Origin of the sequence: Iodobacter violaceini, from assembly GCF_011601265.1 — a bacterium.
Taxonomy (GTDB): domain Bacteria; phylum Pseudomonadota; class Gammaproteobacteria; order Burkholderiales; family Chitinibacteraceae; genus Iodobacter; species Iodobacter violaceini.
Genome location: NZ_JAAOLX010000005.1, coordinates 115,078 through 172,748, shown reverse-complemented (window position 1 = coordinate 172,748; position 57,671 = coordinate 115,078). Strand labels below are relative to the sequence as shown.

The window sequence follows — 57,671 nt, the reverse complement described above, 5'->3', positions numbered from 1 at the left end:
GGTGGCGAAGTGCGCTTTTCCAGCAAGGTAGAGCAGCTGATTCTGAACGATGGCCAGGTGGAAGGCGTTGAGCTGGCCAGTGGCGAAAAAATCCATTCCAGGCATGTGGTGCTGGCGATTGGTCATAGCGCTCGCGATACCTTTTACAAATTATTTGAGCAGGGCGTGTATATGGAGGCCAAGCCGTTTTCGCTGGGTTTCCGTGTAGAGCATCCGCAAACCGTGATTGATACCGCCCGTTTTGGCCCAAGCGCAGGCCATCCGATTCTGGGCGCGGCAGATTACAAGCTGGTGCACCACGCCAGCAATGGCCGCTCGGTATACAGCTTCTGTATGTGCCCGGGTGGCACGGTGGTGGCCGCAGCATCCGAGCCTGGCCGTGTGGTCACCAACGGCATGAGCCAGTACTCACGCAATGAGCGCAATGCCAATGCGGCGATTGTGGTGGGGATTACCCCGGAAGAAGATTTCCCTGGTCATCCGCTGGCAGGGATTGAGCTGCAGCGTAAATGGGAAAGTAAGGCTTTTGAAGCGGGTGGCAGTACTTATCAGGCCCCGGCCCAAAAACTGGGTGATTTCCTTAAAGGCAAGCCTTCTGCTGAATTTGGTGTGGTGGTGCCTTCCTACACGCCGGGCGTGCATTTAACGGATCTGGCTGATTGCCTGCCTGAATACGCCATTACTGCAATTCGCGAAGCGATGCCTGCCTTTGATAAACAAATCAAAGGCTTTGGCATGGCTGATGCGCTGTTTACCGGTGTAGAAACCCGCACCTCGTCCCCTGTGCGTATCAAGCGTGATAACGACACGCTGCAAAGTATCAACACCAAGGGCCTGTTCCCTGCGGGTGAAGGCGCAGGCTACGCAGGCGGTATTTTATCGGCTGGTGTGGATGGCATTAAAATTGCCGAGGCGGTGGCTTTAAGCATTTTGAATAAGCAGCCTTAAATCCTGCATATCAAAGCTTTGTTTTTGCATCAAACCGTGGGCACTTGTGTGCCCACGGGCGTATTGATTGATCCTGATTAAAAATCTTTCTAAGAAATTACTTCCAAGCTTGCTTAATATTCATACAAGCAGGCAGACGGGAGTGGTGAGATGGAAGCAATTGATAAGCTGGTTTTAGCCCGCCAGCTCCCCAATCAGGCAGTGGCACTGGTGCTGGCCGGTGGCCGTGGCTCGCGTTTAAAAGATTTAACCAATCACCGCGCCAAGCCTGCGGTGCATTTTGGTGGCAAATACCGGATTATTGATTTTGCCCTGTCTAATTGCCTGAATTCTGGCATTCGCCGCATTGGCGTGATTACCCAATATAAATCGCACAGCCTGCTCCGGCATTTACAGCGCGGCTGGTCTTTTTTGCGTAATGAAATGAATGAATTTATTGATCTTTTGCCTGCGCAGCAAAGGGTGGATGAAGAACACTGGTATCGCGGCACGGCCGATGCAGTATTTCAGAATTTGGATATTATCCGCAGCTACAGAGCGCAATATGTGGTGATTCTGGCGGGGGACCATATTTATAAAATGGATTACTCCCGCATGCTGCTCGATCACGTTGAAAACAATGCCGCGTGCACCATTGCCTGCATCGAAGTCGACAGAATTGATGCATCGGCATTTGGGGTAATGGCCGTGGATGAAGAGCGAAAAATCACCGCCTTTATTGAAAAACCTACCGATCCGCCCGCCATGCCCAATAAAAGCGATAAAGCTTTGGCATCGATGGGCGTCTATGTTTTTAATGCCGATTATATTAACCGCATGCTGGCCGAAGATCTGGCCGATGAAGAATCCTCCCACGATTTTGGTAAAGATATTATTCCGCGCATTGTGGCCGAAGGCCTTGCGCTGGCTCATCCGTTCAGCGCCTCCTGCGTATCGAGCGATGCCAGTGCCGCGCCCTACTGGCGGGATGTCGGTACGGTAGATGCCTATTGGGAGGCCAATTTAGACCTCGCTTCGGTGCTGCCAGAGCTGGATATTTACGATAAAAACTGGCCAATCTGGACACACCAGGAGCAGCTTTCCCCTGCAAAATTTGTGCAGGATATCAACGGCAGCCACGGCATGACTTTAAATTCGCTGGTCTCTGGCGGCTGCATTGTTTCTGGCTCTTTGGTGAATAACTCGGTGCTGTTTTCTAAAGTGCGTTTGCATTCTTTTTGCACCATTGATTCAGCAGTGATTTTGCCCTCGGTAACCGTAGGCCGCTCCAGCCGCCTGCGCCGCTGCGTAATCGACCGCGGCTGCCAGATCCCGGAAGGCACGGTGATTGGCGAGGACCGCAGCAAAGACGAGCAACGCTTTTACTGCTCTGAAGGCGGCGTAGTGCTGGTGACGAGGGAAATGCTGGCTAAGTTGTGATCAGAGATCAGGAGTGAGGCGCAGCTTGGGGTAGCTGGTTTATTCGCAGGTTTTGGCGGATAAATCGGCGTAATCCAATATGCACAGGTGAAAAAATGCTTTGTAGCAACCAGTAAGTAGCACTCACTGCACAAAACCACGACACAGTAAATTAATCGTATTAAAAAACCGGTCATCATCTTAGGTTTTTTCGGTGTTCTTTGTGTCAGCAGAATTGTTGTAAAAACCAAGCTAAGGGTAGCCATTTATGCGCGTGTTACATGTTTGTGCTGAGCTGTTTCCGCTGTTAAAAACCGGAGGGCTGGCTGATGTGGCGGGGGCTTTGCCGCTGGCGCTGGCTCCTTTGGGCTGCGATGTGCGCGTGCTGCTGCCGGGCTTTCCGGCGATTTTGGCGGGGCTGAATATTGATGGTGAAGTGGCTGCCGTTAACAGCATGGCGGGGCCGGTGAGGATTTTATTTGGCCATACTGACAGCGGCATTGCTGTGTATGTGATCGACGCGCCGCATTGCTTTGATCGCCCCGGCAGCCCATATCTTGATGTGGGGCAGCAGCCCTATAGCGATAATCATCTGCGGTTTGCCCTCTTGGGCTGGGTGGCTGCGCAGCTTGCCAGCGGGCTGGATTCATACTGGCGTGCAGAGCTGGTGCATGCGCACGACTGGCATGCGGGCCTTGTGCCTGCTTACTTAGTGGCTGCGGGGCGGCCTGCAAAAAGCGTGTTTACGGTGCACAACCTGGCTTATCAGGGCGTGTTTCCTGCCTCAGCCTTTGCCAGTTTAAAACTACCGCTAGGGTTTTTTTCGCTGGAAGGGCTGGAGTTTCACGGCAAGATTTCTTTTATGAAAGCAGGGCTGTATTTTTGCGACCATATCACAACTGTTTCCCCGCGCTACGCCAGCGAAATCACCCATGATGAGCAGGGCTGCGGCCTGGATGGCCTGCTCAGAACCCGAAAAGCTGATCTGACCGGTATTTTAAATGGCGTAGACGATCAGGTCTGGAGCCCGAATCTTGACCCGCTGATTGCTGCTAATTTCAGCCTCGAAAAAATGCAGGGCAAGGCTAAATGCAAGCTGGATATGCAAATACGCATGGGTTTGGATCAACGCAGCGATCAGCCGCTCTTTGCCGTAGTCAGCCGCCTGACCGAGCAAAAAGGCCTGCATCTGGTGCTGGCCGCGCTGGATGAAATCACCCGCCGTGGCGGGCAGTTTGTGTTGTTAGGCGGGGGCGATACGGCTCTGGAGGATGCTTTTAAAGCCGCGGCCGCAGCCAGCCCTGCACAAATAGCCGTGCAAATTGGCTACGACGAAGATTGCTCGCACCGCATTATGGCTGCCGCCGATGTGTTACTTGTGCCCAGCCGCTTTGAGCCCTGTGGCCTCACCCAGCTTTACGCCCTGAAATACGGTGCACTGCCGCTGGTGCGCCGGGTTGGCGGGCTGGCCGATACCGTCATTGATAGCAGCCTGGAAAACCTGGAAGACGCCAGCGCTACCGGTTTTGTCTTTGATGACTTTAATACCGCTGCCCTGACAAAAGCCCTGCGCCGCGCCTTTATTCTCTGGCATCGGCCTAAAGACTGGAAAACCACCCGCCGCAGTGCCATGCTGGCCGATTTTGGCTGGAGCGCTGCGGCCGCGCAGTATGTGGCTTTGTATGAAAAATTGTTGGGGGAATAAGAAAAAAGGTTTGCAGGCACGGAGAAAACCAGAAGGGGGAGTTCACCGGGTGATATGTTTGATTAAATTAATGATTGGAAAAATATGCGTGCAATTTTATTGGATCTGGATGACACCCTGCTCGATGATCAATACGCCAGCAACCAGGCGCTCACCGCTTTTATTGATGCAAATAAGGCCTTGCTGCCTGATTTAAATCAGGCTGATTTATTCAGACACTGGCGGGAAGTTTCAAAAAAATACTGGCAACAATTTGAGCGTGGAGAATTATCATTTCTTGAGCAACGCAGGCAAAGAGTGCAAGCATTCTTAGGGCAAGAATTATCCGCTCAGGCCGCTGATGATGCATTTTTACCCTATTTAATCACTTATGAAAATTCATGGCGCTGTTTTCCGGAAGTTGCCGATTTTTTTGCGCTGACCAAAGATATTCCTAAAGTCATTATCACCAATGGTGATCGTGAGCAGCAGCAATATAAAACAAAAAAAATGAATTTAGATTTTCATGTAAATGCAGTCATTACCCCCATGGATTGCAACTATTGGAAACCAGCACACGGCATTTTTCAATTTGCACTTGATCGGCTGGGTGTGAAGGCTGCTGATGCAGCCATGATTGGTGATTGCTTAATCAGAGATATTCGCCCGGCGCAAGAATTAGGCATGCGCACTTTTCAAATTGAGCCGCATCATCCAGGCAAAAACCTGATCAGTGCATTAGAGGAATTGGGTCTTATCACATAGTTGATTGCTGCAGTATTAAAGGAGCGCCCCATGACGGTATCTTTTGAATACGATTCACCCGGTAATGACAGCGATGCTTTAAAGCATGCTATTGCCAATAAGCTGGTGTTTTTTATTGGCAAAGATCCGATTGTGGCCCAGCCTAAAGACTGGCTGAATGCCACTTTTCTGGCAGTGCGGGACAGGCTGGTGGAGCGCTGGATGCGCACCACGCGGGCGCAGTATTCTCAGGATTTAAAGCGGGTTTATTATTTATCGATGGAGTTTTTGATTGGCCGCGCTTTATCCAATGCGCTATTGGCGCTGGAATTATTCGAGCCGGTTAAAGAAGCACTTGATGAAATGGGTGTGGATTTAAATGAGATTCTGGATTACGAGCCGGATGCGGCTTTGGGTAATGGCGGCCTGGGCAGGCTGGCTGCGTGTTTTTTAGATTCAATGGCCACGATGGGCGTGCCGGGTTTTGCCTATGGTATTCGCTATGATTTTGGCATGTTTAAGCAGCGTATTATTGATGGCCAGCAAGTAGAAGCGCCCGATACCTGGCTGTCTGCTTTAAATGTGTGGGAATTCCCCAGAGATGAAGTGCAATATGTAGTGCAATTTGGCGGGCGTATAGAAGCCACTGGCAATACGGTGCACTGGCTGGATACACAGGATGTATTGGCCATGGCTTATGATTATATAATTCCGGGATATCAGACCACGGCAACCAATACGCTCAGGCTTTGGTCGGCCAGGGCTTCGCGCAGTATTAATTTACATATGTTTAATCAGGGTGATTATATTGCTGCGGTAGAAGAGAAAAACCATAGTGAAAATGTTTCCAGGGTTTTATACCCCGATGATTCTACCCAGCATGGTAAAGAATTAAGGCTGCGGCAAGAGTATTTCTTTGTTTCAGCGTCTTTACAAGATATTGTGCACCGTTATTTACTGACCCATGAAGATTTTAATCAGCTGATTAATAAAACTGCCATTCATTTAAACGATACGCATCCTGTACTGGCGGTGCCGGAATTAATGCGCATTTTAATGGATGAATATCATCTTGATTGGGATACCGCATGGGGATATACGCAGAAAATATTCTCATACACCAACCATACTTTAATGAGTGAAGCGCTGGAAACCTGGCCGGTAGAGATGTTTGCACACTGGCTGCCCCGGCATTTAAAAATTATCTTTGATATTAATGCACGTTTTCTTACAGAGGTAAAACAGCACTTTCCGGATGATGCAGATTTAATTCGCCGTGTTTCACTGGTGGATGAATCGGGTGAGCGCAAAATACGTATGGCTTATATTGCCGTAGTGGCCAGCCATAAAGTCAATGGCGTTTCAGCCTTGCATTCGCAATTAATGAAGTCGACTATCTTTGCCGATTTTGCACGAATTTACCCAGAGCGTTTTACTAATGTCACCAATGGCATTACGCCAAGGCGCTGGCTGGCTCAGGCCAACCGGCCTTTGGCGGCATTAATTGATCAGAAAATAGGCAAAACATGGCGGGTTAATTTAGATGAATTAGCCGAGTTAAAGCCTCTGGCTGAGGATGAAGCGTTTATTACTGATTTTATGCAGGCGAAGCGGGCCAATAAAGAGCGCTTAGTGCGCTATATCGCCACGCATTTAGGCGGTATGGTTTCGCCGGATGCTTTATTTGATGTGCAGGTAAAACGCATTCATGAATATAAACGGCAATTACTTAATCTGTTGCATGTGGTTGCCCGTTATAACTTTATTTTAAAAAATCCGGATGCGGCCATCGTGCCAAGGGTGGTGGTTTTTGCCGGGAAAGCTGCATCGGCCTATAAACTGGCTAAATTATTTATTCATCTGATTAATGATATTGGTGCAAAAATAAACCATGATGCCCGTGTGGGCGATAAGCTGAAGGTGGTGTTTATCCCCAATTATAGTGTAAGCCTTGCTGAAATCATTATTCCGGCGGCCGATTTATCCGAGCAAATCTCTACCGCAGGCACCGAGGCCTCGGGCACAGGCAATATGAAATTTGCACTAAATGGTGCCATCACAATTGGCACACTGGATGGTGCAAATATTGAGATTGGCCAGGCAGTGGGTGCAGATAATATCTTTATATTTGGCAATAATAGCGATGATGTGCAGCGTCTGCGGCAGGAATCTTATAATCCGCGTGCGATATATGAGGCCGATCCGGTTTTGCATGAGGTTTTAAATCAGATTGCATCCGGTTTTTTTAGCCCGGAAGAGCCAGAGCGCTATCGGGTCATTTTTGATTTGCTGGTGAATTGGGGCGATCATTATCAATTATTGGCGGATTTTGCAGATTATGTCAAAGTGCAGGCAAAAGCTGATGCGCTGTATTTAAAACCATTTGAATGGCATAAAAAAGCCCTGCTGAATGTGGCTGGAATGGGGCGTTTTTCATCAGACCGCAGTATCAGCGAATACGCCCGTAAAATATGGAATAGCAGCAGCGTTAAATTGTAATGGCTGCTGCAGTGAGTGGTGCTCAATAAAATGGATTACATCTTTTTATGATTATCCATGGCCGTATTTGCAGTGTTATTTTATCAGCGGGCAAAAATACCTTTCGCTGCAAGCTCTTGTTTTTAGCTTTAAAGCAAACAGGGTAAAAACACGCAGACAAGACAGAACGCTCGTTCTGGAGTCGCCGGGTTAATTGTGTGAAAATACGCCATAGATTTAACCCCGCGCGAAGGTTTACCGGCATGTCCGAACACAATGAAGAATTAAGACTTCTCCAGTCCGTTTTAGAAATATATGACGAAAAGTTTATTGCAGGGTTTTTGGACGACATCACACCCGGGCACTGGAGCCGGGAGACTCTCAGCCGCTGGATCAATGGCAAAGCTCAGCCACGCCTGAGCCAGCATGAATTTGAAGCCCTGCAAAGCCTGTTGCCCGCACGACCAGCCCATTACCGGCGGCCTGGTTTTGATTTTATTGATTTGTTTGCAGGGATTGGCGGTATCCGCAAAGGCTTTGAGGCTGCAGGCGGGCGCTGTGTATTTACCAGCGAATGGAATGCTTATTCGGTCAGAACCTATAAAGCCAATCACTATGCAGACCCGCTGCACCGCTTTAACGATGATATCCGTAAAGTAACCCTGAGCGACCGGGAAGATGTGACGGCTGAAGAGGTGTTTCAGAATATTCACCGGATGATTCCGGATCATGATGTTTTGCTGGCGGGCTTTCCCTGCCAGCCTTTTTCTATTGCCGGGGTTTCCAAGAAAAATTCAATGGGCCGTGTGCATGGATTTGAATGTAAAACCCAGGGAACGCTGTTTTTTGATGTGGCCAAAATCCTGGAAGTAAAGCGCCCGGTTGCCTTTTTACTGGAAAACGTTAAAAACCTGAAAAGTCATGATAAGGGCAAGACGTTTAAAGTGATTATGGAAGCGCTGGATGAGCTGGGTTATTGGGTGGCAGATGCCCATGACGATGGCGCTGCCGACCCGAAAATTGTGGACGGCCAGCATTTTGTTCCCCAGCACCGGGAGCGGATTGCGCTGGTGGGCTTTCGTAAAGACCTGGGCATTCATGATGGCTTTACCCTGAGGGATATCAGCCGCTTTTTTCCAAAAGTGAAGCCTGTTCTGGGGGATATTCTGGAGCCGCAGGTGGACAGCAAGTACATCCTGACTGAAAAACTGTGGGAATATCTTTTTAATTATTCGATCAAGCATAAAGCCAAAGGCAATGGTTTTGGTTATGGCCTTGTTAAAGAAAACGATATCACCCGTACATTGTCCGCACGTTATTACAAAGATGGCTCTGAAATTCTGATTGATCGTGGCTTTGATCAGAGCAAAGATTTTTACGATCCGCAAAATATTAAATACCGGCCCCGCCGCCTTACCCCGCGTGAATGCGCCAGACTGATGGGGTATGACAGCGCAGGACACAGTGAATTCAGAATTCCGGTTTCAGACACGCAGGCCTATAAGCAGTTTGGAAACTCTGTTGTTGTGCCGGTATTTTCAGCGATTGCCAGGCTGATGCAGCCCCGTATTACAGCCGCAATTGCCGCCAGATATGAACAACTTCGGCTGGATATCGATGAGCGACGTACACAGCCCGGCCACCCGCAGCAAGAATATGCGGGCGATCCGCTCGTGCAACACACGCCCTGAAAGGCTGATTCGTTGCAGCCTTCATGCAGCCGGTATCCGCTACCGGCTGCACCGGGCTGATCTTCCCGGCAAGCCGGATCTTGTGCTGCCAAAATTTCGGACTGTGATTTTTATTCATGGCTGCTTCTGGCATGGCCACAGCTGCAAATATTTTCGCCTTCCTCAGACTAATTCTGAATTCTGGCGTGAAAAAATCAGCGGCAACTGCAAACGGGATCAGCGCAATACTGAACAATTAACCGCGCTGGGCTGGCGGGTGCTTATCGTGTGGGAATGCAGCCTTCGCTCATCAGGGCCGGGGCTGGCGGAGGTTAGCCGGCGGATACTGGCGAGCCTTGAAGAACAGCTGGTTTGCCCGGTTGCCGGCGTGGCCGACTTCAGCCCGTGAATGAATAAGGTGCCAGTGCGCTATTAATAATGGCCCGGGCAGAGTTCAGACTGAAGGATTGATTTTACCGCCGGACTGTCAGCAAAACAGGCAGGCTCCGGTTACAAGCCCTTGCACACACCCATATTAAGCAGCCGTCGTATTCAAGGGTATTCAGCACATACTGCATAGCCACCGTGGTAAATTGCTGCAGCACTGCAATAAGCGTGATGATGAAACCATTGCACGAAAGAGATGATAAGCAGCGGCGGTTTGTTCAGCGCTGTGTCTGTAAAACTTTTTAACGACTGAAATGCTGGAATCCATGCAAAAAGATCAACATTTAATTGAAGAAAAAATCAGCAGCGAGCGGGTTTTTGATGGCGCGCTTTTGCATATCAACCGCGATACCGTACGCCTGCCCGATGGCAGCCAGGCCACGCGTGAATATGTGATTCACCCCGGTGCGGTGATGATTATCCCGGTTTTGCCGGACGGCAAGCTGCTGATGGAGCGGCAATATCGCTACCCTATGCACCGCGTGTACCTGGAGTTTCCTGCAGGCAAGCTGGATGCAGGTGAGGATGCGCTGGCTTGCGGCCAGCGCGAGCTCTTGGAAGAAACCGGCTACACCGCGCAAGAATGGCAAAAGCTGGGCGTTCACCATCCGATTATCAGCTACACCAATGAAGAAATTCACTTTTACCTGGCGCAAAACTTAACGGCGGGCAAGCCTCAGCTGGATGAAGGTGAGTTTGTAGAATGCGTGGCGGTCAGCCTTGATGATTTGATTGCTGGCGTGCTGGATGGATCGATTACCGATGGTAAAACGGTTGCCGGGATTTTCTGGGCAGAGAAAATGCTGCGTGGCTGATGAGCACAGAGCCAGCCAGGCTCTGTGCATAAGCGGGTTATTGCTTGACGTAAATAAGCCGCGCCGGAACGCTGTCATCAACAATACGTAAGCCGTCTTCTTCTATTTGCAGTGGCAGCTTTTCAAATGGCACCGGCCTTGCCTGGTTTCTGTCCAGGCTGGCAAAAGCGGCCAGCCTTTCCTGACGGCGCTCTGCAGGGATGTCAAACCATTGCCAGGCGCTTTTACCTTTGCGAAGTGCTGCTCTGGCCCACTCTTCACTTTCGGGCATCTCAATAATGGCATCCCCATTTTTATCTGTGATGGCATCTGATATTTTTCCCGATTTACTTTCAAATCTGACTTCAATCCCAGGAATGGGCCCCAGCCCGGGCACGCCGGTGATGGCTACCCATGTTCCTGCTTCTGCCGGCTTATTAATCCGCATTTCTTCATCGCTGAATAAGCGAAATTCCGGGTTTTCAGCCTGTGGGCTGGATACCAGTATCACTTTATCTTTTTCCAGATGCCATGAGCCATGGGCAAATTGATCGAAGCCGCCATAGCTTGTCATCCACTGAAACTTACCATCCTGGCCGAGTAATAGCTCAGAGCCTACTTCACGTATGCCTTGCAGATAATAATGGCCGGGCAGGTTTTTTGTATTTTTTACTTCTGCAAAAGCAGCCGTGCTCAGGCAGGTGAGCAGCAGGGCGGTGATGATCTTTTTCATTCGGGAGGTCTCCGTCGGCAGAGGGGCTCATCGGGAGAAGAGCAGACCGCTACTTTCCATGAAATCAGTGGCTAAGCCCATAATCTAAAACCAGACCCATAAAAATCACCGCGCCCACCCTGTTGTTACTTAGAAAAGCTTTAAAGCAAGCTGCGGGTTCGCGGGCCATGATCTGGCTGTATTGCTGTGCGATCAGGCCGCTGGCAATCAGCAGCGAGATAAAGTAAATCAGGCCGCGCTGGCTTTGCAGCCCCAGCCATACCATCAGGGCAATAAAGCCTGTAAAGCAGAGCATCACCGCAATCACATCAAAGCGGCCAAAGGTGATGGCAGAGGTTTTGATGCCGATTTTTAAATCGTCGGGCCGGTCAACCATGGCGTATTCGGTATCATATGCGATGGTCCATAAAATATTGGCCAGCAGTAAGATCCATGCAAATGCAGGCACGCTGCCGGTTTGCGCGGCAAAGGCCATGGGGATGCCAAAGCCAAAGGCGATGCCTAAATAGGCTTGCGGCAGGGCCAGAAAGCGTTTGGTCAGCGGGTAAGAGCCTGCCAGAAATACGGCGGGGACAGAAAGCAGCAGTGTCAGCCTGTTTAAAGGCAGTACCAGTAAAAATGCGGTGGCTGCCAGCCCTGCGGCCAGAAGGAGCGCTTCTTTAGGACGCACTTCGCCAGAGACTAAGGGCCGGGCATGGGTGCGTGCCACATGGCCATCAAAATCACGGTCGCAATAATCGTTGATCACGCAGCCTGCGGCGCGCATTAAAAAGGTGCCCATGCAAAAAATCAGCAACAGCACAGGATCGGGACGGCCATTGCTGGCAAACCACAGCCCCCATAAGGTAGGCCAGAGCAGTAATAAAGTGCCGATGGGTTTGTCGATACGCATCAGGCGGGCGAAAGCAGGAAGACGGGATAGCATAGGGTGTGTCAGCTTCATAAAATATGCGCTTACTTTGCTGCCGTAAAGCGCTGGCGTCAAGGTGAATGGCGGCACAAGCCTGCCATGGTTTTTCAGGCAAGGGTGTATTGGCAAAGGGCAGGCAGAAATACTTCGGTCACCAGTAGTTTGTCGTGTCCTGCGTAAAAGACCGAGCGCCTTGCCCATAGCTTTTTCGGTAATTTGCCCACTGCGGCATGGGCTTTTTTCCAGAGCGGATGGCACTGATCAATGCAGCACCAGCTCAGGCCGGAGCGGCGGATGGTGGGATCAGCAAAGAGTAAAGCGCCTAATGGGCGGCTGCCGGTGCGGCCAAATAAATGAAATCCCTTGCGTAAAGCTGATCCGCTGGTGATGCTATGGGCGTAAACCAGCGGCGTTTGTCCGCTTTGCAGCAGCACTTCGCGGCAGGCGATGTGGCTTTTTGGGCCTAGTATATCTGCTTCGTCCTGATGGGCTTTTTGCCAGCCCTGAAACAGCACCCGGACAGTAATGTCAGGAAAATGCGCCATCAGCATGGCAGTCAGAGAACCGCGTTCGGTAAGCCATGGGTGCAGAGGGCGGGGGGCAAGACAAAGAGGAGTGCGCCAGTAATGCGGCAAAGACATAAAAATGCGCCAGGGTAAACAGAGGCTAGATTATAAGCAGTGTCAGCTTGCTTGTGTGCTGGCATATTTATTAGTTTGATGGGATGAGCAGCGGGAGTTTTAACGCTTTGCTGCTAAGCTGGAAAAATGAATAAAGTAAAGTTTTTGGGAATCAATTTTTTAGTGTTTTTGCCGGTGGCTGCCGCGCAAGAGATTACGCTGCGTATCGGGGTGAATCAGCAGTCATCTCCTCCTTATATTATGGGAGACAGCCTGCAGTTACAGCCTTTACCAGGGATTGCAATTGAACAGGTACGTGCTGCAGCAACGCATTGCGGTATCGTGCCGGATATCGAGCGTTATCCGCCTTTGCGATTACTGAACAGTTTAAAAAGCAACCTGATTCAGGGCGTGCTTATGCTCTCTTATACCGGGGAGCGTGCCACCTTTGCTGTTTATCCTATGCGTGATGATTTACCTGATCACAGCCAGCGTTTAACCACGCTGAGTTACGCTTTTTTTGTCAATCAGTCATCAAAGTTGGCTTGGGACGGGAAGAGCCTGACGGGTTTAAAGGGGAAAGTGGGGGCTAATATGGGGTGGTCGGTTGTTAAAGATTTGGAGCGGTTTAATATTCCTTTTGAAGCGGCGCTCAGTGTTGAAAATAACTTCGCCAAATTAAATGCCGGTCGTATTGATGCCTATGCAACCCAGCAAAATGTGGGCGATGCTTTTTTAGAGCAGCATAAAAAATTTAAAATAAGGCGCTTAGAGCCGGATATCAGTACAAAAGATTATTTTTTAATTTTTAGTAAATCTTTTTATGCAGAGCACCCTGGTCTGGCAACGTGTATCTGGAAAAAAATAGGCGATGAGCGTGATAAGTTATTAAAAAAACGCATTCCTGTTTATTTACGCGAGAAATAATGAATGAATATTGTTGCAATGACCCCCGAATTATTCTCCCGCTTCTGGCCCGTATTTTCTGCAATTATTCAGGCAGAAGAAACCTATGCATTTGATTCCGGCTTAACTGAGCAGCAGGCCTTTGATCTGTGGTGCACCCTGCCTGCCGAAACCTATGCCGCGCTGGCAGATGGTGTGGTGCTTGGCACTTATTACATTAAAGCCAATGCCAGCGGCCCGGGCGCACATGTAAGCAATTGCGGCTATATGGTGGCAGATGCAGCCAGAGGCAAAGGTGTGGCCAAAGCGCTGTGTCAGCATTCAAAACAGCGGGCCTTAGCGCTGGGTTTTAAAGCCATGCAATTTAATGCCGTAGTTTCAAGCAATACCGTGGCCGTGGCGCTGTGGCAAAAGCTGGGTTTTGAAGTGATTGGCAGGGTGCCTAAAGCTTACCGGCATAAGCAACTGGGTTTTGTGGATACGCTGGTGATGTATCAGTGGCTGGCTGAATAGTATGTAAGGGCTGATTTAATTTATTTACTGCGTTTGGAGCGTTTAAAAAAAATTAGCCCCATCAACAGGCAAAATAAACCAAGCAATAAAGAGGCGGGCCAGTTGATTTCGGTGCAGTCAGACATATTTGAATTTGAGCAAACTCTCAAAAATTCATGTTTTTCACTTACAGAATATGAATACGCTATTGCAGCAAGTGAGAAAGCAGCAACGCTGAAGCAAAGACTTATCAATGAAAAAATAAAATAGAGAAGTGGCAGGATACGCTGGTGATTTTTTTTCAAAATTTCAGGCTCCTGCTCACTTAAAATGGGACGATTTTAACTCTCATATTTTAATATTGTCTGAGACTGCCGCTTCAAACTCACCTTAAAACAACTTCCTCCTTCCGCAGGCGTTTGATATTCAACGTCCCCGCCGTGATGCTCGGCGATGCGTTTCACCAGCGCCAGCCCAAGGCCGTGGCCGCCTTTGCCTTCGGGCGTGCCGGGCGGGCGGTAAAAGGGCTCGAAGATATGGGGCTGCGCGGCCGCTGCAATGCCCGGGCCCTGGTCACAAATATAAAGCTGCACTCCATCCGCCACGGAATCAATGCGGATGCTTAATGGCGCTGCGCCATAGCGCCTGGCATTTTCTAAGAGATTGCGGATCAGGCGTTTTAAGAGGCGCGGATCAGCTTCGATTTCGGTCTCCGCCCCCTTTACGCTGGCCTGGTAGGGCACGGCTTCAATCTGGCACAGCTCAAGTAAATCAATATGCTGGGTTTGCAGGCTTTCCGGCCGCGCATCAAGGCGGCTCATCAGCAGTATCTCTTCGACCAGCTCATTGAGCTCGCTGATATTCTGGCTCAGCTCTTTCTGTAAATGGGCAGGGGCATGATCGCCCAGCAGGGTGGCGGCCATTTGCAGGCGGGCCAGCGGTGAGCGCAATTCATGCGAGGCATGGGCCAGCAGGTTTTTATGTGCGCTCAGCAGCTCGGCAATTTGCCCGGCGGCGCGGTTAAAGCGCATCGACAGCCGCGATACTTCGTCTTTGCCATGCACTGGTAAGCGCACAGAGAAATCTCCTTCACCTAAAGCATCCAGCTGGTTGGCGAGCGCTTCCAGACGGCGGGTCAGCTTGCGTGTCAGGGGGATGGCTGCAATCGCAATAGCCAGCGCCAGCATGGCAAAACCTGCCAGTAAGCCGGGGCTTTTTTCTCTATGCGGCGGACGGCCGACCAGAATCAGGCGCTGATCAGGCAGGCGTAATTGAAAAATACGCGGCTTACCCTGCATGAGGTCCAAAGGCTCGCCCACACTGGCAATGATTTGCCCGCCAGCTGCATAGAGGCTGATGGGAATATCGAATTCCTGCGTCAGCAGGGTAAAAGCGGCGGCTTGCTCGCTGACCGGCCGATCAGCAGGCGGAAGCGCCGCAGCCAGCAAATTAGCCGTGCCGTGGATTAATCGCCTGGGCGGCTGATCGTCATGCCATTGATAAAGCAGCCCCGCCAGAAGTGCAAATAACACCAGGCTGCCGACAACGGTAAAGTAAATCTGCCAGTAAAGCTTATGCCGCACGAGGAGTCCTTTTAGTTGGGTGATATTTGATGTAGGGCGGGAGAAACCTCATACGCGCTAACTAAATTGTTTTTTTAGCAAACAGCAAAAAAGCATAATAGCTACGTTCTTTGCATAGGGCTTCAAAGTCCCCTTGAAACACGCCGAAGCGAGGAACAAGCGGGGCGGGGTTTCGGCAAGGGAGCGAGGAACGAGCCAATCCCGCCCGCCGCCGACCCGAATGTCCACAGCGAAGGGGCCTTCGTGCTTTGCTGTTGTCGCTTGGCTTCGTTTCTTGGCGAAGCAAGAAAGGAAGGCCCTGCGGTGGCTACCGCTCCAAAATCTACATGCCGCAGGCACTAAAAAGATCTTTTTGATTTTGCTTAGCGCCTATGGGGTGCAACCCGCGAGCGATGCTGAAAAGAAGTCGGTTTCACCCGCCCTGCGATGATGCAATCCTTGTGCGGCAGCATCTGGTTAAGATTGACAGGTTTGGGTTTATCCACAAAGTGACGCAGCCATTAATCCTCCGTTTTAGCAAATACATAGCCCACACTGCGCACGGTGATGATGCGTTTTGGGGCTTTGGAATCGTCGCCCAGCGCTGCGCGAAGTTTGGAGATGTGTACGTCGATGCTGCGGTCAAAGGCTTCCAGCGTTTCACCGCGTACCTGATCTAAAATTTGCTCGCGGCTCAGCACTTTTCCGGCGTGGCGGGCAAGGCAAAGTAATAAATCAAACTGGTAGCTGGTGATGCTGCATGCCTGCCCCGCAACCATGACGCTGCGGGCGTCGGCGTCGATTTCTATATTGCCAAAAGTGAGCTGGCTGCTGCTGTCTGTGCTGTGCTGGCGGCGCAAGATGGCGCGTAATCGGGCGAGCAGCTCTCTGGCATCAAAGGGCTTGGCGAGATAATCGTCTGCGCCTAATTCCAGCCCCACAATCCGGTCGGTCACATCGCCTCTGGCGGTGAGCATCAGAATCGGCAGCGGGTGGGTTTGCCTGATTTGCCTGCATAAATCCAGACCGTCCGCATCGGGCAGCATTAAATCTAAAATCAGCGCATCAAAGCTGCGGCTGGCGAGGGTCGCTAAGCCGCGTTTACCATCGTGTGCCACCTCCACCGTAAAGCCTTGCTGGCGCAAATACTCAGCCAGCATTGCTGTAAGGCGTTCATCGTCGTCGATCAGTAAGAGCTGCCTGGGCATGCGATTCCTGTGTGCCTTATGTAGGAGAAGTTTCAGCCACGATGATTCGTGGCTGAAACGATGATTATTTTAAAATGCCTGCTTAACCGTGCTTGCGGCCTTTTCTGTCCATTTTTTCAACCAGTTTAAGCCTTTGTTCCGGAGTCAGGATTTTGCTGGCTTCGGCAAGAATGGCGGTCAGTTTGCGGGATGATTCATCCATCGCCTTCATCTTAGCTGCGCGCAGTGTTTCCAGCTGTGCGGCATCTACTGTGGTCTGGCTTAAGGCTTTGCGCAGCTCATCTCTGTCTTCGTGCATTGCGGCCCGTTGCGTTTGCATTTCTTTAAACGCTTGCTCTGCCAGCGGTTTGAGCTGGGCTTTTTGTGCATCGCTTGCGCCAACTTCCTGCAGCGCTTTATCTAAGCGGCCCTGCATCATTTTATGCATTTGCTCAGGATTGCCGTGGCGCATGCCCGGCCCGCCGCCACAATTGTCAGGTGCTGCTGCATAGGCTAAACCGCCTAAAGAAAGCCCCATTACAGCAATAATAGCTGCACGGCGTTTCATATGGCGATGTTGAAATTTGGCTTTAAGTGCGCTGAACATGGTGATTTCCTCAGATGTTGTTTGGTTTTGCAAGAAGACTTGCAACAACTGCAGAATAGCCGCACGGGGTAAAGCGTATGTGTTGCTTGTGTAAAGTTATGTGTAGATGGGCCTCTGGAGCAGTGCCTGCGAAATGCATCTGATGGCTCTGAATGGGCGGAAGTCATCAGCAGAGGCCATTTACAGGGGTAACCTTCACTTAAACCGCGGCGCACGGGGTGTTATCATTGTCTGTACAGTGTTTACTTATCTCTTAAGGAATCCCAATGAAAGACCTGAATACCAGCAATGCCCCTGCCGCAATCGGCCCTTATGTACAAGCTAAAGATATTGGTCAGCTGGTTTTTACTTCCGGCCAATTGCCAATTGATCCGGCTACGGGCGAAATGCCAGCGGCGGCAGGTGCACAGACTGCTCAGTGCCTCGCTAATGTGGCGGCCATCTTGCTGGAAGCAGGCCTGAACGCATCAAACATCATCAAGACCACGGTGTATGTAAAAGACTTAAACCATTTTTCTGAAGTTAACGAAGCCTATAGCCGTTTCTTTGAAGGCACAGGCAGCTACCCGGCCCGCAGCTGTGTAGAAGTAGCACGCCTGCCAAAAGACGCCATGGTAGAAATCGAAGTCATCGCACTGCGCGCTTAAGGTTTTAAAGTCTGTAAAAGTACCGCAGGAAGGGCAAAGCGCTTTACCTTGCCCTTCCTGAACTTATTCTTCCCATCCCCCGCCTAAAGCCATAAATACGGCAATCTGATTGCTGGTGAGCGCTGCATTCGAGCTGGCGAGGGCGCTGCTTGCGCTGGCCAGGCTGCGGTTGGCATCCAGCACGGTCAGGTAGTTTGTTTTCCCCGATTTATATAACTGCTGTGCCTGCCTTGCGGCTTCGGTGCTGGCATTGTGGGCGCTGATCAGTGCCGCATTGCGGTCCAGTTCGCGCGCGTAAACGGTGAGGGCGCTTTCGACCTCTCTGAGGGCGGTTAGCAGGGTGGCGTCGAACTTAGCCAATGCACCATCTGCACCTGCCGTGGCCGCTGCAATTCTGGCCCGGGTTGCGCCGGTATTGGGAATGGTCCAGGAAATCAGCGGACCTATGCCCCAGCGCATGGTGTTGCTGTCGCCAAACTGATCTGAAGGGCCGGCAGAGCCGGCGGTTAATCCCAGACTGATAGTGGGGTAGAGATCGGCCGTGACCACGCCAATGCGGGCGGTGGCGGCGGCCAGGCTGCGCTCGGCCTGGCGGATATCCGGGCGGCGGCGCAGTAAATCGCTGCCTTTGCCGCTGGGAATCGTGCTGGCCAGCTGTGGTGTGGTATTGCACTGTAAAACCGGCGCAGGCAAGACAGATTCGATCGCTTCAGGCACATGGCCGGTGAGTACGGCAAGACGGTACATGGCGATACGGCGCTGCGCCTGCAAAGGGGGCAGGGCGGCTTGTAACTGGGCCAGCAGCCCGCGTGAGCGCACTACATCAAGCGATGTGCCGCGGCCTGCTTTAAAGAGTTTTTCATCCAGACTCAGGCTTTGCATTTGCAAGCTGACCGATTGCTCCGCTACCTGCAGCTGCCTGCCGGATGAGCAGATATCGGCAAAGGCGCGGGTGGTTTCACCCGAGACAGACACGCGGACTAAATCATAGGCTGCTTTGGCGGCTTCGCTATCGGCTTGCGATGCTTCAATGCCCCGGCTGATTTTACCTGCCAGATCAAACTGGTAAGCCACGCTCACGCCGGTGTCGTAGCTGTAATCGTCGTCTAAAGCTTTGGGTAAACCTTTGGCGGCAGCGGAAGGGCGGCCATAGCCCGGGGCAAGGTTCATGCTGATATTGGGTGATTGCAGGCTTTGCGCTTCACCCAGCAGTGCGCGGGTGCGGGCAAGATTGGCGGCGGCCTGGCGTAAATCAGTATTGGCGGTAAAGGCCTTTTCAATCAGCTGGTTAAGTGCCGGATCGTGGTAAAGCTGCCACCAGTTTTTGGGCAGGGCTTGCTCGCTTTTAGCTTCTGAAAAACCGCCTTGTGCGGCGCTAATGTCAACTTTGCTATCCGCCGGGCCTTGGTAATCAGGGCCAACGGCAGCACAGCCTGCCAAGGCCAGTATGGCAAGCAAAGGTATTTTTTTGAGCATCATCATCTCTTATTTCTTTGCCGCAGGCTGGACTTTAACCGTGACCGTCTGGCCAGCAAGCAGGCGCACATCGTCAGGGACTTTATCAATGGCCACGCGCACCGGAATACGCTGGGCTAAACGTACCCAGTTAAAAGTAGGGTTGATATTGGGTAAAAGATTACTGCTGGGCGCGCGGTCACGATCGGCAATCCCTGCGGCGATGCTTTCTACATGGCCTTTAATTTCGGCTTTTTGCCCCATGATATTCAGGGTGACAGGCGCATTGATATTGATTTTTCCCAGTTTGGTTTCTTCAAAATAACCCTCTGCATAGAAGGAATCCCGATCCACCAGCGCCAGCGTGGGTTTACCTGCAGTAGCAAAGCCGCCTTTTTGTAAATCGAGATTGGTGATCACGCCGTTCACCGGGGCATAGACGCGCGAGCGTGCCAGATTCAGTTTCGCCACATCATGATTTGCCATGGCCTGAGCCAGCGCCGCTTGCAGCGATTCAACTTTGGCCAGTGTCTGCTCAATGCTTTCCTGTGAAATCACGTCGCCCAATGATTTATTACGGCTGGCTTCACGCTCAGCTTGCTTTAAAGCGCTGCGTTGCGCCTGTACGGCGGCTTCAGCCTGGCGTAAAGACAGAGCAAAGCGTTCTCTGTCGATTTCAAATAAAAGCTTGCCTGCTTTTATTTCCTGATTATCCCGCACCGCTACCGCAGTGACCTGGCCGCTTACATCGGGGGCCACCTGAATAACTTGTGCGCGCACCCGGCCATCGCGTGTCCATGGCTCAACTTCATAGTGATTCCATAGGCGCATGCCGGTAAAAATAGCGGTGGCTGCGATGGCCAGGGTAATCAGAATTTGAATTATTTTTTTCATTCTTTAACTCGATAAAAGCGTGTTGAGAAAGCCTAAAAGAACTACAAAGAGCGCAGTATCAAAGAGCGCCGGGTGCCAGACCCATTGATAAAATCCGATGCGCTGTAAAATCCAGCGGCTTAGCCAGTAAGGCAGAAACGTCAGAATACTGAGCACTAAAAGCTGCGGCATAAACAGGCCAAATAATTCGATTTCCATCATTGCTGCGGCTCCTGAGTGAGCCCAAAACAAGCATGGCGAAGCAACTCTGTTTCCATCATGGCAGTAGCGCCTCTGAGTGCCTGTTGGTCATGGTTTTTCATCCTGGTGATTGGGCATAGCTATGGCTTGTTGCGATAAGTCTGCGATAGGTTGATGAGATAAATCTGCGGCGGTATCGGGGAATAAATCACGGCGGATGCCCACTAATGCGGCAATCAGGGCCAGCTGTGCAGCCGGGCCGCTTTCCTGAATGGCTCCCCGTAAAGTGTTGTCCAGCTGGCTGAGCAGGCGGGCAGAAGGGATGGCTTGCGCAGCGCGCTGCGCAAAGTATGCGGACAACTGGGTAAGGAGGGGCTGAATATGCAGGGGCAGCTGCTCCTGGTGCTGAATCAGAATGGTCATTTCATGCCCTATGCGTAAATCATTGAGCACGCTGGCGGCAGGGGCCGGATCGGCTAAGGTGGCTAAGCGCGGTGCAAGCAGGCCCAGCCTGTCTGTCATCCGGGAGGCAAAGGCTTTATCCGGCACGGCGGCTTTGCCAAGCCTGGCTAAATCCTGCCAGCCGGCACGCAGCAGCCGGTCGATAACCCATTCTCCGGATAAAGACCGAATCAGCCCGGTTGCCACCAGTGCGCTCGCGATGCCGGCTAATTCGCCAAATTTATTATTTAAAAAAGTATTCATGTCGGCCATGGCGGTATCTTGCAAAGCCAGTGTGCTGGCCAGCACCAGCGTGGTCATCAGCGCAGGAAAAGCGCTGGCTGGCCGCATCATAAAAATGCCTAAAATAAAAAACACAGGAAACATCAGCATCGCCAGCATGCCAAAGCTATGCGCAGCAGGCAGAACCACCAGCAGATAAAAAGCTGAAAGCGGAATCGTCACCACCGATAAAATAAAGGTGACTTTAATAGCCGGGGCCGGGTTATCCAGTGCGGCAAAAAGCGAGCAGGCCACCGCCGCCATCACCGCCGCCATCATGCCCGATGGCCATGCGGAAGCAATCCAGAATGCGCCGCTCAGGGTAATGGCCAAAAAGGCCGTCAGCGCTGATCTGAATGCCACACCGCGGTCCTGGTGCAATTTATCCATACTGGTTTTGATCAGGATTTTTTCGATATCAGGGCTGATGACCGAAGAAGTCTGATTCATCGCCCGGCGAATCTCTGCCGCATTGGTGCAGCACTGAATCAGCGCCGTCAGCCGGGTGGCCAGATTGATCAGCAGCACATCCTGCCAGGTGCTTTGTGCGCTGGCTTTAGGCGTGAGTGCGCTTATTTCTGTGCAGAGCACACCGGCCTGAGCGGCATCGGTGCCCGCTTCAATCCAGGCGGCAATGCGGTTAAGCATTGCCTGCCATTCTGGCGGCAATTCGCCCAGGGCCAGCTTGCGGTCTTCAATGGCATAAAGCAGCGGCAGCGCCAGGGCAAGCTGGTCGCATAAGCCATTCACCAGCCCAGCTGCCCAGCGCAAGCGTGAAGTATCAAAAGGCAGGTGGGTGGCTAAAAGACGCAGCTCAGAAATAGTACCGGCCATTTTGCGCCGGTCTGCATCACTGTCTTTTGCGCTTTTTAAAACATCCAGTATCCATGTTCTGGCTTTGCCCCGGGCTTCATCAATCCGCGCCAGCAGATTAGGGCCAACAGGCACAGGCAGTATCAGGCTGTGAATCAGCGTGGCGCAGATAATCCCCAGGGTGATTTCTTCCACGCGGGCGAGCGCCACATCAAAAATAGCGCCCGGCATGCTGACGCTGGGAAACCCAATCAGGGCGCAGGTATAGCCTGCCAGCAAAAAGGTATAGCTGCGCGGGGTGCGGTCCAGTAAAGATAAATAGATGCAAAGGCTGATCCATAGTGCCAAAGCCAGCAGCAGTAATTCGGGCGCATTCACTAAATTGGGCACCAGCAGCAGGGTTACGACCGATCCCAGCACCGTGCCAATCACCCGATATATCGCTTTGGAGCGCACCGCTCCGGAAAAAGGGTGGGCCACAATATAAGCCGTGAGCATGGCCCAGAATGGCCGGGGTAAATCCATGCTGAAGGCGATATACAGCGCCAGCATGGCGGCGGCAAAGCTTTTAAGCGAGAAGGAGATTTCACCAAACGAAGGAAGCTTCACGGCTGCTCGCTTATGTATTGTTCCAGTGTCAGGCGGATATGGCTGAAAACACGGTTGCAGGCTTCAAGGTCTTCCACCGTCAGCCCGCCAAACACGCGCGCTCTTAAGCCTGCCAGCAAGAGCTCAATTTTGCCCGCCTGAACTTTGCCTGCTTCTGTCAGACAAAGAATTTTAGCGCGGCGGTCCTGCTGGTCTTCTGTGCGCACAACCAGCCCGTCGCTGACCAGGCGATCAATCACCCTGATTAAAGAAGCCGCTTCGATGCCGACCATTTCGGCTAATACACCGTGGCGGATGCCGGGGTTGCGGCCGATCAGCAGCAAAGGCAAGGTGCTCGCCACACTTAAATCGCAGCGATGTGCGCAATGATCCACAGCACTGCGGTACAAGCGCGACAGCAGGGTAATTTCGTGGGGGAGCGAGGTGCTTAGCTGCTCTTTAATGGAGGTCATGAATTTATCTCTTTAGCTAATAGTTAGCATGGTAGCTAATTTTATGGCATTTGGCTTTCCCACTATTGCCATCCGCTCTGCTGCACGTTTTACATATACTTAAAAGCGAAGCATTACTTAACAGTGATAGGAATTTACTGTTTAAGCCGCTAAATGCTTTCAATTTGTGCCGAAGTATGAACATAATTCAGTAAGTTTATTGCCTTGTCATTATGTGCCACTTGTTTTTTTAACCAGATGGAAACTATGAAGCCTTCCCGCCTGACATTTTTAAGCTTAGCGCTTGCCCTTGCCTTTCTGCCTGCCATCAGCCCCGCCGCGACAAAGCCGCCAGTAAGCAGCCACACTGCTTCGGGAATCAAACTCATCCGTACGGTTGAGGGGATGAATGAATATGAGTTAAGTAATGGTTTAAAAGTCTTGCTGGTACCCGATGCCAGCAAACCCATTACCACGGTAAATATCACTTACCGTGTGGGCTCTAAGCATGAAAATTACGGCGAAACAGGGATGGCCCACCTTTTAGAGCATTTGATGTTTAAAGGCAGCAAGGCGCATCCAAGGCTGTGGGAAGAAATGAGCCAGCGCGGCGTGCAATTTAACGGCACCACATGGCTCGATCGCACCAATTACTACGAGACTTTTGCGGCTAAGCCAGAAACGCTGGAATGGGCACTGGCGATGGAAGCCGATCGCATGGTGAATTCGCGTATTTCAGGCGACGATCTGAAAACCGAGTTTTCTGTTGTGCGTAATGAAATGGAAAAAAACGAAAACTCGGCTTCGCGTATTTTAATTCAGCGCATTTTATCGGCCGCTTACCAATGGCATAACTATGGCAAAGACACGATTGGGGCGCGTACCGACGTAGAAAACGTCAGTATTCCGCGCCTGCAGGATTTCTGGCGCAAATACTATCAGCCGGATAATGCGGTACTGGTGGTGGCAGGCTCGTTTGATACTGCACAAACGCTGAAACTGATTGAAAAGAATTTTGGCGTGATTCCCCGGCCCAAACGCATTCTTGAAAGCACTTATACTTTAGACCCCGTGCAGGATGGCGAGCGCAGTGTGGTGGTGCGCCGTGTGGGCGACAGCCAGTTTGTGGGTGCTGCCTACCATACCGTACCTGCAGCGCATCCTGATTACGCCGCTTTTGAAGCGCTCTCGATTATTCTGGGTGATACGCCCAATGGCCGTCTTTATAAATCATTGGTAGAGAGTAAATTAGGTACAGGCGTGTTTGCATGGTCGGCTAATTTAGAAGAGCCGGGCTTTATTTTATTTGCGGTTGAATTACGCAGTGAGCAAAATTCAATTGTGCCGGTTGAAAAAAACGATCAAAGCATTGTTGTTGCTAAAAAAGTATTAATTAATACGATTGAGGATTTAGCAAATAACCCAATCAGCGATGAAGAGCTGGCAAGGGCTAAAGCCAAAATAGACAGTGATATGAACAAAGTATTTAACAGCCCGGAGCAATTGGGCGTGGCTTTGTCCGATCATATTGGTAATGGCGACTGGCGCTTATTGTTTTTATTAAGAGACCGGGTTAAAGCACTCAGCAAAGCCGATGTGCAGCGCGTGGCGCAAACCTGGCTGAAAGCCAGCAACCGCACGACGGGTGAATTTATTCCCGAAGCAGATCCAAAGCGGGCACCTAAACCTGCCAAAGTTGATATTGCAGAGCAGCTTAAGCAATTTAAACCTGGCGTCGCTGTAGCCGCAGGTGAAAGCTTTGATGCCTCACCTAAAAATATTGATCAGCGCACACACAGCGGTCAGTTTGCCAATGGCATGAAATACGCATTCCTGCCTAAGTCTACCCGTGGCAATACGGTTTCGGCCAGTTTGTCATTTAATATGGGTAATGAGAAAAACCTTCAGGGCAAAGCGATTATTGCCAGCTTAACTGCGGATATGCTCGATCGTGGTACTAAAAAACTGACGAGCAAGCAATTTTCTGAGCAGTTAAATAATTTGCAGGCCAAATTGCAAATTGGCGGAGATGTGAATCGAGTGTCGGTTTACCTGGAAACCATAAAGGGCAATTTGCCAAAAGTATTGGATTTAGTAAACGACGCTTTACGTGAACCCGCATTTGATGCAACAGAGTTCTCTTTGCTCATTAATCAGGAATTAGCCCAGCTGGAAGCATCACGCAAAGAGCCGCAAGCAATTGCCGGGGACATACTTAAAAGCAAACTCAATACATGGCCAGCAGGTGATCCGCGCGCTTATATCCCGATTGAGCAAAGAATTGAGCAGACAAATGCAGTTAAGTTAAGTGATCTTAAATCTTTCTGGGATACATTCTATGGGGCAAATCACGCTGAAGTCGCCATAGTTGGTGATTTTGACGAGGCTGCCATTCAATCCCAGCTGGCTAAGCAATATGGCAGCTGGAATGCAAAGCAGGGTTACGCCCGCTTAGCACGCCCGTTCCAGGAAAATAAATCACTGGATATCAAGCAACAAACACCAGACAAAGCCAATGCCTTTTTTATTGGCCGCATCGCCTTGCCTGTGGGCGATCAGCATGCCGATTACCCCGCGCTGGCCTTTGCTAATTATCTTTTAGGCGGCAGTATGAATTCCAGAATTATGGAGCGCATTCGCCAGAAAGACGGCATCAGCTACGGTGGTGGCTCAAATGTGCAGGTATCCAGCCAGGATGAATCGGGTAGTTTCTTAACTTACGCCATTTACGCGCCAGAAAACCGCGCCAAACTGGAAGCGGGGATTCGTGAAGAAATAGCACGGGTACGTAAAGAGGGCTTTAGCGATTCAGAAATTAAGCTGGGTAAAGAAAGCTTTGTGCAGCAAATGCAATTGTCACGTACACAGGACGGCAGTTTAGCGGGAGCTTTGGCCAATAATTTATATTTGGGCAGAACCATGCAATTTAGCGCTGATTTTGAATCCAAAATAAAAGCGCTCAGCCCGGAGCAAATTAAAGCGGTGGTGGTGAAATATATTGATCCGGCCCGGTTGTCTGTGGTTTACGCGGGGGATTTTGATAAGAAATAGGCCGCTTGCGGGTACGCAGATTAAATGGCGGCCCCGGAATACTGGTACGGGCCGCCTCAGGATGAAGCTTTAACAATCAGCTTTTGCGGGGCGCCATTTACAGCGCTCTATATTTTTTAAGTGTAAAAGCCGGCATACATTGCCGGCTTTTTTTCGTCTGAAGCATGAGTTCACTTGCTGTCTTATATCTTACGTTTTTATTTCTTGGTATTATTTACACTTTCTGCTTGTTTTCATTGTCTTTTGTTTGTCATAAAATTTGTTTACTTTGTTTGTAAGTTTTTTTGTTTTTCACAGCAAGCTATGGGTGGTTTTTTTCAGCGTGGTGCTGTTGATTGTGCTTGTTGTTTCAGTGTTTATTTTTGTTTATTTCTGTTTTTAAAATTCTAAATATGCAGGAGCAAAAAGTGAAAACTAAGCAGGCAGTTCAGATTGCAATCATTGGCATGGGGCCACGCGGGCTCACTGTGCTGGAAAGAATCATTGCCCATGCTCTGGCTAAAACAACGCAAGATTTACTGATTTATCTTTTTGATCCAAGAGACCCGGGCTCAGGCTGTCATTGGCCAAGCCAGCCCGATCATTTATTGGTTAACTCGGTTGCAGGGCAAATCACTCAGTTTGCGGATGAAACAGTAAAAGATGCAGGCCCGATTCTTGGCGGGCCTTCGTTTTATCAGTGGCTGACAGATAGCCATGGGGCAGAAGGCGCGGCCGCAATATGCCCGGATGCTTATTACTCAAGAAGTATGTTTGGCGAGTATTTGCAATGGGTTTATCACTATCTTTTGCATCTTGCGCCAGCAAATTTAAAAGTTGTGTTCTGTAAAGAGCCCATTAAAAGTGTGCAGCGCCAGGCCGAAGGCGCATGGACTTTACTGACAGAAACGAGCCAATCCTTTCATGCGGATTATTTCTTTTTAACCACCGGGCATACCAAGCCTAAGCCGCCGCATGTGCATCAGGCAGGGCCGGCCATTGTGACAGACCCCTATCCGATTGCAGAAAAGCTGGCTTTTATCCCTGCAGATTGCACCGTTGCCATTGAAGGACTGGGCCTGTCTACATTTGATATTTTTTCATATTTAACCGTGGGCAGAGGGGGGAGGTTTGTGCGCGCGGCTGTGACGGGAGCGTTGCAATATATTCCATCGGGGCAGGAGCCAAAAATTTGCGCTTTTTCACGCTCCGGCCTGCCGCTTTCAGCCCGGGCGATTAATCAGAAAGGCGTTTCCGGGCAATACCGGCCACGCTTTCTGACCATGGATAAAGTGCTGGAGCTGCGAAAAACGGGCCCGCTGGATTTTGTTAAATCCATTTTGCCCCTGCTGCTTAATGATATGAAATACGCCTATTACGAGGCTTACTTTAAACAAAAAAAAGGTCATATTGCAGCGATGCTGTTTTGTAATCGCTTTGTTTTTGCCACCAGTGCTGAGGAAAGGCAAAAACTGATTGCAGAGCAGGTGCCTGTGCACGAGCAATTCTCATGGGAGCAGTTAGTCAGCCCTGTTTATGCAGAGGCTTTGCAAAGCCATGAAAGCTTTAAAACATGGCTGATGATGTATCTGGGGCAGGATATTTTTGAGGCGCAGCAAGGCAATATCAACAGCCCCATTAAGGCTGCAAGCGATGTATTGCGGGATTTACGCGATCATTTGCGGGCCGCAATTGATTTTGCAGGTTTAACAGAGGCATCGCACCGCTGGCTTTATTCCAGCTTTTTGCCGGTGATGAACCGGGTTGCGGTTGGCCCGCCTAAAGAAAGAATCGAGGAGATGCTTGCCCTGATGCAGGCGGGCGTGCTTACCGCTGATTTCGGGCCGGGGGCCGAGTGCAAAAAAGAGGGCGACAGCCTGATTCTGAGCGCCAAACGCTGGCCGCAGCAATGTAAGGTAGATGTACTGATTAAGGCCAGAGTCTCGATGCACAGCCCAAAGGATGATGAATCCAGCCTGTTGCAGCAGCTATTGAAGAGTGGTCAGGCACGCTTGTTTTACAACGGGTCTTTTCATCCTGGCGGAATGGATGTGGACCGCAATTTTAATTTGATCGCCGCAGATGGATCGCCCGTCGCCAATGCCTGGGCCTTGGGGATTCCCACGGAAGGGGCCAAATTTTATACCTTTGTGGTGCCAAGGCCGGGCGTCAATTCTACGGCGGTCGTCGATGCGGGGCGCGCCGTGGCCCGGATGCTGTCCATGATTGAAAAAAAACATGCGCGCAGCAAAGAGGTTGTTCATGCGGAATAAGGCCTTTAACGGGCTGAGCTTAGCGGGGCTGTCTGCCACATTTGTCGGCAATGGGATTGGCCGTTTTGCCTATGTGGCCCTGATGCCCGCCCTGATTCAGGCCGGGTGGTTTTCAAAAAGTGATGCATCCTACCTGGGGGTGGCTACCCTGGCCGGTTATTTGCTGGGCGCACCGCTTGCTCATTACTTAACAAAAATGTATTCGCTGAGGTTTTTATTACGTTTGGCGATGCTGCTTTGCTCGATGAGCTATCTGGCCTGTGCACTGCAAAATACCGGCCTGCCATGGTTTTATTTCTGGCGGACCATGGCGGGAGTGGGGGGCGCAATGCTGATGGTGCTGGCAGCTCCTGCCATTGTGATTCAGCACAAAGAGGCGATTCGCGGCAAGGTTAGCGGCATTGTTTTTTCGGGTATTGGCCTCGGGGCGATGGCATCTGGAACACTGATTCCCCTGCTGATTTCTCAGAGCGTGGCGGCGGCCTGGCTGGGCATGGGCACGATTTGTTTGTTGTTAACCATCCTGACATGGGAGGCGTGGGGGCAGGAAGCACCCGCCGCGGCTAAAGCTGTGGCGGCATCGCTTGAGCCAATGTCAAAGAAAGCCAGGCTGGCAGCATGCCTGGTCTTGCTGGCCTATGTATTGAATGCGGTGGGGTATTTGCCTCATACCCTGTTCTGGATTGATTACATTGTTCGTGAGCTGAAAATGCCACTGGCTGCAGGGGGATTTTTCTGGGCCGTATTTGGCTTGGGAGCAGCCGTTGGCCCCTTAATCACCGGTACTTTGGGTGACTATTTTGGCTTTAAGCGCTGCCTGATGGCGTGTTTTTTGCTAAAAGCTGCGGGTGTGGCTTTGCCCTTATTCAGCAGCAGCCCGGCGGCATTATTTTTATCATCCTTTTTGGTGGGGGCATTTACCCCCGGCATTGTGGCCATTATTTCGACCTATATGCTTGAGTGTGTGGGGGCTGCCAGGCATCGTAAAGCGTGGAGTGCCATGACATTCAGCTTTGCCGCTTCACAATTACTTGCGGGCTATTTTATGGCAGCCGCTTCTGTGAATGCCGCGTCTTATCGCCCTTTATTTTTGATCAGTGCTATTGCACTGGTTTTTTCTGCACTGTGTATTTTTCTTGTGAATCCCAGGCCTGAACCTTCACTTGAGCTGAGCCTGAAAGGAAGCCATTAATGCGTCTCTTTTTAAATGATACCTCGCCATTTTCACGATTAGTGCTGATTACTGCTTTAGAAACAGGCGTGAGCCAGCTTGATTTTGTGTGGGTTGATCCATGGGCATGGCCAGAATCATTATTACAACTTAACCCTTTTTCTCTGGTACCCACGCTTGAAATTACCGAAGGGGAGGCCTTATACGAAAGCCTGTTTATTTGCGATTATCTGCTGGCACAGGGTAAGGGCGGGCTGAGCCATTCTTCCCGTGATGTAAAAAGTTTGCAGCGCTATGCACTGGGCAAGCTGCTGATGGAAACCGCCTTTAAGAAAGTGGTTAATGACCGGTTTTCCGGCGCGGATCATGCCCTTTCAGAGCGGGGCTTTGCCGCTTTACAAAGGGCATTGGCACAGCTTGAAATTTGGCTGGCTGCTAAAGACGAGGGCGCTGAGCTGTCATTGCCGGATCTGTGCCTTGCCGTTGCGCTGGAATATACCCGGTTCAGGCTGCCCGGTTTGTTTGCGGCCCATGCAGGGCCGCAGACACTTGCCTGGCTGATTCCGTATCAAAACAGGCCGTCCTTTGTGGCGACGGCACCGCAGCGGCTTAGTGCAAAGCCCGCTTCTTTGCATCTTTTGTAAACATCAGATGCAAACCCTGCGGGTGCATGCTCTTTTTGCGGGTGGAATTAGTGTGATTGGCGATGGAGGCCACCGCAGCGGTTTGCGAAAACAGCGCAGGGAAGGGGCGGTATGGGCAGACGGGCAGGGCATGGCGGGCGATGAGATTGTGGATCTTCGCAGCCATGGCGGGCCGGATCGCGCGCTGAGTTTATTTGCTTTTGAGCACTATGCTGATTTGCAAAAGATGTTTCCTGAAGCGGCAGAGCCATTGATTGCGGGCAGTATGGGCGAGAATATTGTCTGCCAGGGCGGCAGGGATCAGGATTTTTTTATCGGCGATATTTACCGTGCTGGCGATGTGGTATTTCAGATCAGCCAGCCACGAAGCCCCTGCTGGAAGCTCAATCAGCGTTTTGGCGTTCCACATTTGTCAAAAATACTACAGGAGCAGCACCGGGCAGGATGCTATGCCCGGGTGCTGACGGCGGGCTTTATGAGTGCAGGCCAGGCCATCACGCTGCAATCACGCCCGGCTCATTCCTGCAGTATTGCGGCTTTTTGGGAGCAGGTACTTTGCCGCAGGCCTGATCCGGCCGTACTGAGTGCGCTTGCAAATACAGCAGGGCTGGCAGAAGAATGGCGGGTACGTTTAACAGACAGAATCAGCTGGCTTGAAGCGCAGCAGGTGTAAACGGGCATCCCACATATGGAATGCCCGGTTTTTTCAGAGCCAGCCGCTTAGGCTCTTTTTTACTTTATTACCCAGCATCTCTTAATAAAACCAGCGGTGATGTTTTGCTGAGTTTATGCAGGCGTCTGAGCACTGCCAGTGCGGTAATCGCTGCTCCGGCCAGCAGGCTGGCAAAAGGCAGCCAGTAATTAAATGCCACGGGCAGCTCGAGTAATTCCTGGCCAATTACCATGCCGCCAAGGCTGGCCATCAGCCCGGCCACGAGGCCGGCAATACCGCCAACCAGCAGGCTTTCAAACAGCCACACACTGCGCAGTTTCTTTGAGGTGGCGCCTAGTGCCCGCAAGATAGCGGCTTCTCTGGCGCGTTCGGATTCGGTGGTGTCCAGCGCGGCAAACAGCACCGTTATCCCAGCTGCGATGCAGAATAAAAACACCAAACGCAGCGCTGCTGCTGATAAATCCAGAATCCGCCGCACTTCGGCCAGTACCTGGCCCACGTCGATAATTGTGACATTGGGCAGGGCTTGCACCAGCTCGGGTACGATGTTTTTTTGTGCTTCGCTGAGATGAAAGCTGGTAATCAGGCTGGTGGGCAAATCAGCAACCAAAGCTTTACTGGCGACTACAAAAAAGTTAACGCGAAAGGAATCCCAGTTCACTTCGCGCAGATTCACTACCGGTGCAGTGACGGTGCTGCCGGCAATATCAAAGCTCAGCACATCGCCCAGCTTGATATTTAAAGTAGTGGCCAGTTTGGCTTCTACCGAGAAACCGGGCTCTGCATCATTGAGCGGCTTACCGGCAACAATGCGGTTATCGTCGCTCAGGATATCGCCCCATGAAAGATTGAATTCGCGCTCGGCCAGATGTTTGGCTCTGTCTTCCTGAAAGTTTTCCGGCTTGATGGCCTGTTTGTTTTGCATGGTCCAGCGGCCACGTATCATGCTTTGCAGTGCGGGCGCGGCCATGTGGCGATTGATAAAACGCTGTTCAAATTGCACGGCTTGTTCGGGCTGAATATTCACTGCAAAGTGATTGGGGGCGTCCGCTGCCACACGGCCTTCCCATGTTTTAAGTAAATCACCTTCCACCACGGTGAGCAGCCAGATGCCCAAAAGGCCAATCGCTAAAGCGCCCAGCTGTGCAAAGGCAAGACTAGGGCGGCGCAGCAACTGGCGCAGTGCCAGCTTAATCGGGTGCTCTGGCAGGATGCGGGACAAAAGCCAGAGCAGGCCAAGGCCGCTGCCGCCAGCAAGCAGCAGCGTGGCGACAATCCCGGCCCCCACCATCAGGGCCAGTTTGGCTTCGGCGGCAATCCACCACAGCAGCAATAACAGTGCGACAAGGGTGAGTGCCCATTGCAATATCAGGCTGGCTTTAGGCTCTAATTCATGGCGCAATACACGCAGTGGCGGGGTATTCGCCAGTGCCAGCAGCATCGGCCCCGCGCTGCCCATCAGCAGCACAAATCCCAATAAAGAGGCGACCAGCCAGGGCAGCAAAGTGCCATCAGGCAGGGCTGCAGGCAGGCGGTTCTGAATACTGAATACCAGTAAGCTTTGCGCGCCCCAGCCCAGCAAGCCGCCCGCCACGCTGGCTGCCAGTGTAAGCAGGGCCAGTTGTGACAGCAGCAGGGTACGCACGGTGCCCCGGCTGGCGCCGAGTGTGCGCAGCAGGGCAACAGTATCAAAATGGCGGGTGGCAAAACGGCGCGCCGCCAGCAAAATTGCCATGGCGGCGAGGCAGCCTGCAAGTAAGGAAGTCAGGCGCAAAAAGCGCTCGGCACGCTCTAAAGCGGTTTTTACCTCGGGGCGGGCATCGCGTACGTCTTCCAGTTTTTCTCCCCGGATGAGCTTGGGCTGCACGGCCTGATGCCATGCAGCGATAGTGGCTGGCGGGCCAGCAACCAGTAAGCGGTATTTCACCCGGCTGCCAAACCCCAGTAAGCCGCTGGCGGCAAGGTCTTGCTGATTGATCATTAAGCGGGGCTGCAGGCCAGAGAAATCCATGGCGGCATCTGGCTCGCGCTCAATCAGGGCGACGAGTTTCAGCCTGAGCTGGCCGATTTCCAGCGTGTCGCCCAATTTAAGCTTTAAAGTGGCTGCCAGCCTTGCATCCGCATAAGCCGTGCCCGCCTCTGGTGCGGTGCTGACATGGCCATCCGGCGCGAGCTTTAACTGGCCCCGCAAAGGGTAAGCATGGCTGACTGCTTTAACAGAAGACAGCATTACCTGGCCATTAAACCCAGCCATGCTGGGAAAAACAGCGGTTTCTGCAGCATTTAAGCCAAGGCGCTCTGCCTGCTGCCGGTAACTGGCGCTGAGGGCGTGGTCTGAGCTGATGACAGCATCGGCGGCCAGCAGATCATTCGCTTCCAGCGCCAGCAGCTTCTCCATCCTGGCCGACAGCAGGCCTACAGCGGTGAGGGCGGCAATGGCAATGATCAGCGCCGCCAAAAGGGTGCGATATTCCCCGGCCTGAAAGCTGCGGTAAAACAAACGCCAATTGAGTTTGTGCATGGGTTTTCCGTAAGTGCAAATTGTTGCTGCTGATGTGGAGCGTGAGCTTTTTGCCTCTGATGGCATCAGGTTATGCAAACAATTCGCTAAAAATCGATTTTGTGCAGGTTGTACAAGTTCTTGTTCACCATTAGGTGCACTTTATATTCAGGCGTTTTGCTCATCGTGGATGTTGGGGCTTGCTGATGCTGAAAAATCCAGCTGGGTACCACCAGAAAGCCTTAATTGCCAGCCACAGCGTGCCGCGAGTTTTTCATCGTGGGTGACAAGTACCAGCGTGGTATTGGTTTCCCGGTTCAGCTCAAATAGTAAATCGGCAATTGCAGTTCCTGTGGCGGCATCCAGGCTGCCGGTTGGCTCGTCTGCGAAGAGAATTTGCGGATTGGATGCAAAAGCACGGGCCAGGGCTACGCGCTGCTGCTCGCCCCCGGATAATTGCCTGGGGGTATGGTTCAAACGATGGCTTAAACCAACCCGCTCCAGCCATTCTGTGGCCCTGGCAGCAGCCTCTTTTTTGCCTGCTAATTCCAGCGGCAGCATGGTGTTTTCTAAAGCAGAAAGCTCGGGTAAAAGCTGAAACGATTGAAATACAAAGCCTGACACCTGCGCGCGCAGCCCGGCCCTCTGGTCTTCGTTTAAGCGGCCTAATTCTTTACCCGCCAGCGTAATTTGGCCGCGTGAGGCTTGATCTAATCCGGCAAGCAGGGCCAATAGTGTGGATTTTCCTGAACCAGAGCTGCCAACAATAGCAAGACTAGCTCCCGCTGGCAGGGAAAATTCAATATCATGTAAGAGATCCAGCTTTTCAACTGCGGTACTGACCGTTTTACCCAGGCCGCGCACGGCCAGCATTATTTCTGAGGAGTGATTCATGTGGCGTTTTGTATCCGTATTGGGTTTAAGTGTGTCGATGGCGTCGGCTCAGGCCGCAGCGCCATTGATTTTAGTATTTGGTGACAGCTTGTCTGCCGGTTATGGCCTCGCCGCCAGTGCCGCATGGCCCGCGCTTTTAGATCAGGATCTGGCTAAACAAGGCAAATCATGGCGCGTAGTGAATGCCAGTGTGTCAGGAGAAACGACCGCCGGAGGGCTGACAAGGTTCCCGCAAATACTAAAAACTCATCAGCCTAAAATAGTATTGCTGCAGCTTGGTGCCAACGACGGCTTGCGCGGCCTGCCACTTGCCGAGATGGAAAAAAACCTGGCCAGCATGATTAAAATGGCCAAAGCCAGCGGGGCTAAAGTGCATCTGATCGGCATGCAGATGCCACCAAATTATGGTGCAAATTACACTGAGAGCTTTGCCGCAATTTATCCCCGGCTGGCGAAGCAACACAGTATCAGCTTAACGCCATTTTTACTTGCCCCTGTCTATAAAAACATAGAGTTCTTTCAGACAGATAAGCTTCATCCTAAGGCAGAAGCGCAGCCTTTATTAATGAAGATGGTAGAAAAAGATTTGGGCAAGCTGATTTAATATTGAGTAAACGTAAAAAAGGGCAAAGTCATCCAGACTTTGCCCTTTTTTGTTGCTTTTTTTCTTTGTCATTCAGGTATCCCTCAGTTCTGTAGCTTTGTGCTCAGGCCTGTGTTGCTGCTTTTTTATGTGATGAGGTTGGTCATTTCAAGATGTGCATTTCGGATGATGAGACTGAAGCTCAAACTCTGCAAGTCATCGCATATATTCCGTTGAAAGCAGACTCATGCTGACCGGCATGGCTTGAACTGACAGGCCAGTAAAAAGCACTGAGTAGTCAGCATGGTTGTGATGATGAATCTGTAATAAGTGCAGAGCATCAGTCTGATTATCCGCGCAACTCACAGGTTGTGGCAGAGCACTTCAGGTAGCCGCACAACAAACTCGTCACTGTATTACGGATGCATTATGACTAACACAGGGTAATCATTTGAAGATTTACAACATTCAGCTGAGTCATTAATAAGTATTTAGTTTTCTTAATCTGTTGTTTTGTTTGTAAAAATTAATTCAGGGTAAATGATTGCTGCAATGCACTATATGAATAATGTATTGACATGCATTTTATTTGGTGCGTGCTAATGGTTTGTTTTCCCTGATAAGAAATTGAATACGTCAGGTGCAGGACTGCCTTTCCTTATTGGCGCATTTAAAATAAACCGCTGATGAATTGTCGTTTCTTTACTACAAAAATAGATTTAATTGAGAAGACATTTGGCGATACATCTTGGGTGGATTTTTATAAAAAAACAACACGGGTAACTGTCGCTGAAAAAATGCTTATTTTTAGTTTTTTGTATGTACAAATTATTTTTGAAATTTTTTTATTTAATTCACTGCTTTTCTGGTTTTTTTTGATAAAAAAAATAAACTTATCGGAATTTTTTAGAGATGCAAAGCAGGAGTGCATTGCGGTTGATTCTTACAAGGATGATAGCAATTGAATGATGGGCTAAAGTATGCTTGCTGTTGAGGTAAGCTTTTTTCGTGTGTCCGGACGTATGCTTTTTGCATAAAAATGATTTTAAATCATGTAGATAGGGTGCTTTTAACAATTTTTTCTAATTTTTTTGACTTGATTGGTAAAAATTGACAAGTTTTTTGTCATGGTATTAATATCGAATCATTCAGTTTTTAGTCAGCTTGTGTTGGTTTGCAGGCAGAATGTGCGGCAGTGAGTAAACGAAAAATAAGCATGTAAAGTTTCTGAAATACATGGCGTGAACAGATGTCTCAATGAGTCTTACTTTGGAAACGATATGGTCTCATTCGCCAGGCAGGAAAAAGAAATTTCCAAAAACCGGCACTATATATGGTGGAGAGTCAGTCTGTTGCTTGTGCTGGTTATCGCATTTGTTTTGGCTATTATTTCGTTTCTTAATTATTCTAATTACCGTAAAACTTATTTGGATTCAAGCTTATCAAGGCATCTTGTTCTGGCCAAAGAATTGCGCCAGGTTATTGAGGCAGGCTTGAATATCGGAATAAAGCCATCGGAAAACTTAAATTTATTGCCTGCCATTAAAGAGCAGATACGAAGTCATGCAGGTATTCACTATATATATATAATTGATGAGAATGGTGGGGTGATTGGCGAGGGAAATGCACCTGCTGGAAATGATTTATTTTATTCAAATAAAATAAAAGAAACGCAGGAAAGTAAATACTGGCAAGAAATGACCTCAGACACCATTCAACTTGGGATTGTGTTTCTTAATAATTTTAATATTAAGACTGGCGCTGTAATGATTGGCTACGACCGGCTAGTCATTGAAAGCGCTGCGCACCAGATGCGTAATAAATTAGTGCTCGATATGTTGCTTACATTCGCTCTGCTGGCAGTGCTGACTTATGGCGGCGTATTTACCCTGACCAGAAAGTTTGCGAATGAGCTGGCCCAGGTGAGTGGCGTGATAGACAGCGCTATCGGTGCAGAAAAGCCGCTAAAAATTGAGGGGCACGTTTTGAGCGGGAGTGTTGCTCAGGATATTAATGATTTTACTGCACTTGGCCATCAGCTGGCTCAGAAAATGACTGAGCTGGAGCGGGAAATTTCCCCTGTTACTCCTGTTCAACTGCCGCAATCAGGAGGCGGGAAATGAAACAGCTGCAAATGCGTCTGGTTTTATTAGCAGGGGGAATGCTGCTGATTTCTGCGCTTTTTTTATCCTGGCTGGCATTGCAGCATTTTGAGACAGATTTGCCGCCTGAAATGGCAAGAACAGTCGCAGCAGTAAGTTATTCAGTTAGCGGGGTGATAGAAAAAGCCGATCACTATGGTGTGCCGCTGGGTGAAATGGTTGGGGTAGAAGCATTTTTTGCTGCTGTACGTAAAGATAACCCCGATATCGCTTATATGGTTTTGAGCGATGCACAGGGCAAAATTCTTTATCAGAATGCCTACGATACACTGGAGCAAAAGCCGGACTTACGCAGCGTTACAGGGCCTGTGAGCCAAAAAGTGGGCGCGTATTTTAATACAAGTGTGCCTCTCATTCTTAAGCAGCACCGTGTTGGAACATTACATCTGGGCCAGCGATCTGAACTGGTTGAGCAGCAGGTGCAAGAAATTGCTTATGACGTGATGACTGTATTACTGGTGGCCAGCCTGATTGCGCTTGAATTGATGCGCTTTGTACTTACGTTTGTGATTGCCAGCCCAATCGACGTAACACATCATTTCTTAACGCGGGTCCGGCAGGGTGATTTCAGTTATTACCTTCCTTTTGATCACCTGGGAGGGGTTGGGCAATTAAGTGCACAGTTTAATCAGATTATTGCCAAATTAAATCTGCGCTATCAGGCATTGCAGAAGCGGGCCGGTAAAGCGGGGGAGGCAGAATTACTTCAACAGCGGTTAGCAGCTTATCAGTTTCATGCCCCGGGCGAGCGCCGGACGCTCTATGCCGCTGCTGTTGATCATATTCGCTGGCCCTTTTTTCTATTGATCTTTGCAGATTCATTATCTCTGTCGTTTTTTCCAGTCTATGTAGGGCAGTTTTATTCGCCTGAAATGGGGATTTCTAAAAATATTGTGATTGGATTACCCATATCGATCTTTATGTTTACCTGGGCATTATCGATGCCATGGGCGGGAATGTGGAGTGATCGGGTAGGGCATAGAAAAGCTTTTATCAGCGGTGCAGTGGTGACAACTTTAGGACTTATTCTGACCGCCTGTGCGCAATCATTATATGACCTGCTGTTATGGCGATCTTTAACGGCGCTGGGATATGGGCTGGTATTTATTACCACTCAAAGTTATGTGGCAAGCCATACACCAGTTGCCCAAAGAACACGGGGGATGGCTGTCTTTTTATCCTGTTTTTTTGCGGGTTCTTTATCGGGATCGGCAATTGGCGGGATTCTGGCCGACCGGCTTGGTAATAGCTCTACTATTTTATTGTCTGGATTACTTAGTGCCGCTTCTGCTCTGTTTGTATTGCGTTTTCTTCGCAGCAACCCTGATGCTGTTGCAGTGGCAAAGAAAAAATTAAGTATTAATGATTTCAAGTGCCTGTTAAAAAATAAAAAATTTGTTGTCATTACATTTCTGGCCGCTGTACCTGCAAAAATTGCACTAACGGGTTTCTTGTATTACTCGGTTCCTTTGTATTTAAAGTTGCTTGGGAATAATCAATCGACTACAGGCAGGGTCATGATGGCATATGGCCTGGCAATAATAGTTTTATCTCCTTATGTTGCCAAATTGGCGGACAAAATTGGTCATCTGCGCTGGTTTGTGAGTATTGGAGGTTATGCAGCCGCAGCAGCCATGTTTATTATTTATTTCTTTGATAGTACGGCAGGTTTACTGGCAAGTATTACTTTATTAGGCATTGCCCACGCTATTGGGGTATCACCACAGCTGGCTTTAATTAATGATTTTTGCAAAGAGGTAGTGCAGGAAGTCGGGGGAGGTACTACAACAGGCATTTTCCGGTTAATTGAGCGCCTTGGTAATGTTTTAGGCCCTATTATTGCGGGGGTGCTTATTTCCCAGTTTGGATTTAATGGTGCTTTTTTTGGAATTGGTTTGGTATCTTTAATTTGTGCTTCCAGCTTTACTGTTATGTTTTTCTTGTTTGAAAGAAATCAAGCCCGTGCCGCATTCGCAGGCTGAGGGAATAAAGGAAATAACAAATGTATTTTCGCTTCATGATTATATTTACATATTTGTTATGTTTTCCTCTGGAGTTAAAAGCAGCTGAAATAAAGGAAAAACCACCGTATAAAATAATGATGATTCTTTACCGTGGATTTACCGACGCAGAAAAAGGGTTTGTTTCATATTTTAAACAGCACCATATTGCAGCTGAATTTATTATTCGTGATGCGCAAGCTGATAATACAAAAATTGCCGGATTTGTGAGTGAAGCACGTGAGTTAAAGCCGGATTTGATCTACACCTTTGGCACAACGGTAACCGCCGAAGTGGTTGGTTTAGTCGGTCAGGTTAATCCTGAAAAGCATATTACGGATATTCCGGTTGTATTTAATATTGTTGCTGACCCAATCGGTGCGGGGCTTGTTAAAAATATGCAGGCATCCGGGCGAAATTTAACCGGCGCATCACATTTAGTGCCACTGAGTGCACAAATGAATGCATTACAGAAAATGCGCAGTACACAAACACTGGGGGTGATTTATAACTCTCAGGAAAAAAATGCAGTACTTACTGTGCAAGGTTTAGAAAAAATTGCAGCTAAGAATAAATTTTCTTTAGATTTATCTCCTGTTGCGCTTGATGAGAATCATAAACCAAGTGTTGAGGGGATAAAAATAGCTGCTCAGCAATTGTTAGCCAGAAAACCCCAGTTTATATATATCCCGTCGGATTCATTTATGATTAAAAATGCACAGACCGTAGTGCGGGCGGCTCAGGCAGAGAAAATACCTGTTTTTTCTGCCACCGAAGCCCCCATTCGGAATGATGGTGCATTATTAGGGCTGGTTAGTACCTATTTTAATGTGGGTGAATTAGCCGCGCATAAAGCAGAACAAATACTTTTAAAGAAAGAACCAATAGGAAAAATACCTGTTGAATTATTAAACAGATTCACGTATCTGATTAATATGGGGTCGGCAAAAAAATTAGGTATCTACCCTCCATTGGCTGTGGTTAAGTTTGCAGAATTAATCTCTCCGCTGGATGGAATTGATGCAAGTGAGTAATTGAAATTTAATTATTTTTTTGCATTAAGTAATGGGGCAGCGCCAATCAGCTGCACAATGGACCCGCCATTTTCTTTGCCTGATATTAACAAAGGTTTATGGCAGGTTTTATATAACCTGAAGGGAGTTAAGCTATGACAGATAAGTCTGAAAAAATTAAAGACGCTGGTTTAGAAAGTAATGTTCATTTAAATGAAGAAAAGTCCAAGGTATTGGATCTTCAGGAGCTTTCAGAAATCAGCGGTGGCGTTACTGGTGAAACTCCATCTGAATGGAGCACGGTAAGCAATTATTGTGCAAGCGAAGCGGAACAAAACGGTGCTGCATAATTATTGTGCAGAATAAACATTTTATTAAAATTCAAAGGAATAGTCATGACAAATAAATCAGAAAATATTGTTGCAGAAAATAATAATGTAGTTGTTGATGATAAATCTAAGGTTTTAGATTTACAGACTCTTGCTGAAATTAGTGGTGGAGTTACAGGTGAAACCCCTGCTGATTGGAGCACTGTCAGCAACCATTGTGGTAAAGCTGAAGAAAGTAACGTTGAATAAATGGCTGCTAATTTAAACAAATAGCGGTGTTTCTATTTGTTTGTATTCTACATAGTAGCGGATTTTATCCGCTACTATTTATGATTAATATTATTGTAGGTTTAAATGTGGAAAATTCCTTGCGAGAGTTAATTAGCAGTAATAGTAATGATTATTTTATCCCGCAATCTGCATACAAACCATCCATGTTTTATTATGAACATGTCTCTGAACTGCTTCCGAGTATGTGGCGTTTAAATCAGGGCCACTTTTGGACTCAGACTTTATCTCCAAAGGCCAAGCATCCTGCTCAGGGCTGGAAAATTCATGTTTCAGCTTTGCCTGAATCTGCATTGCGAATTTTAAATAAAGTCGCATCTGTTTGTTTTAGTTATGGTGTTGAATTTAAGTTTGCCAGTGATCCGCATATCTTAATTTCACAGCTGCGTAAAAGCTGTTCACGGCAGTCTGCCGGAAAATTTATTACCATTTACCCGGGGAGTGACGAGGTATTTAAAAGACTGATTGAGTCACTTTATACAGAGTTAAAAGATGAAAAGGGGCCGTATATATTGTCCGACAGGCAGTATAAAGATGCATCGGTACTTTTTTACCGCTACGGAGGTATTCAGTCATTCCCCGAGATTAGCGTAAATGGCGAAAGAACGTTGTGTATCTTAAATGAGAGATACGAATTTATTGAAGATATCCGGTCGCCGTATTTTATTCTTCCTGATTTTGTTACAGATGAACTTCTACAAAAAATTACTCCCCTGCCGGGTGAAAATAAAGTTGTTGGTAAGGGAAATATACAATTATTTGGCGGAAAGTATGAAATTATTTCCGTTGTTAAGCATTCAAATGCTGGCGGCGTTTATAAAGCCAGGAATGTTGTTACACAACAAGAGGCAATTATTAAAGAATGCAGACCTTATGTTGAAATTAATGATGAAGGTGTTGATTCGATTGAGAGGCTGAAAAAAGAGTTTCGAATTTTATCAAAAATATCAAAAACTGAAATTAGTGCTGAAGCTTTGGATTTTTTTGAGGAGTGGAATCATTCGTTCATGGCCCAGGAGTTAATCGAAGGACAAAATCTGCGCCAATATATTGCCAGATCTAATAAGCTGATTCATGCAACTTCTTCCAATATAGTGATGAAGCAGTGGTTTGAAGATGTATTAAATATATCAGTGCAGCTCTTCGAAAAAATTATATTGCTGCATGAAAGCGGGATTGTTTTTGGTGATTTGTCTTTGAATAATATTATTATCAATCCGGATAATTTAAATATAAGACTGATTGATTTTGAAGGGGCTTATGAGCCAGGGGTGGACAGAAATACAAATATGTTTTCGCCTGGCTTTGGTAAGCACTCCAGAAAAGTTAAAAAAACGGTTGATTTCTCTGATGATTATTACGCACTGGGCAGCTTTCTTGTGGCAATGATTTTGCCAAATCCTACATTGAGTGAAATTAGTGAGGATTTTGTAAATGTAGCGCTGAGTGAATTAAGAAAAGATATCGGGCTGCCTTATGAATATATTGAATGTGTGAATAATCTTTATTCTGATGAAGCCATTGATCTCAGAGTTTGTGTTGAAAAATTAAAGATGTGCAGTACAAATGAAATAAGAGGATATGACTTTAAAATTGCAGATAAAAAAAACATATATGAATATTGTAAAAATGTGGTAGCTAAGGTCTTTGAATATAATACCAATATGATGGATGTGTCCTTATCGGGCCGAATTTTGCCCTTTGGGCCCAAGTTCGATGACAGTATGGCTGTAGATCATGGCGTATTGGGGCTGGCATATGCATGGAGTCAGATTTTTGATTCTGTTCCTGATGAATTAAATGGCTGGATATTACGTCAATTTAAATTAGATGGGCATTTGCCGGGTTTAATGAATGGCTTAAGCGGAATGGCGTGGGCATTGTTTGAAACTGGTCATCATAAGCTGGCAGAGCAAGCATTAAAAATGGCGGCGGGGCATCGTTTATTATTTCAAAAAATGTCTCTTGCTTATGGCGCTGCTGGCTTTGGTTTAGCTAATCTTTATTTTTGGCAAAAAACAAAAAATGAATTTTTCCTGACTGAGGCTATAAAAATAGCAGATATTATTTGTGAAACAGCCATGGCAGAAAGTGATGGTTGTTCATGGGATAATATTGAAGGTAAAGGGACTGGTGTGGGGCTTTTCGAGGGGGCTAGTGGTATTGCTCTTTTCTTGCTGAATATATATTGCGCTACAAAAAATGCCCGTTATTTATTAGTTGGTGAAAATGGGCTTAAATTTGATATCTCTTGTGGAAGAGAAATCGAAGGGACATTTGGTTTTCCAAAGCATACAATTAATGGGAACAATATTCTTTACCCTTATCTGGCGCATGGTAGTGCGGGTGTGGCCAGTGTTGCGTTGCGTTATTATGTTATTACAAAAAATGCAGAATATATTCAATTTATTGAAAAAGTAAAACCAGCCATTGCACAGAAATATACTATTTCTCCAGATTTGTTTTCCGGATTATCAGGGTTGGGTAACTATATGCTGGATGTGTATGATTTTCTGGGGGATGAGTCATATCTTGATTTGGCTTATCGTGCTGCTGAAGGGCTGAAATTATTTACTATTAAAAGAAAAGAAGGTTTTTCTTTTCCTCTTCTGACCCCCAATAAAATTTGTACTGATTATTCATCAGGCTCAGCAGGGGTGGCTCTATTTATGCATCGGCTGGTTAAACAAGGTGGAAATTTTAATTTTATGACTGATGAGCTGATTAAATGCTTTCATTCTGAAAAAAGTGATTTCTTGCTTAGCGTGCAATGACTTAAAGATCTTGTCATTGCCTGGATGATCTGTTCGGTTTATGCACGTGCGTAAACTGAACAGTTATCTTTATTTTTCTATTGATACTTAAAAATCAGAGGTCATTTTTGTATTATTTCTTGATTTTAATTAACAGAAAATATTTTCATATATTGATTATATATTTGTTTTTTTTGTTATTTTATCCTGATACAAAAGCTTCTGAATTTCGGCTATCCACCGCAATTGAGCAATCCTTAAAGCAAAACCCGGATATACAAATTCAAAATTCACAGCTTGCTGTGGCTCAGGGGCAGTATTTGCAGGCGGCCGGGCAATTTGACTGGGTTTTGTCTTCTGGTCTTTTATACGATAAAAAAGTTACACCGCAAATCAATAGCGCAGATGGGCTGTTGATTAACAGCGGCTATCAATTGGGGATGAGCAAGCAGCTCCAGAATGGGATGAGCCTGAACGGTAGTTTAGATGCCCTCGCCAGTGATGGGCAGCTGTTGCAGCAAAACCGGCTTAAATTTGATGTGTCTCTGATTGTGCCTTTACTGCACGGGCGGGATGCCACGGCCGCATCAGAAGATGTGGCTAAGCTGAATATTGAGCTGAGCCGTTATCAGCTGCGTGATCGTATTGCGCAGACGCTTTATAACACGCTGGTGGCGTACTGGAATTACCGCAGCCGGGTAGATTTAGAAAAGGTAGCGCAGAGTAGTGAGGAGCGCAGCCAGGGCCTGCTGCGCTCTATTCAAAAGCTGGTGGATGCAGGAGAGAAGCCACGTGCCGATCTGGTTTTGCTGCAGGCGGATCACAGCGACAAAATCAACCGGCGGCAAGCTGCTGCGCTGGCGCGCATCGAAGCCAGAACGGCGTTGGGCCGCCTGTTGGGCCTGGATGAAATGGCCATCAGGCAGCTTCCTGAGCCCTTTGATGCTTTGCCTGCCCTGCAGACTAATCTCCCGGCTTTTTATTCTGAATCGCTGACTTCAGCGGCTTTGCAGCAACGGCCGGATGTAAGGGCGCTGTCGGTGCAGCTGGAAGCCGCGCGCCGGCAGATGCTGGCGGTGCAGGAGCGGCTTAAACCTCAGCTGGATTTACAACTGGGACTGGGCTATGCCAAGGCCTCGGAGGGGGGGAGCCGCTATGGCTTTGCTGCTGAGCCGGGACAGGTTCAAGGGTCTCCTTCGGTGTTTGCCCGTCTGAATTATCAATTTCCTTTGCAAAACAGCAGCGCCAGCGGGGCAATGCAGGAGCGCTCGGCCATATTGTCTCAACTATTAATCCGGCAAAAAGATTTAACCATTGGCGTGGCTTCCGGGGTAGAGAGCGCCTGGCAGGCTTTATCAAATAGCAGCGAGCAACTCAAAGTGGCAAAGCAGGCTTTGTCATGGTACGAGCTGGCGGTAAGCCAGGAAGTGGTTAAGCAAAAAAATGGGATTTCAACGCTGATTGATGTGATCAATGTTGAAACGCGCTTTGTCAGCGCCAGGGTGAATTACTTGCAACTGCAGCTGGCTTATGCCAGTGCGCTGGCCAGATTACGTTTTGAGACGGGTACGCTGCTGCCTGTTGCCGGCAGTGATCAGCCTGACGGTGAGGTGGTTTCACTGGATGTCAGCGATTTTACGGGCTTAGGGCCACTTTCTTCTTTTCATTAATGCGAGCTAAGCATAAGCCATGCAAAAAAAAGGGATTTTCAGGCAGGTTGCACTTAACCGCCTGTCTTCGCCAGAAGAGCTGGACAGCCTGTTGCAGGTGACTTCAGGCAAGGGCTGGATTGCTCTTGCCGGGATTGGTCTTTTATTGCTGACGCTGATTGCATGGTCTGTGCTTGGCAAGCTGCCCACTAAACTGATGGGCCAGCAATGCATCCTGGTTAAAAATGGCGGGGTGATTGTATTAACGACTTCGGCGAGTGGCCGTTTATCTGATCTGGCTGTAGAGCCTGGCGATATGGTGACGCGCGGGCAGATTATAGGGCGGCTGGAGCAGTATGACTTGCTGCAAAAAATTAAATCGAGTGAGGCGCGCCTCAAAGAGGTAGAGGCTCAGCACGCTCAGGCTGTTGCGATGGCAGCGCAGGGCTCGTCCCTGCGCGAGGCGACGATGAGCCAGCAAACACAGAATTTGCAAAGGCAGCTGGCTTCTGCCAATCAGCGCGGGCAATTGTTGCAGGAGCGTATTGACAGCCAGACCTCGCTGTTTGAGCAGGGCTTAATCACAAAACAGACCTTAATCGCATCGCAGCTTGAGCTGGCAGCGGTTCGTTTAGAAGCAGAAACCATTAAGGGCCAGTTTAAGCAGCAGGATGTGGCGAGGCTGGAGGGTAAAAAGCAGAGTGATAATGAAGTGGTGCAAACCCAGAACCAGCTGGACGATGTAAAGCGCACGCTGGCTTTGATGCGGCGGGATGCCAAGAATTTTACTTCGATTATCAGCCCCTATTCGGGCCGGGTGCTGGAGGTCAAGGCCGCTGAGGGGCAGCTGGTTGAGCGGGGTACTCAGCTGATCAGTGTGGAGCAGGGCGGGGTCGATATGAATGAAATCGAAGCTTATATCTATTTACCCGCAGCAGAGGGCAAAAAAGTCAGTGCCGGTATGAAGGTGGAAATTAGCCCAAGTACAGCTAAGCGTGAAGAGTTTGGTTTTTTACCTGCTTTTATCAGCCGCGTAGCAGATTACCCCTCTACCGATCAGGGCCTGATGCGGGTGTTTGCAAATGAAAAATTAGTACAGCAACTGACCGGCACGCTGGCGCCGATTCAGATTCTGGCTTCTCTTAAACCTTCATCGGTAAATCCAAGTCATTACGAATGGTCAACCCGAAATGGCCCCCCTTTTTCTATTCAAAGTGGTACGGCATGCTCGGCGGCGATTACGCTTTCTGAGCAAAGGCCGATTACGCTGGTATTACCCATCCTTAAAAAAGCCATGGGTCTGGATTAAGCCATGTTAAAAGCGATGGATAAATTGTGGCAGCGTGTGCTGCGCTTTATGCCTGTGCGGGCAACACTTCTGGTGAGAACACCATCCGTATTGCAAATGGAAGCCGTAGAGTGTGGCGCGGCATCGCTGGCGATGATACTGGCCTACTACAAAAAATATATTCCACTGGAGCAATTACGGCTTGATTGCGGCGTATCCAGAGATGGCAGCAAGGCGCTGAATGTAGTGAAGGCGGCAGAAAAACATGGTTTGCTGGCTAAGGGCTATCGTAAGGAGCCTGCGGATTTACGCAGCATGACGCTGCCGGCGATTTTATTCTGGAACTTCAATCATTTTGTGGTTTTGGATGGTTTTTCTAAAGATAAGGTGTGGTTAAACGATCCGGCCAAGGGGCGTTGCCAGGTCAGTGAGGCAGAGTTTGATCAGTCCTTTACGGGGGTGGTGCTTAGCTTTGAGCCCGGGCCGGATTTTCAGCCCTCAGGCAGCCCGCGTAGTTTAATCGACAGCCTGCGCAGCCGGCTGACCGGCTCAAACGAGGCGCTGCTTTACCTGGTGCTGCTGGGGCTTGCGCTCGTGATACCTGGTTTGCTTATTCCGGTATTTACTTCGGTGTTTATTGATCAGGTTTTGGTGGGCGGGCTGACGGGCTGGCTGGGGCCTTTAACTGGCGGCATGCTGGCGACTTCCTTGTTGGTGGCGGTCTTAACCTGGCTGCAAAAGTATTATTTACTCAAGCTGGAAACCCGTATTGCCCTGACTACTTCGGCGCGTTTTTTTTGGCATGTATTACGCTTACCCGTGGGCTTTTATCAGCAGCGTTCTGCTGGTGATATTGGTGCACGCGTTGGCATCAGCGACAGAGTGGCCAATATTTTATCGGAAGACCTGGTCTCTGCGCTGCTGAGCGTTATTACCGCACTGTTTTTTGCCGTGATTATGCTGTTTTATGATCTGACTATGAGCCTGATTACGATCGGGATTGTCGTGGTCAATGTGCTGGTATTGCGCTATGTATCGCAGCACCGTAAGGCGCTAAATCAAAAATTATCCATTGACCGTGGCAAGGTGATGGGCACTTCCATGAATGGGCTGATGCTGATTGAAACCCTCAAAGCATCAGGCGCTGAATCTGATTTCTTTAGCCGCTGGGCGGGTTATCAGGCCAGATTAATGAATTCAACCCAGGCCATGAGTCGTACATCAATCTCCCTGGATTTATTACCCAAATTTTTAACCGCCGCTAATGCAGCGTTAATTCTGGGCATAGGCGGTGCCAGAGTGATGCAGGGTGATATGACCATTGGCATGCTGGTGGCTTTTCAGGCGCTGGTGGCCAGTTTTATCAGCCCGAGTAATGCGCTGGTAGCGCTGGGGGGCAAGATACAAAGTTTTCAAGGGGATATGGACAGGCTGGATGATGTCATGCGCTATCCCTGCGAAGACATAGTTGCATTAGAAAAAACAGACGAGCCTTTACTCTCTGCAAGGCTGGAAGGGCATCTTGAATTAAGAAACATCACCTTTGGCTACAGCCGTCTGGAGCCTCCGCTTCTGGAGAACTTTAATCTGATTCTGGAGCCTGGGCAGCGGGTGGCCCTGGTGGGTGCTTCAGGCTGTGGCAAATCGACCATTTCAAAATTGGTGGTGGGTTTATACGAGCCATGGGAGGGACAGATTCTTTTTGATGGCAAGCCCCGCAGCGCGTGGCCACGACAGCAATTATTAAATTCACTGGCTTCGGTTGATCAGGATATTGCGCTTTTTTCCGGCAGTATTCGTGACAATTTAAGCATGTGGGATAGCACCACCCCCCTGGCGGATATGGTAGGAGCAGCCAGGGATGCTTGCGTGCACGATGTAATTGCGGTTCGGCCGGATGCGTATGATGGTGTCGTGACCGAGGGCGGAAGTAATTTCAGTGGCGGGCAGCGTCAGCGGCTGGAAATCGCCAGGGCGCTGACATCAAATCCACGGCTCTTAGTGCTGGATGAAGCAACCAGTGCGCTGGACCCGCTGACCGAAAAACAAATTGATGGTCATTTACGCCGCCGTGGCTGCAGCTGTCTGATTGTGGCGCACCGGCTGAGCTCAATCCGTGATTGCGATGAAATTATCTTGCTGGATAAGGGCAAGGTGATCGAACGCGGCTCCCATACTCAGTTAATGAAATCAGATGGTCATTATGCAAGGCTGATTGCCAATGAATAAGCCCTTAGAGAAATTAGTCCAGCCTTTGATGCAGCTTGGCGGGCGCGGGGGAGGCGGCCAGATTCGTGGTCGCGCAGAAAGCGTATTCCTGCTTGAAAATGGCAGTGCTGATGTGTTTATGGTGAAGCAGGATGGCAGCGGGGCACGGACTTTTTTATTCTCTGTTGCAGCAGGGCAGCTGCTGGCATTCCCTGGAGAGGAGAGTGCCGGAGCGGTGCTTGTCCAGCCCGGTCCTGGCGCTGAATACAGAATAATTGCTAAAGCAGAGCTGTTGGACTGGATGCACACAGCGGGTACTCCGGCGTCATTACTGCTTGCACCGCAGATTGAGCATATAGCAGGGGAATTTGCTGAAAAAGCACCTGCAGATTGCCTGAGGACGGGGGTTACAGAGCCATATTGCAGCCCGCAGCAAGCGGTAGTGATGGCAGCAGACCGCGAGGGGCTTTGGTTTAAGCTGGTCTCAGGGCAGGCTGAGTTTTTTGGCAGGCTGCCGTGTGAGGCGGGGGCTTTGATGCCACTGCCATTCAATTGCTGGATGACCATTGCAGCGGAAAGTGAGCTGAGTATTTTTGAGCCTGACGCTTCGGTATCGCCTGATGCACTGCTTGCCGGAACAGAGGCAATGTTCAGTCTGCTGCTGCAATGGGTGCTGGCGCAAAAAAGCCATGCCGCTGAGCAGGAGTTGCAACGTTTACAAATGAAAAGTGCCTTGGGCAGCCGGGTGATGACCGATGCTCTGGCGGGCTTTGTGGCTTTGTTTAGCTTGCAGTCTGCGGGCGACAGCAGGGGCAGTGATCATTTGCTGGCAGCGTGCAAAGTGATCGGCGATCAATTGGGCATTCAGTTTAAGGCTGCTGCCGGGGGCATAAAGGGCAAGGATGCCGTCAGGGATATCGCTCAGGCATCGGGCGTACGTACCCGTATTGTGGCGCTCAAAGGGGCGTGGTGGCGTAACGATAATGGTCCTTTACTGGTTTTAGCTGAGCAAAGTAAACAACCATTTGCAGCCTTGCCTTTGCGTGGCGGGGGCTATCAGATTCATGACCCGCAGTCTGGTGAGGTTTCTCTGCTCAATGCCGAGTTTGCCGCTCAGCTTGCCCCCTTTGCCTATATGTTTTATGCGGGCTTACCCAGCAAAAAACTGTCGTTGATTGATATTTTGCAATTCATTTTTTTTGCGATTCGTCGTGATGTGGGTGTTGTGGCTGCGATTGCCTGTGCCAGCACCCTGCTTAGCATGGCTATTCCGCTGGCCAGTGGCCATCTCTTTGATAGCGTATTTCCTGCAGCAGATTACGGGCAGATGGTTCAGCTGGTTGTTATTCTCTTTATTGCCAGCATTGTCACACTTTTATTTGAAGCCACTCGTTCGCTGGCCATGCTGCGGATTGAAGGGCGGGCCAGCAGTGATTTACAGGCCGCCATATGGGACAGGGTACTGGCCCTGCCCGTGCCTTTTTTCCGGGACTACAGTGCTGGCGATTTAGCGATGCGGATCAATGGCATTAATGAAATTCGGCAGGCGTTATCAGGTACCGTTATTTCATCGCTGATCAGCAGCGTATTTGCAATTCTGAATGTTTTTTTATTATTTTATTACAGCTCCAGACTGGCCATGCTGGCGATTCTGTTAGTTGTTCTGGCGATTGGTTTTAATTTGCTTGTTGGCTATTTTGGGGTGCGTATATCCCGGCAAACGGCGGAAGTGAGCGGTAAGCTTTCCGGGCTGGTGCTGGAGTATTTAAGCGGTATCAGTAAGCTAAGAATCAGCGGTGCTGAATCGCGGGCCTTTGCCAATTGGGCGGTGGGTTTTACGGCCCAAAAGCAGCTGGCCCTGCGTGCAGGCAGGCTGAATAATCTGAATAGCGTTTTTAGTGCTGCATTTCCTGTGGCAGCCAATGCGCTGATTTTTGCCTGCCTTGCCATGATGCTTGGAGAGCCGGCTGGGACTAAGCTTTCCAGCGGTGATTTTATTGCCTTTGGTGCTGCGTGGACTGTTTTTTTGGGGGCCGCACTGTCTTTAGTCAAAACCGGCATCGATCTGCTGGCCATCACCGCCACTTATGAGCGCACCCGGCCCATTCTGGAGGCTCGTCCTGAAGTGGATGAAAGCAAGGCTAATCCTGGTCTGCTGAAGGGCGGTATTGAGCTGAGCCATCTGAAGTTTTCATATGCGCCTGATGCACCGATGGTGCTGGATGATGTGTCTATGACAATACAGCCTGGTGAGTTTGTTGCTCTGGTTGGTGCTTCAGGATCAGGCAAATCAACGTTACTGCGGCTGATGCTGGGCTTTGAAACACCAACCCATGGCGGGGTGTATTACGATCAGCACCATCTGGCTGATGTGGATATTGGCGCAGTCAGGCGCCAGCTGGGTGTCGTGCTGCAAAGTGGCCGTTTAATGAGCGGCGATATTTTTAGCAATATCATTGGTTCGAGCCCTTTAAAGCTGGCTGATGCATGGGATGCGGCAAGGGCTTGCGGGCTGGATCAGGATATCAATGCCATGCCTATGGGTATGCATACCATCGTCAGCGATGGCGGGGGCACCTTATCCGGCGGGCAAAGGCAGCGTCTGTTAATTGCAAGGGCCATTGTCAATAAACCACGGGTTGTGTTTTTTGATGAAGCAACCAGTGCGCTGGACAATCAAAGCCAGGCCCTGGTCAGCGCCAGCATGGATCAGTTGCAAGCCACCCGCGTAGTGATTGCTCACCGGCTGAGCACCATCATCAATGCGGATCGAATTTATGTGCTGGATAAGGGCAGGATTGTGCAGAGCGGAACCTACCAGCAGTTAATCAGCGAGGAGGGATTATTTGCTGAGTTGGCAAAACGGCAAATGGCCTGATGATTAAATCTGTTTTCAGCATCTTTGTAATTAGCTTTGGGGGCCAGAATGATTAAAAAACTAATATTGATTGTTTTAATAATCAGCTCAGTAACAGGCTGTGGCAATAAAACACTGGCGCAGCAAAGGGCTGAAAAGCTTGCTGAAGCCAGTAAAGAGGTGCTGATTGCGGTGGCATGGCCTTTGCACTCGAGCAAGGCCACTTTAATTGACGGGATTAATTTAGCCGTTGATGAAGTCAATCAAAGTGGCGGGGTATTGGGCAGAAAAATAAAAATACAGCTTAGGGACGATACCGCATCGCTAAGTAAAGGGCGGCTGGTTGCGCAGGAAATTGCCGATGATATTTCTGTGGCGGCGGTGATTGGGCATTTAAATTCGTATATTGCAGCCCCTGCGGCACAAATTTATGAGCGAGCAGGTTTGCTGCTGATCACGCCTGGCGCCAGCGTACAAAAAATAACCGAACAAGGCGGGAAATACACTTTTCGCAGCCTGCCTGGTAACCGGGATCAGGGCCGGCAAATTGCTGATTACGCAGTAACGCAAGGTTATAAAAATATTGCGATTTATTATATAAAAAATGACTATGGTATTGATCTGGCAAATTACTTTGAACAGCGGGCACATGAGCTGGGAATAACGGTAGCAGATCGCCGCTCCTACAATATGGGGGGGGATAATCATGCCGCTATTTTGGCGGATTGGGGCGCATTTCTGTCTACAGATGCAATTTTTTTAATTGGCTCTTTGCCAGAGAGCGCACAAATTTTGCATGAGATGAGGGTCGCTGGTTTAAAGGTACCTGTTTTGGGCGGAGCGGGGCTGGATTCTCCTGAGCTGATCAGGCTGGGCGGGAAAAACACCGAGGGTACGGTGGTGTTTTCTTTATTTAATATGGGAGATCCCCGCCCTGAAGTAAAAGCCTTTGGTGAGCAGTTTAAGAAAAAATTCGGGGTTTTACCTGACAGCACAGCCGCGCAGGGTTATGACACTGTCAAGTTGCTTGTACAGGCTATGCAGGCAGCTGATAGCGTTGTGCCGGATAAAGTGGCCTCTGCTCTGAGAGCTACAAAAAATTGGCAGGGGGTAACAGGTCTTGATAGTTATAGTGCCAAGGGGGATTTAGTGGGAAAGCGGCTTTCGAAAGTGGTGGTTCGGGAAGGAAAATTTGAGTATTTTAATATTGCCCCACCAAAGTAATATTCCCTAACGGCCTGCAGGTGCTGGCTTGGTTTAATTTGCATAAAAAGACACCGGGCCACGTCTATCCATCATGCGAGACAGCTCGCTACGGGTGCTTTGAGGCGGTGTTGTCTGATATTCAGTCCTGAAAGCATGTAATGAATTTTTGCAGGCTTGTTGATCTGTTGTATATGAGCTTTGAGTGTCATGCATAAACAATAAAAAGAGGTGGCTTTGGGTAGCCACCTCTTTTTTGTTTCAGAGCAGATCAGTTTTAGCTGTGATTAAAACTTGTAATTCGCCTTGGCATACCAGCTGCGGCCATGTGGGTCTGTGTATTTAGGATCGAAACCCACCTGGAAGTGATCGGCCTGATTAGTGAAAGGCGGGTCGGTATCAAACAGGTTTTTAACCCCTAAAGTCAGCTCGATATTTTTGGTACGGTATGTGCCTTGCAGTCCCCATGTGCTGTAGGCCTCAACGGTACGGTTGACTTGAGATTCCTTGCCGGTTTTGGGGTCTACGTACGTGACCTGGTTTTGGTCGATATAGCTGGATGTCAGGTTATTGGTCAGTGCTGCACCCCATTCGGCCATATTCCATGACAGCGTAAGATTATGTCTCCAGCGTGGGTTCATACCAAGGTCAATATACTGGCCAACGCTGTCAAAGAAAGCGCCGTCTTTTTCACGCTGATACTCGTTGGTGATGGTGTAAGTGCCCTCTAAGCCGATGCGGAAAGTGCCGTATTCTGTTTTTGGCAGCGCGGCTAAGACAGATACATCCAGGCCATCTGTACGTAATTCGCCCAGATTCAGTGATTTGGAATCGATATAGTCAATTTGTCCTGGCAAGCCTGCTGCAATATCCGCAGCAGTACGTGCCTTACGAATCACTTTATCTTTGTACTTGGCATAATCACCCATAATGGTGGAGTCGGAGATGGTGTCGATCCGGTCTTTAATATTGATATTCCAGTAATCAATTCCCAGTGAGAAATTTTTTACTGGCTCAACTAAGAAACCAAAGGTGTAGTTAGTGGATAACTCAGGTGTGAGCGATTTGCTGCCACCTTGCACCAAATTTAATTGCAAGTTGCAATCGAGCGGGCTCTTGGTTGCTGCGCAGCGTTCAGGGTCGCTGTAATTTGGCCCGGTATTGGTTTTGCTGCTTGGGCGATTTAAATCGTCCAGAGTAGGGGCGTGATAACCGGTGCTGATCGAGCCGCGTAGCACTACTTCATCGATGGGCTGATAGCGAAAGCTCACCTTAGGATTGGTGGTGCTGCCCATATCGTCGTAATGGTCGTAACGCAGCGCAGCTTGTAGTTCCAGGTTTTTCACTACCGGGACGACTACTTCGGCAAAGCCTGCATAGACCAGACGCTCGCCATTGGTGGACTGGCGGTTACCGCCACCGCCTAAGATATCGCCACTGGATAAAATGGCTTCAGGGGTATAAGTGTAGGTTTCTTTGCGTACATCACCACCAAAGGCAAAGCCAACTTTACCGGCGTCTAACTCATAAATTTCTTTAGAAAACTGAACGTCGGCAGATTTATTGCTGGTTTCGCCACTCTGTACTTTGCCGGTGATCTTTGTAGCATCCAGTGCGGCTTTACCTGCGGCATCCTGCGGGCCAAACGGGTTGATTACACCACTTAGCATGGCGGGCAGTAATTTACTTTCGTATACCCAGCCATTGGTATATTTGTCTTCGGTTTTATTCAGTGCATAAACCAAGGCTGCACGGTAATCCCAGCCTGCTACTTCACCCTCTGCGCCCACAACAAAGCGGTGCTGATCAGAGGTGGCTTCATTTTCACGTGCACCTGCATCAATGCCGCGCCATTGCAGCTTTAAATCACCAAGCGCGCCTTTATATGGGTCGTATTTTCCATTGGCAGGGTAAAGTAAATTATCGCCATTAAAGGTGGTGGCGCTGGAAACGGGCACAGGGGAGGAGGAATAAGTGCCTACATTGCGGGTAAATAAATAATCAGCAAAGACCTGGGTGTTGTCATTTACTTTTAAAGTACCCTTGCTGTAGAAAGAAAGGCGCTCTTGCGGGGAGACGATATCAATGATACTGGCGTAATCAAAACGGCAATTACCACCCGTAGCAAAGTTTGGATTAGCAACAGGAATTGACCGTGGCTGATCGCAGCCGGTTAAATAGCCAACGTTAACGGGTTTGCCGCCCGGTCCATTCAAAATGGTAGCAGGAAATGTATTGGCTGATGTTTTATCAATTTCTTTATCTGGAATATACGATGTTTTGGAATAACTGCGGTCTTTAGCGGCCAGAGCTTCCTGTTTGGATACATCTAAAGCCATAAAGACGTTGTAATTGTCTTCTTCAAGGTTACCAAAGCCAAAACTAAAGTTGGCTTTTTTAACTTCGCCGCCACCATCAAAGGTTTGCTCAACGCCGCCGCCAATTTCTGCGCCAACAAAGTTTTTCTTCAGAATAAAGTTCATGACGCCGCCGATTGCATCGGTGCCGTAAACCGCTGAAGCGCCATCTTTTACAATTTCAACCCGGTCCACTGCGCCCAGCGGGATGGAGTTCAAATCAACCCCCGCGCTGTCAAAAGCGTAGTTGGCCATGCGGCGGCCATTTACCAGAATCAGTGTTTTGGATGTGCCCAGCCCACGCAAATTTGCACCAGAGAAGCCGGGTTTGGCTGAATCGCCCACTGCTTGTGCCTGAGCATAGCCATTGCTGCTGGCGGCGAGGTTATCAACTAATTCGGCTACGGTAGTGGCACCGGTTTTAGCGATTTCCTGCTTGCCCAGTACCTGAACGGGCGTTGCACCTGTTTTTGCGGTGCGCTTGATATTGGAGCCGGTAACTTCAACCCTTTCTACTTTGTTTACGGTTTCTGCTGCATGCGCACTGATGATTGCGCCTGCACCAATCATTGCGATAGCAATGGTCATTTTTTTCATTTGCATACGTAATCCCCCGCTGTTTAGCTGTGTTTTTGAGCGCCCTGTTCAAAACAGTGGCTGGCTGGTTTTTTGCTCATGCTGGAACTAAGGGAAAATTAGCAGTTGTGACTTTTTACCATGTAACCAAATGTAACCATTTCGGGTGCTTGAAAATGAGAATAAAAATCGCCGGAACCAGGCTGAAAATGCCAGTGGATTTGATGCCAGAAGGGGAAGAGGTGTGATTAGGAACACGGACGAGGCTTTCAGGATCGATTCTTTTGTAAAATTAAAGTTATAAATAATTGTTTAAAATCATGTTGTTGTGAGTTTTTTTGTGTATTCGTATTTTTCGTTATAATTTTATCTTTAGTAAGAATATTGAAAATTTATGACATTTTTTGCCCTGCATCAGGTTTTTCTTTCTATATTTGTAATTATTTTTTGTGCTAATTTATTCTGTTACGGCAATGTGTTTGTGCTAATTTTTTGCTTCGTATTGTTATTTTTTGTTATTGACTAAAAATAAATAATTGTGTTTTATTTTTTAAGCGCTGCGTTTCTTGCTATTTTTTGTTGCGCTCTTGCAACGTAAAAACACTAAGTTGCCGGATCTTAAATATTCCAGAAATATATCTGCAGACTAACGCTGGTATGACAGCATATTGTGCCGCTAAGGATTTCGAAATTTAAATGGCTGTTTTATTCTTTATTTACATCCAGTAAAAACACATTGGCAGCTTGCAGCGCAAAGGCGTGAGCGGTGAGTCCTGTATTGTGCGGGGGCAGGCCAGGTCCCCTGGGGTTTAAGGTTTGTCAGCGAGTGCTTTTATTGATGTGCTTTGCGCATTCAGCCCATAAAAAATTACTGTATTTTTATGGGCTTGAATTCCTTTCTTTCAACTGCAATGCTAAGTACTCTTGCAGGGTATTGCATATGCCTTGCAGCTGATCGGGTCGCTGAAATGGATCTATTTATCCTGAATAAGGATGTCAACGCTTTAGAAAACCAGCTGGCCTTGCTAAATGGTGCCGAAAGGCTGGAAACGCTGGTTCATCTTGCCTGGCATTTGCGCCAGCGTGATTGCCAGCGAGCCCTTTTGTTGGCAAATGAGGCGGATCTTTATTGCGAAAAGGCTGGCCGAATTGATCTGCGTGCCCGTTTATTATTAGTGAGGGCAGAAATTCGTCTGTTGTTTGCTGATTTTGTAATGGCTGAACAATGGATGCAAGAGGCGGCCGTAATCTTCAATGAACTGGGCGATCATGAGGGTTCAGGTGATGCACTCTGGCTGATTGCTTCAGTTTCAAACGACCGGGGGCAGCTTAGCCAGGCCATCGCTTACCTTGATATGGCTCAGCTTGAGTACCGCCTGGCCGGGGATGCTTTGCGTGTGCAAATTGTGCAGGCACGCTGTCTTTTGTTTTCTGTTTTTCGTGATCCGGTTGCTGCCGGTCAGGCATTGCAGCGCACTTTTCCCGCGAATGAAAAATATCCTGTGCCTTTGGTGGCGATGGTCGCACCTGCGCTGGCACTTGCTGCCATTTTAACCAATGCACCCAGTGTAGCGATTAAGTGTTTTTTAGAAGCTTATTATGCAGCGCTGGAAAGTGGTCAGGTAAGAAGCGCTCTGTTGTCTGCAAATAATGTGGCTGATTCTTTTGATCAGCTGGGTGATCAGGAAACTGCGCTGGAGTGGACAGAGCGCGGGCTTTCTTTGGCGCGTAAAACAGCCTGGCCTGCCAGTATAGGCACGTGTTTGCTTGTGGTTGCCGGTATTATGCGAAAGCTGGGGCGCTATGACGAGGCCAGGGCCTGTTTGCAGGAAGCGCTGCTGCTGATGGCAGAAATGGCTGGCTCACGTAATTATCTCTTGCTTCTTTCGGCGCTTGGCCTTTTAGAGCTGGATGTGGGAAACAATGAGGCGGGGCTTGCTGCCTTTATCGAATTAGAAAGCCTTGCTAATTTAGTACCGGATCTGCTTGTTATTGCATGGCGGGGGCAGGCTAATGCCTTACTTCATCTGGGAGAGGCAGAAAAAGCCAGGGAAAAGGCGCTTGCAGCGCTGGCGCTGGCCCAGGCCCACGATAATACCGATATGCAGATTCAGAGCTTACGCATTTTGGCGCAAATTTATGCGGGCTATGATTTGCCTGCCCCAGAGGGCATGGCGGCCTCCGCTGCCTGTTTGCATTATTTGCATGAAGCCTTAAAAGTAGCCTCTACAATTGGTGGTTATACAATTCCCTCAGATCTGTTTACACAAATTGCCTCAGCCTATGCA

Annotated in this window: 44 protein-coding genes (2 of these 44 only partly in view); 30 read left to right on the top strand and 14 right to left on the bottom strand. The window is 49.1% G+C overall.

Features of this window, described 5'->3' with window-relative positions; translation table 11 throughout:
- The 8 genes from HA050_RS11100 to HA050_RS11065 form a co-directional block, all read left to right on the top strand.
- Nucleotides 1-948, top strand: partial view of an NAD(P)/FAD-dependent oxidoreductase gene (locus HA050_RS11100; RefSeq protein ID WP_166825848.1) — the 3' portion only. The gene continues 666 nt to the left of window position 1, outside the view; 948 of the gene's 1,614 nt are visible here — the last part of the coding sequence; the start codon falls outside the window, past its left edge; the stop codon is at nt 946-948.
- A gap of 150 nt (nt 949-1,098) precedes the next feature.
- Complete coding sequence (gene glgC / locus HA050_RS11095; protein ID WP_166825845.1) at nt 1,099-2,367, top strand: glucose-1-phosphate adenylyltransferase; 1,269 nt, start codon at nt 1,099-1,101, stop codon at nt 2,365-2,367.
- Nucleotides 2,368-2,614: 247 nt separating this feature from the next.
- The gene (glgA, locus tag HA050_RS11090) at nt 2,615-4,051 is read left to right on the top strand and encodes a glycogen synthase GlgA (protein ID WP_166825842.1); all 1,437 of its coding nucleotides are present in this window, start codon (nt 2,615-2,617) and stop codon (nt 4,049-4,051) included.
- An 84-nt stretch (nt 4,052-4,135) separates the two neighbouring features.
- A complete protein-coding gene (locus HA050_RS11085) occupies nt 4,136-4,795 on the top strand; it encodes an HAD family hydrolase (RefSeq protein WP_166825839.1) in 660 nt (219 codons plus the stop codon).
- Nucleotides 4,796-4,825: 30 nt separating this feature from the next.
- Nucleotides 4,826-7,273 carry a glycogen/starch/alpha-glucan phosphorylase gene (locus HA050_RS11080; RefSeq protein WP_166825836.1) on the top strand — a complete coding sequence of 816 codons (2,448 nt, stop codon included), beginning with the start codon at nt 4,826-4,828 and terminating at the stop codon, nt 7,271-7,273.
- A gap of 242 nt (nt 7,274-7,515) precedes the next feature.
- Nucleotides 7,516-8,943, top strand: coding sequence for a DNA (cytosine-5-)-methyltransferase (gene dcm, locus HA050_RS11075; RefSeq protein WP_166825833.1), 1,428 nt, complete (start codon nt 7,516-7,518; stop codon nt 8,941-8,943).
- On the top strand, nt 8,870-9,331 hold the full coding sequence (locus tag HA050_RS11070) for a very short patch repair endonuclease (protein WP_166825830.1): 462 nt from the start codon (nt 8,870-8,872) through the stop codon (nt 9,329-9,331). The genes dcm and HA050_RS11070 overlap by 74 nt, the downstream gene beginning before the upstream one ends.
- A gap of 304 nt (nt 9,332-9,635) precedes the next feature.
- Nucleotides 9,636-10,184 carry an NUDIX domain-containing protein gene (locus tag HA050_RS11065; protein ID WP_099397068.1) on the top strand — a complete coding sequence of 183 codons (549 nt, stop codon included), beginning with the start codon at nt 9,636-9,638 and terminating at the stop codon, nt 10,182-10,184.
- 37 nt (nt 10,185-10,221) lie between these two features.
- Here HA050_RS11065 and HA050_RS11060 read toward each other — a convergent pair whose 3' ends face one another.
- The 3 genes from HA050_RS11060 to HA050_RS11050 all read right to left on the bottom strand — a co-directional run bounded on the left by HA050_RS11060 (nt 10,222) and on the right by HA050_RS11050 (nt 12,447).
- Nucleotides 10,222-10,896 (bottom strand): hypothetical protein, encoded by a 675-nt coding sequence (locus tag HA050_RS11060; RefSeq protein ID WP_166825828.1) that lies wholly within the window; start codon nt 10,894-10,896, stop codon nt 10,222-10,224.
- Between the two features lie 64 nt (nt 10,897-10,960).
- Complete coding sequence (gene ubiA / locus HA050_RS11055; RefSeq protein WP_166825825.1) at nt 10,961-11,839, bottom strand: 4-hydroxybenzoate octaprenyltransferase; 879 nt, start codon at nt 11,837-11,839, stop codon at nt 10,961-10,963.
- A 74-nt stretch (nt 11,840-11,913) separates the two neighbouring features.
- Nucleotides 11,914-12,447, bottom strand: a complete 534-nt coding sequence (locus tag HA050_RS11050) for a chorismate--pyruvate lyase family protein (protein WP_166825823.1) — start codon at nt 12,445-12,447, stop codon at nt 11,914-11,916.
- A gap of 126 nt (nt 12,448-12,573) precedes the next feature.
- Between HA050_RS11050 and HA050_RS11045 the strand changes: the two genes are divergently transcribed.
- On the top strand, nt 12,574-13,353 hold the full coding sequence (locus tag HA050_RS11045; RefSeq protein ID WP_166825820.1) for a substrate-binding periplasmic protein: 780 nt from the start codon (nt 12,574-12,576) through the stop codon (nt 13,351-13,353).
- Between the two features lie 3 nt (nt 13,354-13,356).
- Nucleotides 13,357-13,845 (top strand): GNAT family N-acetyltransferase, encoded by a 489-nt coding sequence (locus tag HA050_RS11040; protein WP_240929042.1) that lies wholly within the window; start codon nt 13,357-13,359, stop codon nt 13,843-13,845.
- A 320-nt stretch (nt 13,846-14,165) separates the two neighbouring features.
- Here the strand turns inward: HA050_RS11040 and HA050_RS11035 are convergent, their stop codons facing one another.
- The 3 genes from HA050_RS11035 to HA050_RS11025 form a co-directional block, all read right to left on the bottom strand.
- Nucleotides 14,166-15,407: a HAMP domain-containing sensor histidine kinase gene (locus HA050_RS11035; RefSeq protein ID WP_166825818.1), complete on the bottom strand. Its 1,242-nt coding sequence runs from the start codon at nt 15,405-15,407 to the stop codon at nt 14,166-14,168.
- A 500-nt stretch (nt 15,408-15,907) separates the two neighbouring features.
- A complete protein-coding gene (locus tag HA050_RS11030; protein ID WP_166825815.1) occupies nt 15,908-16,594 on the bottom strand; it encodes a response regulator in 687 nt (228 codons plus the stop codon).
- Between the two features lie 82 nt (nt 16,595-16,676).
- A complete protein-coding gene (locus HA050_RS11025; RefSeq protein WP_166825812.1) occupies nt 16,677-17,180 on the bottom strand; it encodes a Spy/CpxP family protein refolding chaperone in 504 nt (167 codons plus the stop codon).
- A 266-nt stretch (nt 17,181-17,446) separates the two neighbouring features.
- On the opposite strand from HA050_RS11025, the gene HA050_RS11020 reads away from it, so the two are divergent.
- The gene (locus HA050_RS11020) at nt 17,447-17,827 is read left to right on the top strand and encodes a Rid family detoxifying hydrolase (protein WP_166825810.1); all 381 of its coding nucleotides are present in this window, start codon (nt 17,447-17,449) and stop codon (nt 17,825-17,827) included.
- 63 nt (nt 17,828-17,890) lie between these two features.
- Here the strand turns inward: HA050_RS11020 and HA050_RS11015 are convergent, their stop codons facing one another.
- The 5 genes from HA050_RS11015 to HA050_RS10995 form a co-directional block, all read right to left on the bottom strand.
- Nucleotides 17,891-19,309, bottom strand: a complete 1,419-nt coding sequence (locus tag HA050_RS11015) for an efflux transporter outer membrane subunit (RefSeq protein ID WP_166825807.1) — start codon at nt 19,307-19,309, stop codon at nt 17,891-17,893.
- Between the two features lie 3 nt (nt 19,310-19,312).
- Complete coding sequence (locus HA050_RS11010; RefSeq protein WP_166825804.1) at nt 19,313-20,176, bottom strand: efflux RND transporter periplasmic adaptor subunit; 864 nt, start codon at nt 20,174-20,176, stop codon at nt 19,313-19,315.
- Nucleotides 20,177-20,179: 3 nt separating this feature from the next.
- On the bottom strand, nt 20,180-20,377 hold the full coding sequence (locus tag HA050_RS11005) for a DUF1656 domain-containing protein (protein WP_166825801.1): 198 nt from the start codon (nt 20,375-20,377) through the stop codon (nt 20,180-20,182).
- An 87-nt stretch (nt 20,378-20,464) separates the two neighbouring features.
- Nucleotides 20,465-22,501: an FUSC family protein gene (locus tag HA050_RS11000; protein ID WP_166825798.1), complete on the bottom strand. Its 2,037-nt coding sequence runs from the start codon at nt 22,499-22,501 to the stop codon at nt 20,465-20,467.
- On the bottom strand, nt 22,498-22,953 hold the full coding sequence (locus HA050_RS10995) for a MarR family winged helix-turn-helix transcriptional regulator (RefSeq protein WP_166825795.1): 456 nt from the start codon (nt 22,951-22,953) through the stop codon (nt 22,498-22,500). The genes HA050_RS11000 and HA050_RS10995 overlap by 4 nt, the downstream gene beginning before the upstream one ends.
- 246 nt (nt 22,954-23,199) lie before the next feature.
- Between HA050_RS10995 and HA050_RS10990 the strand changes: the two genes are divergently transcribed.
- The 5 genes from HA050_RS10990 to HA050_RS10970 all read left to right on the top strand — a co-directional run bounded on the left by HA050_RS10990 (nt 23,200) and on the right by HA050_RS10970 (nt 30,723).
- On the top strand, nt 23,200-25,983 hold the full coding sequence (locus HA050_RS10990) for a M16 family metallopeptidase (protein WP_166825792.1): 2,784 nt from the start codon (nt 23,200-23,202) through the stop codon (nt 25,981-25,983).
- Between the two features lie 407 nt (nt 25,984-26,390).
- Nucleotides 26,391-28,235, top strand: a complete 1,845-nt coding sequence (locus HA050_RS10985) for an FAD/NAD(P)-binding protein (protein ID WP_166825789.1) — start codon at nt 26,391-26,393, stop codon at nt 28,233-28,235.
- The gene (locus HA050_RS10980) at nt 28,225-29,427 is read left to right on the top strand and encodes a YbfB/YjiJ family MFS transporter (protein WP_166825786.1); all 1,203 of its coding nucleotides are present in this window, start codon (nt 28,225-28,227) and stop codon (nt 29,425-29,427) included. Before HA050_RS10985 ends, HA050_RS10980 begins: the two co-directional genes overlap by 11 nt.
- On the top strand, nt 29,427-30,050 hold the full coding sequence (locus HA050_RS10975) for a glutathione S-transferase family protein (RefSeq protein ID WP_166825784.1): 624 nt from the start codon (nt 29,427-29,429) through the stop codon (nt 30,048-30,050). The genes HA050_RS10980 and HA050_RS10975 overlap by 1 nt, the downstream gene beginning before the upstream one ends.
- Nucleotides 30,051-30,057: 7 nt before the next feature.
- On the top strand, nt 30,058-30,723 hold the full coding sequence (locus tag HA050_RS10970; protein WP_166825781.1) for an MOSC domain-containing protein: 666 nt from the start codon (nt 30,058-30,060) through the stop codon (nt 30,721-30,723).
- Between the two features lie 67 nt (nt 30,724-30,790).
- Here the strand turns inward: HA050_RS10970 and HA050_RS10965 are convergent, their stop codons facing one another.
- Nucleotides 30,791-33,244 (bottom strand): ABC transporter permease, encoded by a 2,454-nt coding sequence (locus HA050_RS10965; protein ID WP_166825778.1) that lies wholly within the window; start codon nt 33,242-33,244, stop codon nt 30,791-30,793.
- A 147-nt stretch (nt 33,245-33,391) separates the two neighbouring features.
- The gene (locus tag HA050_RS10960) at nt 33,392-34,117 is read right to left on the bottom strand and encodes an ABC transporter ATP-binding protein (RefSeq protein WP_240929041.1); all 726 of its coding nucleotides are present in this window, start codon (nt 34,115-34,117) and stop codon (nt 33,392-33,394) included.
- Between HA050_RS10960 and HA050_RS10955 the strand changes: the two genes are divergently transcribed.
- The 13 genes from HA050_RS10955 to HA050_RS10895 all read left to right on the top strand — a co-directional run bounded on the left by HA050_RS10955 (nt 34,116) and on the right by HA050_RS10895 (nt 52,471).
- The gene (locus HA050_RS10955; RefSeq protein WP_166825776.1) at nt 34,116-34,721 is read left to right on the top strand and encodes an arylesterase; all 606 of its coding nucleotides are present in this window, start codon (nt 34,116-34,118) and stop codon (nt 34,719-34,721) included. The two genes, HA050_RS10960 and HA050_RS10955, sit on opposite strands and share 2 nt — an antisense overlap.
- 665 nt (nt 34,722-35,386) lie before the next feature.
- Nucleotides 35,387-35,665 carry a hypothetical protein gene (locus HA050_RS10950; RefSeq protein WP_166825773.1) on the top strand — a complete coding sequence of 93 codons (279 nt, stop codon included), beginning with the start codon at nt 35,387-35,389 and terminating at the stop codon, nt 35,663-35,665.
- A 315-nt stretch (nt 35,666-35,980) separates the two neighbouring features.
- The gene (locus tag HA050_RS10945; protein ID WP_166825770.1) at nt 35,981-36,823 is read left to right on the top strand and encodes a hypothetical protein; all 843 of its coding nucleotides are present in this window, start codon (nt 35,981-35,983) and stop codon (nt 36,821-36,823) included.
- Nucleotides 36,820-38,844, top strand: coding sequence for an MFS transporter (locus HA050_RS10940; RefSeq protein ID WP_166825767.1), 2,025 nt, complete (start codon nt 36,820-36,822; stop codon nt 38,842-38,844). Before HA050_RS10945 ends, HA050_RS10940 begins: the two co-directional genes overlap by 4 nt.
- 20 nt (nt 38,845-38,864) lie before the next feature.
- Nucleotides 38,865-39,896: an ABC transporter substrate-binding protein gene (locus tag HA050_RS10935; protein WP_166825764.1), complete on the top strand. Its 1,032-nt coding sequence runs from the start codon at nt 38,865-38,867 to the stop codon at nt 39,894-39,896.
- 134 nt (nt 39,897-40,030) lie between these two features.
- Entirely contained in the window at nt 40,031-40,225 is a 195-nt protein-coding gene (locus HA050_RS10930; RefSeq protein ID WP_166825761.1) for a class III lanthipeptide, read from the top strand.
- Nucleotides 40,226-40,270: 45 nt separating this feature from the next.
- On the top strand, nt 40,271-40,453 hold the full coding sequence (locus HA050_RS10925; protein ID WP_166825758.1) for a class III lanthipeptide: 183 nt from the start codon (nt 40,271-40,273) through the stop codon (nt 40,451-40,453).
- A gap of 80 nt (nt 40,454-40,533) precedes the next feature.
- The gene (lanKC, locus tag HA050_RS10920; RefSeq protein ID WP_166825755.1) at nt 40,534-43,266 is read left to right on the top strand and encodes a class III lanthionine synthetase LanKC; all 2,733 of its coding nucleotides are present in this window, start codon (nt 40,534-40,536) and stop codon (nt 43,264-43,266) included.
- Nucleotides 43,267-43,430: 164 nt separating this feature from the next.
- Nucleotides 43,431-44,915, top strand: a complete 1,485-nt coding sequence (locus HA050_RS10915) for a TolC family protein (protein ID WP_166825752.1) — start codon at nt 43,431-43,433, stop codon at nt 44,913-44,915.
- 19 nt (nt 44,916-44,934) lie between these two features.
- Nucleotides 44,935-46,203, top strand: a complete 1,269-nt coding sequence (locus tag HA050_RS10910; protein WP_166825749.1) for an NHLP bacteriocin system secretion protein — start codon at nt 44,935-44,937, stop codon at nt 46,201-46,203.
- A gap of 3 nt (nt 46,204-46,206) precedes the next feature.
- Nucleotides 46,207-48,411, top strand: coding sequence for an NHLP family bacteriocin export ABC transporter peptidase/permease/ATPase subunit (locus tag HA050_RS10905; RefSeq protein ID WP_166825746.1), 2,205 nt, complete (start codon nt 46,207-46,209; stop codon nt 48,409-48,411).
- Nucleotides 48,404-51,268 carry an NHLP bacteriocin export ABC transporter permease/ATPase subunit gene (locus HA050_RS10900; protein ID WP_166825744.1) on the top strand — a complete coding sequence of 955 codons (2,865 nt, stop codon included), beginning with the start codon at nt 48,404-48,406 and terminating at the stop codon, nt 51,266-51,268. The genes HA050_RS10905 and HA050_RS10900 overlap by 8 nt, the downstream gene beginning before the upstream one ends.
- 48 nt (nt 51,269-51,316) lie before the next feature.
- Nucleotides 51,317-52,471 (top strand): ABC transporter substrate-binding protein, encoded by a 1,155-nt coding sequence (locus HA050_RS10895; RefSeq protein WP_166825741.1) that lies wholly within the window; start codon nt 51,317-51,319, stop codon nt 52,469-52,471.
- 266 nt (nt 52,472-52,737) lie between these two features.
- Here the strand turns inward: HA050_RS10895 and HA050_RS10890 are convergent, their stop codons facing one another.
- Complete coding sequence (locus HA050_RS10890) at nt 52,738-55,410, bottom strand: TonB-dependent receptor plug domain-containing protein (protein WP_166825738.1); 2,673 nt, start codon at nt 55,408-55,410, stop codon at nt 52,738-52,740.
- A 941-nt stretch (nt 55,411-56,351) separates the two neighbouring features.
- On the opposite strand from HA050_RS10890, the gene HA050_RS10885 reads away from it, so the two are divergent.
- A protein-coding gene (locus HA050_RS10885; protein WP_166825736.1) for a sensor histidine kinase crosses the window boundary here: on the top strand, nt 56,352-57,671 show its start. Its footprint extends 1,482 nt past the window's final position; 1,320 of the gene's 2,802 nt are visible here — the first part of the coding sequence; it begins with the start codon at nt 56,352-56,354; its stop codon lies beyond the right edge, outside the window.

Excerpts from the sequence above, each read along its gene's own strand:
- glgC (WP_166825845.1), top strand. The coding sequence starts at position 1,099 with ATGGAAGCAATTGATAAGCTGGTTTTAGCCCGCCAGCTCCCCAATCAG.
- glgA (WP_166825842.1), top strand. The coding sequence starts at position 2,615 with ATGCGCGTGTTACATGTTTGTGCTGAGCTGTTTCCGCTGTTAAAAACC.
- HA050_RS11085 (WP_166825839.1), top strand. The coding sequence starts at position 4,136 with ATGCGTGCAATTTTATTGGATCTGGATGACACCCTGCTCGATGATCAA.
- HA050_RS11080 (WP_166825836.1), top strand. The coding sequence starts at position 4,826 with ATGACGGTATCTTTTGAATACGATTCACCCGGTAATGACAGCGATGCT.
- dcm (WP_166825833.1), top strand. The coding sequence starts at position 7,516 with ATGTCCGAACACAATGAAGAATTAAGACTTCTCCAGTCCGTTTTAGAA.
- HA050_RS11070 (WP_166825830.1), top strand. The coding sequence starts at position 8,870 with ATGAGCGACGTACACAGCCCGGCCACCCGCAGCAAGAATATGCGGGCG.
- HA050_RS11065 (WP_099397068.1), top strand. The coding sequence starts at position 9,636 with ATGCAAAAAGATCAACATTTAATTGAAGAAAAAATCAGCAGCGAGCGG.
- HA050_RS11060 (WP_166825828.1), bottom strand. The coding sequence starts at position 10,896 with ATGAAAAAGATCATCACCGCCCTGCTGCTCACCTGCCTGAGCACGGCT.
- ubiA (WP_166825825.1), bottom strand. The coding sequence starts at position 11,839 with ATGAAGCTGACACACCCTATGCTATCCCGTCTTCCTGCTTTCGCCCGC.
- HA050_RS11050 (WP_166825823.1), bottom strand. The coding sequence starts at position 12,447 with ATGTCTTTGCCGCATTACTGGCGCACTCCTCTTTGTCTTGCCCCCCGC.
- HA050_RS11045 (WP_166825820.1), top strand. The coding sequence starts at position 12,574 with ATGAATAAAGTAAAGTTTTTGGGAATCAATTTTTTAGTGTTTTTGCCG.
- HA050_RS11040 (WP_240929042.1), top strand. The coding sequence starts at position 13,357 with ATGAATATTGTTGCAATGACCCCCGAATTATTCTCCCGCTTCTGGCCC.
- HA050_RS11030 (WP_166825815.1), bottom strand. The coding sequence starts at position 16,594 with ATGCCCAGGCAGCTCTTACTGATCGACGACGATGAACGCCTTACAGCA.
- HA050_RS11025 (WP_166825812.1), bottom strand. The coding sequence starts at position 17,180 with ATGTTCAGCGCACTTAAAGCCAAATTTCAACATCGCCATATGAAACGC.
- HA050_RS11020 (WP_166825810.1), top strand. The coding sequence starts at position 17,447 with ATGAAAGACCTGAATACCAGCAATGCCCCTGCCGCAATCGGCCCTTAT.
- HA050_RS11015 (WP_166825807.1), bottom strand. The coding sequence starts at position 19,309 with ATGATGATGCTCAAAAAAATACCTTTGCTTGCCATACTGGCCTTGGCA.
- HA050_RS11010 (WP_166825804.1), bottom strand. The coding sequence starts at position 20,176 with ATGAAAAAAATAATTCAAATTCTGATTACCCTGGCCATCGCAGCCACC.
- HA050_RS11005 (WP_166825801.1), bottom strand. The coding sequence starts at position 20,377 with ATGATGGAAATCGAATTATTTGGCCTGTTTATGCCGCAGCTTTTAGTG.
- HA050_RS10995 (WP_166825795.1), bottom strand. The coding sequence starts at position 22,953 with ATGACCTCCATTAAAGAGCAGCTAAGCACCTCGCTCCCCCACGAAATT.
- HA050_RS10990 (WP_166825792.1), top strand. The coding sequence starts at position 23,200 with ATGAAGCCTTCCCGCCTGACATTTTTAAGCTTAGCGCTTGCCCTTGCC.
- HA050_RS10980 (WP_166825786.1), top strand. The coding sequence starts at position 28,225 with ATGCGGAATAAGGCCTTTAACGGGCTGAGCTTAGCGGGGCTGTCTGCC.
- HA050_RS10975 (WP_166825784.1), top strand. The coding sequence starts at position 29,427 with ATGCGTCTCTTTTTAAATGATACCTCGCCATTTTCACGATTAGTGCTG.
- HA050_RS10970 (WP_166825781.1), top strand. The coding sequence starts at position 30,058 with ATGCAAACCCTGCGGGTGCATGCTCTTTTTGCGGGTGGAATTAGTGTG.
- HA050_RS10965 (WP_166825778.1), bottom strand. The coding sequence starts at position 33,244 with ATGCACAAACTCAATTGGCGTTTGTTTTACCGCAGCTTTCAGGCCGGG.
- HA050_RS10955 (WP_166825776.1), top strand. The coding sequence starts at position 34,116 with ATGTGGCGTTTTGTATCCGTATTGGGTTTAAGTGTGTCGATGGCGTCG.
- HA050_RS10960 (WP_240929041.1), bottom strand. The coding sequence starts at position 34,117 with ATGAATCACTCCTCAGAAATAATGCTGGCCGTGCGCGGCCTGGGTAAA.
- HA050_RS10950 (WP_166825773.1), top strand. The coding sequence starts at position 35,387 with ATGAATTGTCGTTTCTTTACTACAAAAATAGATTTAATTGAGAAGACA.
- HA050_RS10945 (WP_166825770.1), top strand. The coding sequence starts at position 35,981 with ATGGTCTCATTCGCCAGGCAGGAAAAAGAAATTTCCAAAAACCGGCAC.
- HA050_RS10940 (WP_166825767.1), top strand. The coding sequence starts at position 36,820 with ATGAAACAGCTGCAAATGCGTCTGGTTTTATTAGCAGGGGGAATGCTG.
- HA050_RS10935 (WP_166825764.1), top strand. The coding sequence starts at position 38,865 with ATGTATTTTCGCTTCATGATTATATTTACATATTTGTTATGTTTTCCT.
- HA050_RS10930 (WP_166825761.1), top strand. The coding sequence starts at position 40,031 with ATGACAGATAAGTCTGAAAAAATTAAAGACGCTGGTTTAGAAAGTAAT.
- HA050_RS10925 (WP_166825758.1), top strand. The coding sequence starts at position 40,271 with ATGACAAATAAATCAGAAAATATTGTTGCAGAAAATAATAATGTAGTT.
- lanKC (WP_166825755.1), top strand. The coding sequence starts at position 40,534 with ATGATTAATATTATTGTAGGTTTAAATGTGGAAAATTCCTTGCGAGAG.
- HA050_RS10910 (WP_166825749.1), top strand. The coding sequence starts at position 44,935 with ATGCAAAAAAAAGGGATTTTCAGGCAGGTTGCACTTAACCGCCTGTCT.
- HA050_RS10905 (WP_166825746.1), top strand. The coding sequence starts at position 46,207 with ATGTTAAAAGCGATGGATAAATTGTGGCAGCGTGTGCTGCGCTTTATG.
- HA050_RS10900 (WP_166825744.1), top strand. The coding sequence starts at position 48,404 with ATGAATAAGCCCTTAGAGAAATTAGTCCAGCCTTTGATGCAGCTTGGC.
- HA050_RS10895 (WP_166825741.1), top strand. The coding sequence starts at position 51,317 with ATGATTAAAAAACTAATATTGATTGTTTTAATAATCAGCTCAGTAACA.
- HA050_RS10890 (WP_166825738.1), bottom strand. The coding sequence starts at position 55,410 with ATGCAAATGAAAAAAATGACCATTGCTATCGCAATGATTGGTGCAGGC.